This is a genomic window from Rhizobium pantanalense, assembly GCF_030182525.1.
Classification (GTDB): Bacteria; Pseudomonadota; Alphaproteobacteria; order Rhizobiales; family Rhizobiaceae; genus Rhizobium.
The window spans coordinates 1,246,036-1,292,670 of sequence record NZ_JAQJCH010000001.1; the positions used below are offsets into that span (position 1 = coordinate 1,246,036).

Consider the following 46,635-nt stretch of genomic DNA (forward strand, 5'->3'; position numbering starts at 1 on the left):
GGGGCTTGATCGTGACAGCGCTGCTCGTCATCGGCACTATTCCGATCTTTGCCGGACTGGCGGTCGTCATGCCTGTTCTCGGTCACGCATCCTGGCATCTCTATCGCAAGCTGATTGTGACCGGGAACTAGACGAGGCCGGCATAGGCTGAAGCCTTCATCATTGGAACCGCGGCACGGTTTCCTACGTTGATCCGCATCATCAGGAGATGCGGATCATGGCGCGGCTTACGCATATTTTCACTCGTTTCGCGGTTGTTGTGTCGGAATGGACCGGCAAACCGGCCATTTTCGTGCTTGCCCTGTTCTCCGTCGTTCTCTGGGGCGCGACCGGGCCAATCTTCGGCTACTCCGACACATGGCAGCTGGTCATCAACACTAGCACGACGATCGTCACCTTTCTGATGGTTTTCCTGCTCCAGAATGCACAGACGCGCGATACGCGGGCCATCCAGGCCAAGCTCAACGAACTCATCCTGACGAGCGCGGCCGAGAACCGCTTTATCGGGATCGAGAATCTCGACGAAGAGGATTTGAAGCACCTCGACCGGCTGGTCGAAAAGGCGGCAAAGCGCGAACCTGATCAACATCAGGGCAAGGCTGGCGAGAGTATCGAGCATGACCGCGCTATCGCGGCCAAATCCGCCGACAAAGGAAAGAAGCGGCGCGTCAACCGCACCGCCTCAAGCAAAGCGCAATCGAAAGCGGGAAATTCTAGCCGAAAACCCGCTTGAAGATCGTGTCGACATGCTTGGTATGATAGCCAAGGTCGAACTTTTCGCGGATATCTGCTTCCGAAAGGGCGGCGCGCACTTCCTGGTCTGCCAGAAGTTCCTCGAGGAAGTCCTTGCCTTCCTCCCAGACCTTCATGGCATTGCGCTGGACGAGGCGATAGGAATCCTCGCGGGACACGCCGGCCTGGGTCAACGCCAGAAGCACGCGCTGCGAATGAACAAGCCCGCGGAACTTGTTCAAATTCTTCATCATATTGTCCGGGTAGACGAGAAGCTTGTCGATGACGCTGGTGATGCGGGCCAGCGCGAAATCGAGAGTGACGGTCGCATCCGGGCCGATCATGCGTTCGACGGAGGAGTGCGAGATATCGCGCTCATGCCAGAGAGCGACATTCTCCATGGCCGGGATCGAATAGGAGCGGACCATGCGGGCGAGGCCCGTCAGGTTTTCCGTCAGGACCGGATTGCGCTTGTGCGGCATGGCCGACGAGCCCTTCTGGCCCGGCGAGAAATATTCTTCGGCTTCCAGAACTTCGGTGCGCTGCAGATGGCGGATTTCAGTGGCGAGACGCTCGATCGAGGAGGCGACGACGCCGAGCGTGGCGAAGAACATCGCGTGGCGGTCGCGCGGGATGACTTGTGTCGAGACCGGCTCCGGCTTCAGGCCGAGGGCGGCGGCGACATGTTCCTCAACGCGGGGGTCGATATTGGCGAAGGTGCCGACGGCACCGGAGATGGCGCAGGTGGCGACTTCCTCGCGGGCTGCGATCAGGCGCTGCTTGCAGCGCTCGAATTCGGCATAGGCGAGCGCCAGCTTGACGCCAAATGTGGTGGGTTCGGCATGGATGCCGTGCGAACGCCCGATCGTGACGGTATCCTTGTGCTCGAAGGCGCGGCGCTTCAGGGCTTCCAGCAGCTTGTCTATATCGGCGATGAGCAAGTCGCTGGCGCGCACGAGCTGGACGTTGAAGCAGGTATCGAGCACGTCCGAGGAGGTCATGCCCTGGTGGACGAAGCGGGCATCCGGACCGACGATTTCGGCCAGGTGCGTCAGGAAGGCGATGACGTCGTGCTTGGTGACGGCTTCGATCTCGTCGATGCGGGCAACGTCGAACGTCGCCTTGCCACCCTTTTCCCAGATCGTATCCGCCGCCGACTTCGGAATGACGCCGAGCGCGGCCAGCGCGTCACAGGCATGGGCCTCGATCTCGAACCAGATACGGAACTTGGTTTCGGGAGACCAGATGGCGACCATTTCCGGTCGGGAGTAGCGCGGGATCATAGGCTCAAAGCTTTCTTGGCTAACGGGACAAGGAGAACTTGGCGCCCCCATAACAAAGACGGGCGGTAATCACAATGTTTCATGGGCACAATGTTTAGCGGGACTTCAACGCGCCCGTCGCGCAAGATAGGCCGAAACGGCTGTCAGGCATAGCAGGCCGAATGGCAGAAACAAGGTCAGGCCGAGGACGGCGAACTGGTAGACGGCGCTGGCGCCGGTGAACAGGAACTGGAAGATCCAGGTAAGCGAACCGAATGGCGCGTGCCAGCGCGAATAGAACCCGCGGTAGTCCATGGCGAAGAGGAAGGCCGTCATCACCACAGTGCCGATGGAGAGGGCCAGAAAGAAGGCGGCAAAACGCGCGCTGGTCGGCCGCTGGCGGGCAAAACGCTGAGTGAGCGGCATGAGGATGAGCCAGGAGAGGGCGCCGCCGAAGAAGTAGACGAGGGTAAGCGCGCCAAGGTGGCTGGTCAGTAGCCCGTTGCGCAAATAGAGCGCCGCGATCGCCGAGGCCGCCATGGCCGCACCCCAGCAGATCGCGCTGCCGAAAACTTCAAGGCAATGCGAGGCGACGGTCCGTATCCGGCCCGTCGTCGCGATGAAGGCGTTGGTCGGGTTAGTTTGATCCAATGCGGCCTCGTTCGGCCGCCGCCCGGAGATCGCCGATCGTCTGCCTGTAGGCCTCGACCGATTCGCCCTTGAAGATCGCCGAACCGGCCACGAGAACGTTGGCACCGGAGGCCGTGATGAGAGGCGCCGTCTCAACGGAGACGCCCCCATCGACTTCCAGTTCGATCGGACGGTCACCGATCAGGGACTTGGCGTTGCGGATCTTGTCGGCCATGGCAGGGATGAATTTCTGGCCGCCAAAGCCCGGATTGACCGACATGATCAGGATCAAGTCGATATCGTCGAGGACGTTTTCCAGCACGGAAAGCGGCGTTGCCGGATTGAGGGTGACGCCGACCTTCTTGCCGAGATGGCGGATCGTCTGAAGCGAGCGATGCAGATGCACGCCGGCTTCGGCATGGACCGTGATGCGGTCGCAGCCGGCCTTGGCGAAGGCTTCCAGATAGGGGTCGGCCGGCGAGATCATCAGGTGGCAATCGAAGGTCGCGGTCGTGTAGGGACGCAGCGCTTTAATGACATCGGCGCCGAAGGAGATGTTCGGCACAAAATGGCCGTCCATGACATCGAGATGGATCCAGTCGGCGCCGGCTTTGGTCACATCCTTGACTTCCTGACCGAGCTTGGCGAAGTCGGCGGCGAGAATGGAAGGGGCAATACGGATCGGCAAGGTCATGGGTGGCTGAGCTCCAACTTATTATTTCGCGCCTGGATTACCACCGCTGCAACGGGCAAACAACCGCCAGAACGGCTTGCCTCAGTTCGATGGCGTCACCGGCACGAAGGCATTGCCCCGCCATTCCAGCAGACGATAGGGGTTTTCGGTCAATTCGTGGTTCTGTCCGAACGAGATAGGGCCGATCATTGTCTGGAAAACCATTCCCATGAGCTTTTCGGCAATGGGTTTATTGTCCGCCTTGGCGCTCTCGGCTGCCTGGCTGGCGATCTGAGTCGCTGCTGCGGCCGGCAGGGTATAGCCGTCGGGTTCGATACCGCCCGCGCGCATCGCCTGTACCGTGGGCTGGGCTGCCGGCAGGCTGGTATAATCGGGTAGCGCAATCGCCTGCACACCCTCCAGCAAGGGAAGGGGCTGATCTGCGGCGCGCATGGCATCCCCGCCCATCAAGACCAGCGGGATGTTCTCGTTCTTCGCGTCGCGGGCAATCACGGCGACATCGCTGCGGTCGCCGCCGACGAAGACGCGTGTCGCGCCAGCCTTCTTCAAGCGCCTCACGAGGGCGATCTGCTGATCCTGACCGGGGCGATAGGTATCGGTGAAGACCGGCTTTAGCCCCTTTTCCTCGAGCGCGTTGCGGATCGCGCCGACCAGTTCGCGACCGTGTATCGTACCGTCATCGATCAGCGCCATCGGTTCCGCGGCCCAATTTTTCAAAATGGTGTCGATCGCCACGGCCGCCTCGGCGCTGTCGACCGGCGCCAGGCGAAAGAGCGGCCAACCATTTTTCAACGCGTCTTCCATGAAAATACGCGAGCGCACGGAAACGGTGATGACGGGTATGCCGGCATCCTTCAGGCGCGGCAGAGCGCCCTCGAGGGTCTCCGTGCAGAGAAAGCCGATTGCGACTTGTGCCTTGGCGGCCACCAGCGCTTCGGCGGCGGCTCGACCGCCATCCTCCGTGCAAGGCTCGTTGACGACGGTCGCCGTATCCTTTTGGGCCTGGATCTGGAAATTAGCGCCGGCGATGATTTGCGCGCCGAGCGTCGCGAAATTACCGTCCTGCGGTGCCACGACGCCGATGTGAATTCCTGCGGCATAGCTGCTGCCGGCTGCCGAAAGCAGCGCAAGCAGGAGCGGAAGGCGACGCAGAACGTTCATCGATGGAGTATCCCGGACAATTTTCCTGCCCTATTTATCCGTCCGCAGGGCATCGTCAAAGAAAAAGCAGCAAAATCGCTCTGTTTTCAATAATGCTATTGTAGAAAAGCTAACATCTGGTCGTCATATTGAATGGCAGGCAAGCACGCCTCAACAAAGGAGACGGTGGTGCTAGACAGGCAACGTATGGACCCGGCGCTTTATCGCGATGCCATGAGCCGCTATGCGGGGCATGTGCAACTAGTGACGACGGCGCTCGGTGCGGAGCGGCGCGGCGTGACGATCACGGCCGCGTGCTCGGTCTCGGATAGCCCGGCGACGGTTCTGATCTGCCTCAACAACAGCAATACCAAGAACGAGATCTTTTTCAAAAGCGGCATCTTTGCCCTAAATTCGCTCGGGGCCGATCATCAAGCCCTGGCCGACGCCTTTTCCGGCAAGACGCAGCTGACCGTCGATGAACGTTTCGCTGCTGGCAAGTTCGAGACGCTGGCGACGGGTGCGCCCGTGCTTGCCGATGCTCTTGCCGCCTTCGATTGCCGCGTACTCGAGATCAAGCAGGCCTCCACGCACAACATCATCTTCGGCGAGGTGATGGCCATACGCTATAGCGAGCCGAAGCCGGCACTCCTCTATATGAACCGCGGCTATCACGCGCTATAACCCCTACAAGGGAGTTATCATGGCGGATCAGATTTTACCTTCGTTGCCGGGTTCGATCGATGAGACGATGGCGTTGCTCGGCGTTCATGACTATCTGGCAGGTCGCGCGCTCGGCACCGTTTTGTTTCTCGCATTGAAGATGAAGCGGCCGCTCTTCCTGGAGGGCGAAGCCGGCGTCGGCAAAACGGAAATCGCCAAGGTCCTGGCGAAGGCGCTCGACCGGCCGCTCATCCGGCTGCAATGCTATGAAGGGCTGGATGTTTCCTCGGCCGTCTATGAATGGAACTATCCCGCGCAGATGCTGGAAATCCGCCTTGCGGAAGCCTCCGGTCTGACCGATCGCGACCGCATTGAGGCCGATATCTTTTCCGAGCGCTATCTGATCCGCCGGCCGGTGCTGCAGGCACTGTCCGGTGTCGGTGGACGCGCGCCGGTGTTCCTGATCGACGAACTGGATCGCACCGACGAGGCTTTCGAAGCATTCCTGCTGGAAGTGCTGTCCGATTTTCAGGTGACGGTGCCGGAGCTTGGCACGATCCGCGCGGCGGAGCCTCCGATCGTCATCATCACCACCAACCGCACGCGCGAAGTTCATGACGCTCTAAAGCGGCGCTGTCTCTATCATTGGGTCGATTATCCTGAGGCCGAACAGGAGCTTGAAATCATCCGGCGCAAGGTGCCAGGCTGCAGTGAAGCACTCTCGCGCCAAATCGCCGCCTATGTGCAGAAGCTGCGTACGCTCGACCTTTTCAAGAATCCGGGCGTTGCCGAGACGATTGACTGGGCGACCGCTTTAACGGAACTCGATCGGCTGGCGCTCGATCCGGAGACTGTTTCGGATACGCTCGGCACCTTGCTAAAATATCAGGACGATATCGCCCGTATTCAGGGCGCCGAAGGCAAGCGTGTGTTGGACGAAATCAAATCCGAACTGCTTGCGGCGGGATGAGCCATGGAGCCGGGCGCGCGGGATGGCATCGTCGTTGCGCCGTCACCACCCGGTGATGGGCGTCTTGCCGATAATATCGTGCTGTTCGGCCGGGCGCTGCGCAAGGCCGGGCTGAAGATCGGACCTGGAGCGATTGCCGACGGCATAGAAGCGGTCGAGGCCATCGGGATTGGTTCTCGCGAGGAGTTTCACGCCGCCCTCTGTTCCGTCTTCGTCAAGCGGCGTGAAGATCTTGCCGTCTTCGACGAGGCGTTCCGGCTGTTCTGGCGCTCGCGCGATCTCGTCGCGAAGATGATCGCGATGATGTCGCCCGTCGCGCCCGATTATCGAGAGAAGGAAAAACCGAAACCGGGCGAAAGCCGCGCAAGTAATGCCTTGCTCAATGACCGCAACGACCAGCGGCCGTCGCGCGAGGCGCCGGATATCGAAATCGATGCGCGATTTACCAGTTCTGGCAGCGAGGTATTGCGCCATCTGGATTTCGCGCAAATGTCGGCGGCGGAAATTGCCGTCGCCAAGAAGGAACTAGGGAAGCTGCAACTGCCGCTGGACCGCGTGCTCACGCGCCGTTTCACCCCATCCCGCACAGCGGCTAAGGTCGATCCGCGCGCGACGATGCGCTCGGCCTTGCGGACAGGCGGAGTGTTGATCCTGCCGCGCTTCCGGGAACCGAAGGAAATTCAGCCGCCGCTGGTCGTGCTCGCCGATATCTCAGGCTCGATGAGCCAGTACACGCGTATCTTCCTGCATTTTCTGCACGTCCTGACCGAACGCCGCCGGCGTGTGCATACGTTTCTGTTCGGAACGCGCCTGACCAACGTCACCAGGGCGATGCGCCACAAGGACCCGGATCAAGCGCTGGACGAATGCGCCGCTGCGGTGCGCGACTGGTCGGGCGGAACGCGGATCGGCGAGACGCTGAAAGAGTTCAACAGGCTATGGGCGCGCCGCGTGCTGGGGCAGGGCGCAATCGTCCTTTTGATCACCGATGGACTGGAGCGCGAGGGCGTGGAACTGCTCAGCGCGGAGATGGATCGCCTGCACCGCTCCTGCCGGCGGCTGATCTGGCTCAATCCACTTTTGCGGTTCGAGGGTTTCGAGGCGCGCGCCCGCGGTGTGAAAGCAATGCTCCCGCATGTTGACGAATTCCGTCCCGTCCACAATCTATTATCTCTAGCCGATCTCGTATCGGCTCTCACCGCCGGCCGCGCGGATACCTATGATCCCAGGCGGTTTCTCGGCAAGCAATGAGGCTCCGATGTCTGATATATCCGAAAGTCTGGATCCGCTCGTGATTGCGGAGGAATGGGTGTCGGCAGGCCGCAACGTGGCCATGGCGACCGTTGTCGATACGTGGGGTTCCGCGCCGCGCCCGTCGGGCAGTCATCTCGTGATCGATGGTGAAGGCAATTTTCATGGGTCGGTTTCCGGCGGCTGCGTCGAAGGTGCCGTCATCACCGAGGCACTCGATGTCATCGAAACGGGCAAGTCGCGCATGCTGGAATTCGGTGTCGCCGATGAGACCGCGTGGCGGGTCGGCCTCTCCTGCGGCGGCCGTATCCGCGTCTATGTGGAAAGGCTCGGCTGATGGACCGGCAGATACTGGTGCGGCTGAACGAGATGCGGCGCAGGCGGCGGGCGGCGATCCTTGTTACCGATCTCTCCGGAGGGCCGGATCGGCTGATCGTCGAAGGTGATGCGCTGGAAGGCGTGCTCGCCAATGCCGCTTCAGCCGCATTCCGTTCGGGCAAGTCCGCAGCGCTCGAGATAGACGGACAGAGCTTGTTCTTCAACGTGCATCTGCCGCCGCCGCGCGTCGTCATCATCGGCGCCGTCCATATCAGTCAGATTCTAGCGCGCATGGCGGCGCTTGCGGGCTTCGACGTGACGATCATCGATCCGCGCACCGCCTTTGCAACGCCGGAGCGCTTCGAGGGCATCGACCTCGTCGCGGATTGGCCGGTCGATGCGCTGAAGGAGCGGCCGCTCGACAGCTATATGGCGCTCGTCGCCGTAACCCATGATCCCAAGATCGACGACGAGCCAATCATTCAGGCGCTGAAGACGAACTGTTTCTATGTCGGCGCGCTCGGCAGCCGCAAGACGCATGCCAGTCGCTTGGAACGCCTGAAGCGGGAAGGCGTGGGCGAAGCCGAGCTTGCCCGCATCCACGCGCCTATCGGGCTTCCCATCGGCGCCGCAAGTCCGGCCGAGATCGCGGTCGCCATTCTGGCAGAGATCATTGGTTCGCTTCGCGGCAGGGATGTCTCATCGCCAAAAGGCGCTGCGCTATGATCTTCGGTGAATTTTTGACAGCGGAGGCGGAGGGTGCTGTTCTCGCGCATTCCGTCCGGCTGGCCGATGGTGGCTTTTCCAAGGGACATCGCCTTGTCGGCGGAGACATCGAACGGCTTGTCGCCGCCGGAGTTGACCGCGTTATTGCTGCGCGCATCGAGCCGGGCGACCTCATGGAAGACGAGGCGGCCGAGCAGCTGGCGCGGGCCATCGCCCCCGATCATCTGACTTTTTCTGAAGCCGCGACGGGACGGGTGAACGTCCATAGCGCCGTCGACGGCCTATTCGTTGCAAATCGCATAGCGGTCGATCGTGTCAACAATCTCGATCCGGCGATCACCCTTGCCTGTCTTGCAGACCATGTACCTGTGCGAGCAGGCGACATGGTGGCGACCTTCAAGATCATTCCGCTTGCCGTTTCCGGAGCCAAAATCGCTGCTGGTGTTGAAATTCTCCGGCGGATGCCGGTTTTCGAGGTCAAGCCCTTCATGCCGCATGCCGTTTCGCTTGTCGCCACGGAGCTGCCATCGCTGAAGGCCTCGGTCATGGACAAGACTGCACGCATCCTGTCGCAGCGGCTGCAGCCTTCAAGCAGTGTGCTGCAGCGGGAAGAGCGTGTCGCCCATAAGGCAGACGCGGTTGCCGATGCGATCCGTCGGGCTCTCGCGGCCCAGGATCGGCTCGCGAAGCTGGTAATCGTTTTCGGGGCGTCGGCAGTCATCGATGCTGGCGACGTCATTCCGGAGGCGATCCGGCTTGCCGGCGGCGAGGTCATTCAGGTCGGCATGCCTGTCGATCCGGGTAATCTGCTGGTGCTTGGCAGGGTGGGCGACGTTTATGTCGTCGGGGCGCCGGGATGCGCGCGCAGCCCAAAGGAGAATGGCTTCGATTGGGTGCTGGATCGCATATTAGCCGGCGAACAACCGACGCGGCAGGATATCACTGGCATGGGCGTTGGAGGGTTGCTCATGGAAATTCAGTCACGTCCACGGCCGCGCGACATTGTCAATAAACCGCCGTCGGCGATATCGATTGCTATCGTCCTGTTGGCTGCGGGAAAGGCGAGCCGCATGGGCGAGGGGGGCTCACACAAGCTTTTGGCGGAATTCGATGGCGTGGCGCTGGTACGCCGTTCGGCGTCTATCGCCATTGCAAGCGGTGTATCGGATATTGTCGTCGTCACAGGGCATCGGCGCGATGAGATCGAAACCGCACTCAATGGTCTCGCCGTCGAAGCGGTATTCAATCCGGATTATGGCTCGGGCATGGCCAGTTCGCTGGTTGCAGGTGTCGGCACACGGGCAGCACGGAGTGCTGATGGCGTCCTCGTCATGCTGGCCGATATGCCCGGTGTCACCAGCGACGATCTGAAAGCCTTGATGGCGGCTTTCCGGGAGGCGAACGGCCAGGCGATCGTGCGGGCGGTATCGGGCGGCAAGCGTGGCAATCCCGTCATCCTGCCGCGGTCCGTGTTGAATGCCGTGATGCGGCTGGAGGGCGATGTGGGGGCACGGCATATCATCGAGACATCGGGACTTACGGTCGTTGACGTCGAGATCGGCGAGGCGGCACATCTCGATGTTGATACGCCTGAGGCCGTTGTCGCGGCCGGCGGGATTTTGAAGGGGTAGGAATGGACAATATCGATATCGAGGAGATGTTTCAGTCGCTCGGGCCGATCACCATCAAACGGATGTTCGGCGGCAAGGGAATCTACCATATGGGGCGCATCCTGGCGCTCGAAGTGGATGACGAGATTCTCCTGAAAGCGGACGATGCGAGTGCCTCCCAATTTGAGGCCGCCGGGGCGCGGCGCTGGGCCTACGAAGGCAAGAAGGGCAAGGCCATCAACATGCCCTATTGGTCGATACCCGACGATGCGTTCGATAATCCGGATGAAATGGCGCGTTGGGTGCGGCTTGCCTATGAGGCTGCGCTTAGGTCGGATAAATAGGCGTCAGCGGAAATCTGCTTCGCTTAAATGGGCGATCGTCGCCTTGGCGAATTCCGAAAGCTGAGCCGGCAGCTCGCCGTGGCTGAACCAGCCAAAATCGGAGAGCTTGTCCGGCTCCATCAGGCGCGGTTCGCCGGAAAAGTCTCTGCAGATATAGATCAGCGAGATCCAGTGCTGGTTGTCGGCCTCGATGATGACTTCTTCAGTGCAGAGATAATCGATTTCACCGATGGCGAGGCCGCTTTCCTCTTCCGCTTCGCGGATCGCGGCCCTGGCGGCGGGTTCCATATGATCGACCTTGCCGCCGACGATGCTCCAGCATCCGGCTTCCGGTGCCTTGAGGCGCCGGTAGAGCAAGATCTTGCCGTCGCGCAAGATTGCGAGACCGGTTCCTAATCCTGGGAAATCGATGCCGGGCTTGCCCATGTCGGGATTCCGAGATTTGCCGCGACTTCCGTCACAGTGGTTCGGATCGGCGGCAGGTGGATATTGTCAGCCCTTGGCGTTTGCCACGATGAGCATGAAAGCCGGGATATCGTCGCCGAAGCCGACCGGCGTTGGGCCGTCGTCCTGATCGCGATAGCGGTTGCGGCGCTCACGGTGATCGTCATTGGCAGCAGGGAAGGGCCGGTGGCTGTTGCGAGAACCGTTATGGGATCTGTTATTGTTGTTCTCAGACTTGCGCTCGTTCTTCACGCTTTCGGCCTTTGCTGCTGCTGCTTCGATCGCTACGACGTCATTATCCTCGACGTCGATATCAGATTTATGACTCGAGGCGTTGCGGCCTCCACGGCTGCGATCCCGATCGCGGCCCTTGCCCTTCTGGTCGCGGCGGCGGGACGAACGATTGTCGTCGCTGCTCTCGTCTGCGGGCGGCAGAGCCGAAAGGTCGCCGTTCAGCCACTGAACGTCTTCACCGATCAGTTTTTCGATTGCGTCGACATGCTTGGTGTCGCGCTTCGTGACGATGGTGAAAGCGGCGCCGGAGCGGCCGGCCCGGCCTGTGCGGCCGATGCGGTGAACGTAATCTTCCGAATGGATCGGAACATCGAAATTGAAGACGTGGCTGACATCGGGGATGTCGAGGCCGCGCGCTGCGACGTCGGAGGCAACAAGCAACTGCAGGTTTCCATCCTTGAAGTTCTGCAGCATGGTCATACGCGAGCGCTGGTCCATGTCACCATGCAGTGCACCGGCGGAAAAGCCGTGGCGGTCCAGCGAACGGAAAAGATCGGAAACATCCTTCTTGCGATTGCAGAAGATGATCGCGTTCTTCAAATCCGTCTGGGCACGGATGAGATCGCGCAGCGTGGCGCGCTTCTCATAATCCTTGCCATGCGAAGCGACGAAGCGCTGCGTCACGGTCTTGGCAGTCGATGCTGGCTTGGCGACTTCAACGCGTTCCGGGTTTTGCAGGAAGCGATCGGCCAGCTTCTGGATTTCCGGCGGCATCGTTGCCGAGAAGAACAGTGTCTGACGCGTAAAGGGGATGAGCTTGGCGATGCGCTCGATATCGGGGATGAAACCCATGTCGAGCATACGGTCGGCTTCGTCGATGACGAAGATCTCGACGGCGCTCATCAGCAGCTTGCCGCGTTCGAAATGGTCCAGCAGACGTCCGGGCGTGCAGATCAGCACATCGGCGCCACGTTCCAGCTTGCGATCCTGCTCTTCGAAGGAAACGCCACCGATCAGAAGAGCGATGTTCAGGCGATGGTTCTTGCCGTATTTTTCGAAGTTTTCGGCGACCTGCGCCGCGAGTTCGCGTGTCGGCTCCAGAATAAGCGTCCGCGGCATGCGGGCGCGTGCGCGGCCCTTTTCGAGCAGCGTCAGCATGGGCAGCACGAAGGACGCGGTCTTGCCAGTCCCCGTCTGGGCAATGCCGCAGATGTCACGGCGCTGAAGCGCAAAGGGGATTGCACCGGCCTGGATAGGAGTCGGTGTGGTGTAGCCCGCGTCAGTCACCGCGGAAAGGACTTTTTGGCTCAGGCCAAGGTCAGCAAATGTTGTCAAAGGGAAATCTAATTCCGTCTTGGTTCAGTCGAACGCCATGAGTCGACACGCAGGAGCGTGCCGCAATGCAGCGCGACATAGAACCAAATACCCGTGAAGTCAAGGAAAGCAGGCGCTTCAACAGGCCTGAAGTTCATTCATAACGCAATTTTCGGATTAGTGCGATCTTTGTTGCGCGTTTGTCACAATTCCCGCAGCTAAATTGCGCCCAATCCGCTGATGTAACTTGCGAGTTTCGTGCCGGCACCGATGAAATACATCGGGTCTATGGGATGTCCGTTCTCGCGCACTTCATAATGCAGATGTGTTCCTGTCGAGCGCCCGGTGCTCCCGGCAAGACCGATCGCATCGCCGGCGCCGACCTTGTCGCCGACTTTGACGAGCACCTGTTCCATATGCCCATAGCGGGTGGAGATGCCGTCGCCGTGGTCGATCTCCACCATGTTGCCGTACCCGCCAGTCCAGCCCGCCGAAACCACTTTGCCGGGGGCGGTGGCCTTGATCCTCTCACCGGGGCTGAAATGAAAATCCGTGCCGGTGTGGAGGGCCAGCGTGCCAAAGAAGGGATCCTTGCGGTTACCGAAAGGGCTGGTAATGAGCTTGCCCGGCGCCGGGTTGCGGAAAGGCAAGCTTTCGGCGGCACCCCGCACGGTTTCCAGATGCGTCAAAGCGGTATCGAGCTCCGCCATGGATCGTTCGAACTGATCGACATTCTCAGGCGGAACATAGGGGCCCCCAACGCCGCCATCCGTGTCTTCACGAGCAGTATTGGCGACCTCGTTTTGAACCCTGATCCCGACGTTCTGCATGATCGATTGGATCTCGTTGGCGGTTTCTGACGCGCCAGCGGTGAGATTGCGGATCCGGGATAATTGATCCTGCTCTATGTGCTTCAGCGACAGCGTCACCTTCGAAAAGACGCGATCGGCGCGGTCGGCGACGGTTTCGGGGGCCGGGACATAGGCAAGCGCGGAGTTGTCGGGTGGGGCGTCAGCCGGCGTGCCGCTCAGGAGAAGCTTTTCGATTGCCTTGGGTGACGTCAGCTGGACATGTTCATTCTTAGGCGCAGCAGCATTGGCATCTGGATGCGCGCTCTTGTCGGTCAGGCCGGAGTTTTCTGCGCGGTCGAGAAGAGTGCTGAGCTTGCCGTTGCGTGAGGAGAGTTGCTGTTGCTGCTCGATCAACTTGTCAACCTTCTCCTCCACGACCTGCTGATCCAGGAGCTGGCGGGAGGTGACGCGGTCGACCTGGGCGCGCAGGGCGGCGATGCGATCTTCATAGTCATATTGCATGCGCGCCTGGCGGGCCATCGTGGCACCGATGAGATCGTCACGCAGGACCAGGTAGGAGGTCGCAAGGAGATAGCCGATCGAGAAGACCCCGACCATACAGACGGCGACCGCGGCCATCCATGGGCGCACCGTCATATGTCGCACCGTATCGCCGCTAGCGAGGATAATAGTGTGATGTCGCTTTTGCTTGCCGAAAACCCGGTTTTGAGGCTTTGCTGTCACCGAGACTCTCCCAATCGGTGCGTTCTGGCACCCAATGGAAGTACACGGCATTATGGTTAACGAATGCTTTCTATTGCAGTATTAGATGCCGGAAAAAGCCATTTTGCGGTAGTATATCAAGCATTGCTTGTAGATGTCAGTGAACGGTAGAAGGAAGGTGTCAGCCCGGCTTCTGCCCGGGCGATATCGTTGAACGGTGCCTTCAGCGAGCCCCGAAAATTAGCGCGCACCAGCTCTTGGAAGGTTCGGGCCGGATCGCGCTTTTCCCGCGCACACAGGAAGCGAAACCATTTCGCACCGACGGCAACATGGCCTTTCTCGTCATTATAGATGACGTCGAGTACGGCGGCGCTCTCCAGATCGCCGGTTTCGCGCATCTTTGCCTGAAGGGCCGGCGTCACGTCCAAACCTCTCGCTTCGAGGATCAGAGGCACGACCGCCAGGCGCGCGGTCAGATCGGTGCGGGTCGCATGGGCCGCCTGCCACAGACCGTCGTGGGCTGGCAGATCGCCATAATCTGCACCCAACTCGCGCAGGCGCGCCCGCACCATGCGAAAATGCTTGGCCTCTTCGAAGGCAACCTGCATCCAGCCGTCGAAGAAGGAATTGGGAACCGGGCCGGTTGCAAAGCGCGCGACGATATCGAGCGCCAGATCGACGGCATTCAGCTCGATATGGGCAATGGCATGCAACAATGCGATGCGGCCCTTGAGCGTATGCAGCGAGCGCTTCTCCATGTTTTTCGGCGGCACAAGCTCCGGCTTTTCGGGCCGGCCGGGCCGATCGGCGAGCGGCGGGTCGAGCGGCGAACGCAGCGACAGGGTGCGGGCAAACCAGCGTGTTGCCGATTCCTGGGCGAGCTCGGTCTTCATATCGAGATCGGCCGAACGGATGGCGGCGATGGCGCCCCCGCGCAGCGACGTGATGGTTTCGGGACTGCCGGACATACCGTCAGAGTTCCCTGGCAGCGGCCAGGACGGCTTCGGCGTGTCCAGCGACCTTAACCTTGTCCCATATTGCCGCGATGCGCCCATCGGCGCCGATCAGGAAGGTTGAGCGCACGACACCCATATAGGTGCGGCCATACATGCTTTTTTCGCGCCAGACGCCATAGGCCGTTGCCATGATCTTTTCTTCGTCTGAGGCGAGTGGCACGGAAAGCGCATGTTTGCTGACGAATTTGTCATGGCTTTTTACCGTGTCAGGCGAGACGCCGAGGAGAGAGACGCCGCACTTTGCGAAATCGGCTGACAGTGCCGTGAAGGTAATCGATTCTGTCGTGCAGGCGGTCGTATCATCCTTGGGGTAGAAATAGATCACCAGCGGCTTGCCGGCAAAATCGGCAAGGCGAACGCGATCGCCGCCATCGCGCGGGAGATCGAAATCCGGCGCCTTGTCACCGATGTTCAGTTGAATCGGAAAAACTTCCGCCACGGGAAAACCTTTCTTTTGCCGGTTTTTTAGATGACACTTGAGGGAAGGCATATATACTGCTCGCGTGTGCCGTCCAATGGGACGCAGCGTCACCAACAAAATTGTATAAGCGAAAGGCACGCGCAGGAGTGATCCGAGGCGAAAAGGTAACATTCCGCAAAAAGGATCTCGTGTCGCTCGACCATCTGCCGTCCGCTCAGGTCGAAGATCCGTTGATCGTGCATGTGCCGGAGCGCGTTCGCCGCAAGCGCTCGCATGTTTGGCACGTCTGCCGCATGACGTTGGTTTTCTTTGCCTTTCTCGCCATCATTCTCGGTGCCGTCATCGCGACCATCGAAGGCGGCATCTTCGATGCGCCGCTGTCGCAGAAGGCGCAAACCGCCCTCGATCAGGCGATCGGCCCGCGTTACAAGGCAGAGGTCGGCGCGACCGTGATCCGCTTTACCTCCGACCTGCGCCTGGCGCTGGAGGCCCGCGACGTCAATGTCGTCGATCAGGAGAGCGGCAAGCATCTGTCGACGATGTCAGCCGTCAACATGGAGTTAGACCCGCTGGCCCTCATCGAGGGCAGGGTGGAAGTGGCAAGTGTAGCGGCAGAGGGGATCGCGCTCGATACTTCGCTGCTGCCGCAAGGCGACCCGGTGGATTTGACCGCCTTGCGCGTCGATGCCTTGCCCAAGGCCCTGAATGCGGCCTTCGACAATCTCGATTTCCTCGAACATTTCGTCCAGCGCGGCGGCACGAATTCCGTGCGCATTTCCGGCTTCTCGATGAAGCTGGCGCGACAGGACGGTGATCCGATCTCCCTCGTCGTCGACAACCTCACATTCGAGCGGGCGGCGCCGAATTCTCTGCATCTCTATGGCCAGGTCGCGCTTAATGGGTCGGTAGCGCTCCTTGACGTGAGGGCGGATCAAAATGAGGCCGGTCATAGCTCGTCGCTAGCGGCGAGGATATCCAATCTCGATCTCAAGCCCCTCACAATGACCTATGATCCGAACGGGACGCCACGGCAGGGTCTGACGACCTTCGGAGAGGTCACGCTTTCGGCCGTCAAGGGCCAGGCAGGCGTCGATCCGAAGCTGAGCGCAACCATCCATGTCCAGCCCGGCATCCTCTATATGGACCATGATGCGCAGGAGTTGACGCAGGCCAATATCAACCTCGCCTACAACTTCGATCACCAGACCCTGGAGATTGCGCCATCAAAAGCGCAGTTTCTCGGAACGATCGCGCCCTTTTCCGGCGCGGTCATCGATCTCGATCGTGTCGACGCCAGTGCAGGCAAGGGTTTCGGCATCGATTTCGTGATCAAGAACGGTGTTGCCGCTTCGTCTCTCTCGGGGGAAAAGCCTGTCAGCTTCGATGGTCGCGCCACAGGGCGATTCTTTTCCGCAACTAAGGAATTTCAGTTCGACAATCTCGGTATATCGACGCCGCAAGGCGCGCTTTTCGGCTCTCTGCATATGAAACTCGGCGACAGCTCGCCGGAGATCAGTTTTGGTGGCCGTGCGGACAAACTCGACACAACTGTTGTCAAGCAGCTTTGGCCTTTCTGGATGGCTTCGAAACCCAGGGTCTGGGTCGAGGGCAATCTTTTCGGTGGCTCGGTGACCAATGCCGCTATATCGGTCTTCATTCCGGCCGGACGACTGCGTGAGGCGGCGCAGACCGGCAAGCTGCAGCTTGGCAAAAACGAGCTGCATATCGCCTTCGACATAGATGGCGCACGGATGAACGTTCCCGGTGAAATTCCGCCGTTGCGCGATACCAAGGCTCATTTCGATCTGACCGGTCCGAATATGGTCGTCGATATCGCCACGGCCACCTCCTATTTTCCGACAGGTCGCACGATCACGCTGAGTGACAGCAGCTTCTCGATCCCGGCGACCTACGACAAGCCGCTGATGGCCGATCTTGATTTGACGATTTCAGGCTCCGGCGATGCGATCGGCGAACTTCTGACCTACAAACCTCTGGAGGTGCTGCAGCGGACCGAGTTCAAGCCGGAGGATTTCAACGGCAAGATCGTCGCCAAAGTCGATGCCAGGATAGGGCTCATCAAAGATCAGCAGCCGCCCCCGCCGGAGTGGCAGGCGAAGCTCAATCTCGACAATGTCGATCTGCTGAAGCCGATGAACAATCGGAAGATCGACAATCTGACCGGGGTGATTTCGGCCGATCCGCAATCCGTGCATCTGCAAGCCCAGGCCCAGATCGACAGTATTCCGGCCCAAATCGACATGGTGGAGCCGACCGACAGCAAATCGACAGTCAAGCGCGCCCGCGTGATCACGGCAACGCTGACCGATGCGCAACGCAATACCGTTCTGCCCGGACTTCGGGATATAGTTGATGGGCCTGTCAAAGTGGAGTTGACGCGCATCGACGACGATCGCCAGGGCGTCAAGGTCGATCTCGGCAAAGCGGCTCTGACCGTGCCTTGGGTCGGCTGGTCGAAGGGCAGCGGCATTGCGGCGACTGCGCAGTTCGAGGCCTCCGGTCCGGAGAACCAGACGGCGCTCAAGAATTTCACGCTCAAGGGCGATGGGTTCGGTGCCAGCGGCGATCTTCTGATCAGCAAGGGGAGCCTCACCTCGGCAAGCTTCGACAACGTGAAGCTCTCGGCGCTCGATGATTTTGCGCTTTCGCTGAAGCGGGGCAAGGGTGGCGGCTACGATGTGGCGATATCGGGCAATTCCGCCGACATACGTCCGATCCTTGCGCGCCTGAAGGCGTCCACATCGGGCGGCCAGCAGAGTTCGGACGGAGACGCTTCGGCGAGCGCGACCGTTCGCGCCAATCTCGACAAGGTCATCGGCTTCAATGATGAGACCATCGGCAATGTCAAGGGCGTCTATTCGATCGCCGGCGGCAAGACGACGGCTGCGGACTTTTCCGGCGTGACCCGTAGCGGCGAAGCGCTCGTTACCCAGATGAGCAAAGGCGCCAACGGCGTCATCCGTATCACCAGCGGCGATGCCGGTGCCGTTGCGCGCTTCACCGATCTCTACAGGCATCTACAAGGTGGGTTGCTCAATCTGTCGCTGCGCTCGATCGGGCAGGATAACTGGGACGGCTCGCTCGATATCCGTAACTTCTCGATCATCGACGACAAGAAACTCTCGACCATCGTATCGACGCCGAGCGGAAAGAACGGCAAGAGCCTGAATTCGGCTGTGAAGCAGAATATCGATACGCGTTCGCAGAGTTTCGAGCGCGGCTTTGCGCGGCTGGTGATGCACGATGGGGTGCTCTCCGTCGAAAATGGCGTGGTTCGCGGCGTGCAGGTCGGGGCGACGTTCCAAGGCGTGCTGAAGGACGCCAATGGAAAGATGGACATGACGGGAACCTTCATGCCCGCCTACGGCCTGAACCGGCTGTTCGCGGAAGTTCCGATCGTCGGCTTCATCCTGGGCAATGGCAGCGATCGCGGCCTGATCGGTATTACCTTCAGATTGACCGGTACGATCGAGAAATCGAACCTGCAGATCAATCCTCTCTCGATCATCGCGCCGGGCGTTTTCAGGCAGATATTTGAGTATTAAGGAAGCGCGGAGCCGAGGCTGCTGTCTTTCGATAGTGGAGAGGTTGTAAGGCGAACTATCTTTCTTCCGCCAATCGCTCTCGTATGCGTTCCGGCCCGCCGTTCATGCGCTGTGCGAATGGTCGATCGGGGTCCACGATACGCCAAAACGGAGCCGTGCCGTTTTGACTGATCTGCACCAAATGTCGCTGAACGGTGACAGGGCAGCAGGCATCGGCGCCATATTGTCTGGCAAGTGCCTGTCTTATTCCCGCAATATCGGATAATTGGCCCGGAGGCGCTGCCCAGAGGGCGCGGGAGAGCATCTCCTCGCTGGGAATCAACATGCTTTGCGTGAGGCTTCGGCCTTTGCGCCTCGTCTTGATCACCGGCACTTCATCCATAATCCACCTCCGAGCGTGCGATCTGAACTGAGGACGAATAGGCAGGCCGTAATCCGACATGGGGATGAAAAAATCATCCGGCCAGCGTTGATAATACTATGCATCCGTGCTGACCCAAACGATAAAGCCGGCGCGAGGGCGCCGGCTCTCTTCGTCTCTTCCTATTCGGACGCTCAAGCGGCCGGACGGATCAGGATGTGCTTCTTCTTGCCGAGAGAGAGCTTAATAATACCATCGGCTGTGACTTCGCCGGTACCAATCACCTTGCGCTCGTCGCTGATGGCCTGATCGTTGATGCGCACTGCGCCGCCCTGCACATGACGGCGTGCCTCGCCGTTCGAACCGGCAAGGCCGGCGCGTACGATCAGAGCCAGCAGGCCGATGCCGGCGTCGAGTTCGGAGGAGGGAACATCGATCGACGGCAGGTTTTCGGAAAGGCCACCTTCCTCGAAGGTCTTGCGCGCAGTTTCGGCCGCTTGTTCTGCTGCCGCGCGGCCGTGAAGGATCGCCGTGACTTCGGTCGCAAGAATCTTTTTGACTTCGTTGAGTTCGGAGCCTGCGATGGCGGAAAGCCGTGCGATTTCGTCCATCGGCAACGTCGTGAACAGCTTGAGGAACCGCGGAACGTCGGCATCCTCGGTATTGCGCCAGTACTGCCAGAAATCATAGACCGGCAGCAGGTCGGCATTCAGCCAGACGGCGCCGGAAGCAGACTTGCCCATCTTGGCGCCCGAAGAGGTGGTCAGCAGCGGCGAGGTCAGAGCAAAGAGCTGCTTGGTCCCCATGCGGTGACCGAGATCGATGCCGTTGACGATATTGCCCCACTGATCCGAGCCACCCATCTGCAGGCGGCAATCGTAACGCTTGGCCAATTCGACGAAATCGTAGGCCTGAAGGATCATATAGTTGAATTCGAGGAATGATAGCGACTGTTCGCGGTCAAGTCTCGTCTTCACGCTGTCGAAGGACAGCATGCGGTTGACGGAAAAATGCCGGCCGACATCGCGTAGGAATTCGAGATAGTTCAGCGAGCGCAGCCATTCGGCATTGTTGATCATCAAGGCCGCGTTGCCGGACTTGTTGTAGTCCAGGTAGTTCGAGAAGCAGCGCTTGATCGAAGCGATATTGTCCTCGATCATATCGACGGTCATCAATTTGCGGGCTTCCTCCTTGAACGAGGGGTCGCCGACCATGCCGGTGCCGCCGCCCATCAAGGAGATCGGCCGATGGCCGGTCGCCTGCAACCAGTGCAGCATCATGATCTGGGTGAGGTGGCCGACATGCAGGCTCGATGCCGTCGGATCATAGCCGATATAGGCCGTCACGGTTTCCTTGGCGAAGAGGTCGTCGAGGCCAGCTTCATCGGAAATCTGATGAATGAAGCCGCGCTCTTGCAGGGTTCGCAGGAAATCGGATTTGAACTCAGCCATGATCTTGGTCTCTCGAGGCCGCAACCTTGGAGGATGCGGTGAAGTCGCTATTGTTTGATGTCGCGGGGCGCGTTTATCACCGATTTACCGGCGCGTCACCATTTTGGTGGGGGAGACGACAAGTTTCGACGTCAGCGGGATATGTAAACAAGCGCTTCTGAACGTCAATAGATCGTAACATCGCCGCGAAGCCGCCGGGAATAAGCCGCGCATTCGCCCGAATCAAATCCTAGTGATTTCCCGTTGATCCCGTACGCACCTCATGTTTCGTGAAAGAAACCGGTATGTCGCCTCTGCTTTCGAAGATGGGATTGTCATCCAAAAAGACGATCTGGGCATTTTTTGCCATGATGTTGGTTTTGGCCGGTATCGCCGCTGCGAATCCGGCCGAAGCTCAAGGTTCCCCTGAAAAGAGAATAGCGCTTGTCGTCGGTAACGCCGCCTATACGGTGGGCTCGCTTCCGACGCCAGCCAACGATGCCGGCCTGATCGCGCAGACGCTGCAGGCTGCGGGCTTCGATGTGATAGGAGCACGCGACCTCGACCAGAACGGGTTGCGCGACGCGATGCGCGACTTTCTGACGAAGGCCAACGCGTCAGGCCCCAATACCGTCATCTTCGTCTATCTGGCGGGCTATGGTGTGCAATATCAGGGCGACAATTATTTCGCGCCTGTCGATGCACAGATCACCAATGCCACGGATGTCCCCGTCCAGGCGGTCCGCGTGAGCGACTTCACCAAGTCGCTGGCCGCGATCAACAATCGCGGCAGCATTGTCGTGCTGGACGCGGCGAGGGCCAATCCATTCGTGCATTCCAGTCAGCCACTGGCCGGCGGTCTGGCGCTGGTCGATCCCGACGTCAATCAGCTGATTGCCTTCAATGCGGCGCCCGGCACGGTCGCACCGCAGGAGGCAGGTCCGTATGGTTCCTACGCGCATGCGCTGGCGGAGATGATCCGGGTTGGCGGCCTTTCGCTTGATGACGTCTTCGATCGCACACGGTTGCGGGTCGGCGACTTGACCAAGGGTGCCGAGATTTCCTGGGATGCCTCCAAGTTCAAGAACGCCTTTACTTTCTTCGATCGCGGTCCGAATGCACCGGCTGCTGCGGTGTCGAGCACCGAGGACGTGGCAAACCGGACGAAGCCCATTCGCGATTTCGACGAGCGGGATGCCTATTTCGCCGCGCTCGATCGCGACACGTTGCAGGGCTATGAGGACTTCCTCGCCGCCTATCCAAACGACTCCATGGCAAGGCGTGTGCGCGCCATTGTCGCCGCCCGCCGCGAGGCTATCACCTGGCGCGAGACCTGGATTGCCGATACGCCCGAGGCCTATTGGTCTTATCTGAGGCGTTATCCGCGTGGTCCCCATGTCTGGGATGCCCGCCGCCGTCTCGAGCATTTCGAGGCAGCGCTCGAACCGCCGCCGTCCTTCACCGTCATCGAATATGACGTGCCGCCACCGCCGCCGCCGGAAATCGTTTATGTCGAGCGGCCGGTGCTTTACTTCGACGATGCCGACTTCGGCTATGCACCGCCGCCACCGCCCGTCTTTCTGGCACCACCGCCGCCGGATTTCGTCGTGCTGGCGCCTCCGCAGCCCGCGGTCGATCTCTATGTATTGCCGGAGCCTACCTATGTTCCGGTCCCTGCATGGGTCGAACCGCCACGCGATATCGCGCCGCCGGAAAACAACATCATCTTCAACAACATCCACAATACGGTCGTGAACAACACGACGGTCATCAACAACAATACCACCGTTACTGAGAATGGTGTCGCACCTGCCACCCCTGGGTTGATGACGGGCCAGAAACTCGCCGGTGCGGCTGTCATCGCCGGAGCAGGGGCTGCAGCACTGCATGTTGCGCTGCCGCCGTCGGTACAGAAGAAAGCAGCAGTTCTGCAGAAGCAGAATCCTGCCGCGGCCGCCAAAGCAGCACCGGGAGCCGCTCCGGCGGTCACGCCTTCGGCGCAGCCGCAGGGCGGAAATGCCGCTGCCCACGTGCTTCCCGGCACCAATGGTCAGCCGCTGCCGGCTGGTGGCAAGCAGCCCGTTAATCCGGGAACGGGCCAGACGAAGCAGGGGCAATCGCCGTCAGCTGCGCCGAATGCAATGCATAATCCGGCTGTAGCCACGCAACCTGCCCAGCAAGGCGCAAATGCCAATGCGCACGCGCTTCCCGGTGCGAATGGTCAGCCTTTGCCAGCCACGGGCAAGCCAGCCAACCCTGGCGCAACTCAGACGAAACAGGCTCAACAGCCTCAGGCCACGTCGAACGCCAATGCCCATGCGCTTCCCGGTGCCAAGGGGCAACCGCTCCCGGCGGGTGGCAATGTGCCTGCCATGAAGGGGCAAAACCAGATTGCCAAGACCCCGGCACCCCAAGCAGCGCCGAGCGGTAAACCTAATCCGGTTGCCGCTGCACCGAAGCCCAATGCGCATGCCCCAGCAGCTCCAGCCATCGCCCTCAGAACTCAGGCGAAGCCCAAGGCGGTCCCCAGCAACCAAGCTCGAGTCAACCCTCAGCCTCATGTCGCTGCCGCCCCGCCCCGGCAAGCCAATCCGGCTCCTGCACAGCCCAAACCCGTGCCGCATGTGGTGGTACAGGCGCCCAAGCCGCACGCTCAGCCGAAGCCGCAACCGCAGCCGAAGGTCGTGCAGCAACAGGTGAAGAGATCCCCTCCGCCTCCGCCGCAGAAGCCTCCGGAAAAGAAGAAGTGCGGCGCTCCCGGCCTGCCGGCATGTCACTGACCGATGATACCAAGCGATAATCTGGAGGCCCGCTTCGGCGGGCCTTCGCATGCAATATCGTCGCGTGATCGGCTTGTTGAAATCAGGTTGAGCGGTTAGCACTGAGCCACCGGTTGTCAATCGGCGCTGGCATGCACGTTACGGCAGGCTGCAGATCCATCACGAAACAGGCAGGCAGATGAGTGACACTATCATACTCGAAACCCCGCGCCTCGTGCTGACGATGTGGGACAAGAGTGATGCCGAAGTGATTCGGCAATTGCATTTGACCATTGAAACAACGCGCTATCTCTCGGGTGCAGCACCATGGACGCTGGAAAAAGCCGAGGAACGGCTGAAAAGCTGGTTCGATGAACATGCGCGCGACGGCGTGACCAAGTACAAGATGCTGCGGCGCGAGGATGGACGCTTTATCGGCCGTGCCGGCTTTTCGCGCTTCCAGGAGAGAGGGCGGGGCGAGTTCGAACTCGGCTATTCGCTTCGGCGTGATGCGTGGGGCAACGGCTATGCCACCGAAATCGCTGGCGCGCTCGCGCGGTGGTTTTTCCGCCGCGGCTTTGCCGATCGGTTCATCGCATTCACGCATCCGGAAAATACTGCTTCGCAGCGGGTACTTCAAAAAATCGGGATGCAGTACGAAGCACCGATCGTTGTCAGCGGTACTCCGGGCCTTTGCTTCAGGATGTCGCGCCAGGAGTTCCGGTAAAAGTTCGCAAACGATTTTGACCGGAATGCGTAAGCAGCAAAATTGAGCGTTTCCGTGTTTCAAAGAACGGCGGAAACGCTCTGAGAGAGGCGCCGCTTCTTATCGAATGCGCTTGGCGGCCGGCTCCGGCACGAGTTCGCCGTTCAGGCGGCGGTCGAGGTAGTCCTCGCATTCGCCGAGCAGCGTTTCGACCTGGCCGTTGAAGAAGTGGTTGGCGCCCGGCACGACCTTGTGCGTGATCAGGATGCCCTTCTGCGTCTTCAGCTTCTCGACGAGGCCGTTGACGTCCTTTTCTGGAGCAACCTTGTCCGCATCACCGTTGATGATCAGGCCGGATGACGGGCAGGGGGCAAGGAAGGAGAAGTCATAGATGTTCGGCTGCGGCGCGATCGACATGAAGCCTTCGATCTCGGGGCGACGCATCAGCAGCTGCATGCCGATCCAGGCGCCGAAGGAGTAGCCGGCAACCCAGCAGCTCTTCGAATCGGGATGGAGGCTCTGGACCCAGTCGAGTGCAGAGGCAGCATCGGAAAGCTCGCCGGCGCCATGATCGAATTCGCCCTGGCTGCGGCCGATGCCACGGAAATTGAAGCGGAGCGTGGTGAAGCCGCGCTTCTGGAACATATAGAAGAGCTGGTAGACCACCTGATTGTTCATCGTGCCGCCAAATTGCGGATGGGGATGAAGGATAATCGCGATCGGGGCGCTCTTTTCCTTGGAGGGCTGATAGCGGCCTTCAAGGCGACCCGCGGGGCCGTTGAAAATTACTTCGGGCATCGATACTCCGGCTCTTCTTTTTCTGCGTTCAAACCCTACGGCACGCAGCAAGTTGACTTGACGAATGCGCTCATCTTTTCTAGAACGCAGTTTAGAACAATTCGAAACTTGATGCGGTGTTCCGCCTGTTGTCTGTGCAACGGTTTGTGGAACGTGTCATAAGGCATGCCCGGCTGAAATTTCAAGGAAAATGAGCCGGCCGCAGCAAAGCAAAGTCGCGCAGGAAGAAGATTATGGCGGCAACACGCCTCTATCTCGACTGGAATGCTACCGCACCGCTCCATCCGGCGGCGCGCGAAGCCATGCTGCGTGCGATGGATATTCAAGGCAACCCCAATTCTGTTCACGGCGAAGGTAGGGCGGCGCGCGCAGCTGTCGAGGCCGCACGCCGGCAGGTTGCGGCTCTTACGGGCGCGGAAGCTGCCCATGTGGTTTTCACCAGCGGCGCCACCGAGGCGGCGAATATGGTGCTGACGCCGGAATTCCGGATGGGGCGTACGCCGCTTGTCGTCAGCCACCTTTATATATCGGCCGTCGAGCATCCAGCCGTGCGCGAAGGCGGGCGATTTGTCAGGGATAATGTCAGCGAAATACCGGTGACATCGGACGGTACGGTCGATCTTGCTGCGCTGGAGGCCATGCTTGCCGCCCACGACAAGGCGAGCGGCCTGCCGATGGTTGCCATCATGCTCGCCAATAACGAGACCGGGATTGTCCAGCCTGTCGGCGAAGCGGCCAAGCTCGTTCAGGCCGCGGGCGGCCTCTTTGTGGTGGATGCCGTTCAGGCGGCCGGCCGCGTTCCGCTCGATATCAATGCGATCGGCGCGGATTTCCTGATTATCTCCTCGCACAAGATCGGCGGCCCTAAGGGTGCCGGCGCGCTCGTCTCTCGCGGCGAGGTGCTTATGCCGAAGCCGTTGATCCATGGCGGCGGCCAGGAAAAAGGCCATCGCTCCGGCACGGAAAACACGCTTGCCATTATCGGCTTCGGTGCCGCCGCCGAGGCTGCTGCTGCAGACTTCGAGGTTCGCAATGCCGCGATCGGTTCCTTGCGCGACCGGCTGGAAGCGGGCATGGAACTGGCGGCACCCGATGTCATCATTCATGGTAGAGGCGGCGCCCGTGTTCCGAACACCAGCTTTTTCACGCTGCCGGGACTGAAATCCGAAACCGGTCAGATCGCTTTCGACCTGGAAGGTGTGGCGATTTCTGCCGGGTCCGCTTGCTCGTCTGGCAAGGTCGGCGAGAGCCATGTGCTCGTGGCGATGGGATGCGATCCCAAGCTTGGAGCGTTGCGCATTTCGCTGGGTCCGACCACGACCGAGGCGGATATTGAGCGCGCAATCGCCACATTTTCCCGCATCGCAGCAAGGCGCAAGCTGGCAGGTGCGGCGGCCTGACGGTCACAATTTTGCGGAAACCGAAATTTCCGCTTGCCAAGCGGGGTGAAAAGTCCCTTTTGGCCGACTACATAGGGGGCAGACATAAGTCTGCCGCAACGTTGACAAGCTGCCGGACCTTGGATCCGGCGAGATTGGAGAACGAAATGCCTGCAGTCCAGGAAACGGTCGATCAGGTTCGCCAGATCGACGTGGACCAGTATAAGTATGGTTTCGAGACCACGATCGAAGTGGAAAAGGCTCCCAAGGGTCTTTCCGAAGACATCATCCGCTTCATCTCCGCCAAGAAGCAGGAGCCGGATTGGATGCTCGAATGGCGCCTTGAAGCCTATCGCCGTTGGCTGACGCTGGAAGAGCCCACATGGGCGCGCGTCGACTACCCGAAGATCGACTTCAACGACATTCACTATTATGCCGCGCCGAAGAAGTTCACCGGCCCGAAGTCGCTCGACGACGTCGATCCGGAACTGTTGAAGACCTACGAGAAACTCGGCATTCCGCTGCGCGAGCAGGAGATTCTTGCCGGCGTCGAAAAGTCGAAGATCGCCGTCGACGCGGTGTTCGATTCCGTTTCGGTCGTCACGACCTTCAAGGAAGAGCTGAAGAAGGCCGGCGTGATCTTCATGTCGATCTCGGAAGCCATTCGCGAGCATCCGGAGCTGGTGCGCAAATATCTCGGCTCCGTCGTGCCGACGTCGGATAATTTCTATGCGACGCTGAATTCGGCCGTCTTCACCGATGGCTCCTTCGTCTTCGTGCCGAAGGGCGTTCGTTGCCCGATGGAACTTTCGACCTACTTCCGCATCAACGAGAAGAACACCGGCCAGTTCGAGCGCACGCTGATCATTGCCGAAGAGGGAGCCTACGTCTCCTATCTCGAAGGCTGCACGGCGCCGCAGCGCGACGAAAACCAGCTGCATGCCGCGGTCGTCGAACTGGTTGCGCTCGATGATGCCGAGATCAAGTATTCGACCGTGCAGAACTGGTATCCGGGCGACAAGCACGGAAAGGGCGGCATCTACAACTTCGTCACCAAGCGTGGCGATTGCCGCGGCCACCGCTCTAAGATTTCCTGGACGCAGGTCGAGACCGGCTCTGCCATCACGTGGAAATATCCGTCCTGCATCCTGCGCGGCGACGACAGCCGTGGCGAGTTCTATTCCATCGCGGTTTCGAACGGTCATCAGCAGGTCGACAGTGGCACCAAGATGATCCATCTTGGCAAGAACACGTCGAGCCGCATCATCTCGAAGGGTATTGCCGCCGGCGTCTCGCAGAATACCTATCGCGGTCAGGTTTCGGCGCATCGCCGCGCGACCAATGCCCGCAACTTCACGCAGTGCGACTCACTGCTGATCGGCGACAAGTGCGGCGCTCATACGGTGCCCTACATCGAGGCGAAGAATTCGTCCGCGCAGTTCGAGCATGAAGCCACAACGTCGAAGATTTCCGAAGACCAGCTGTTCTACTGCCTGCAGCGTGGCATTCCCGAGGAAGCGGCGATCGCGCTGATCGTCAACGGCTTCGTCAAGGAAGTGCTGCAGGAGCTGCCGATGGAATTCGCCGTCGAAGCACAGAAGCTGATCGGCATCTCGCTCGAAGGCAGCGTCGGCTGACGCACGAACCAGAATTAGCTTTGGCGCGCGCTGCGCGCCGCACCTTCATTCCTGCGATAGGATACTAAAATGCTTGAAATCAAGAACCTGCACGCCCGTATCGCCGAAGACGGCACCGAGATCATCCGTGGCCTGAACCTGACCGTGAAGGCGGGTGAAGTCGCCGCCATCATGGGCCCGAACGGCTCCGGCAAATCGACACTTTCCTACATCCTCGCCGGTCGTGAGGATTATGAAGTCACCGAGGGTGACATCCTCTATAACGGCGAGAGCATTCTGGAGCTCGACGCTGCCGAGCGCGCCGCCAAGGGTATCTTCCTGGCCTTCCAGTATCCGGTCGAAATCCCCGGCGTTGCCACGATGCAGTTCCTGAAGGTGGCGTTGAACGAGCAGCGCAAGGCGCGTGGCGAAGACGAGTTGACGACGCCGGACTTCCTGCGTCGCGTCAAGGATGCTGCGGCCAAGCTGCAGATCAACATGGACATGCTGAAGCGTCCGCTCAACGTCGGCTTCTCCGGCGGTGAAAAGAAGCGCGCCGAAATCCTGCAAATGGCGCTCCTGGAGCCGCAGCTTTGCGTGCTCGACGAAACCGATTCCGGCCTCGACATCGACGCGCTGAAGATCGTCGCCGATGGCGTCAATGCACTGCGCTCTCCGGATCGCGCCGTGATCGTCATCACCCACTATCAGCGCCTGCTCGACTATATCGTTCCGGACACCGTTCACGTCCTCTACAAGGGCCAGGTGATCAAGTCCGGTGACAAGACGCTGGCGCATGAGCTGGAAGCCAACGGCTACGCCGACATCATCGGAGCTGCAGCCTGATCGAGGCGGAAAGGACACGTCGATGAACATTCAGACGACGAACCGCCTCACCGCCGCGGAGACGGCGCTGATCGAGGCGTATAACGACCAGATGGGCGATCTGCCCGGTGACGGCGAAGTCTTTGCCGTCCGCGATCGCCTGCTGGACGAGCTGAAGACCGCCGGTCTGCCGACGCGCCGGATCGAGGCATGGCACTATACAGATTTCAAGAACCTGCTGCGACTGGTTCCGAGCGACATCGGCAAGGGCCTTGCCGAAGCGTTGCCGCCGACGGTTGAGGGATCGTCGGTTATCGCCGTCCTTCAGGGCAAGGCAAGCGAGAAGGCATCGGTCAAAAACCTGACCATTGCGCGCTACGCCGATAGCCTGATCAATGGCGCGGCTGCTATCGGCCTCGAAGCCCTTGGCAAGGATGACGCTATCGGTCGCATCAATGCGAGCTTCGTGCGCGACGGCTATGTCATCGATTTCCCGGATGGCACCGAACTCGATGAGCCGCTCGAAGTGCAGTTCATCCATGCCGGCGGTCAGATCCACAGCCGCCTGCCAGTTACTTTCGGTGCCGACGTCAAGGCAACCTTTATCGAGCGTCATCAGGCGGTCGAAGGCGCTGCCGCGCTGGTTTCCTCGGTCAGCGAAGTCAAGATCGGCAAAGGGTCCGAGATCACCTGGATTATCCTGCAGGAGCAGGGCAGCGAAGACACTCATCTCGGCCAGCTCCGCATCGATCTCGGAGAAGATGCCAAGCTGAAGCTGTTCGTCATCAACGCCGGCGGCAAGCTGGTGCGCCAGGAACTGTATATCAAGGTCGTGGGCGAGGGCGCGGATCTGACGCTGCGCGGCATCAATCTGCTCGGTGGCGATACGCATACCGATGTAACGATGGTGCTTGGTCATGATGTTCCGAACACAAGTTCCACGGAAGTTATCCGCAATGTGGTGTTCGACCGCGCTCGCGGCGTTTTCCAGGGCATGATCCGGGTCGCACCGGATGCGCAGAAGACCGACGCCAAGATGGCCTGCAACACGCTGCTGATGTCCGACGATGCCGAGTTTTCGGTGAAGCCTGAGCTTGAAATCTTCGCTGATGACGTACAGTGCGGCCATGGCGCCACTGTCGCGGATATCGACGGCAACCATCTCTACTATTTGATGGCGCGCGGCATTCCGGAGAAGAAGGCGCGGGCCATGCTCGTCAACGCCTTTGTGGCCGAGATCGTCGAGGAACTGGAAGACGAAGCCCTGGTCGAGGCGCTGGAAGGCGTTATCTCCGGCTGGCTGGAAAAGCACGCCTGATTGGAGGCAAAGCTCGTGGACAAGATCGTGCCGGCAACGGCCTATGATGTCGAAGCCATCCGCCGGGATTTTCCGATCCTGGCGAAGACGGTGCACGGCAAGCCGCTCGTCTATCTCGATAACGGCGCCTCCGCGCAGAAGCCGCAGGTCGTCATCGATGCCATCTCGCATGCCTATTCCAACGAATATGCGAATGTGCATCGCGGGCTGCATTTCCTGTCCAATGCCGCCACGGAAGCCTATGAGGCGGCTCGCGAAAAGGTGCGCCGCTTCCTGAATGCGCCGTCGGTCGACGACATCGTCTTCACCAAGAACTCGACGGAAGCGATCAACACGGTCGCCTACGGCTGGGGTATGCCTAAGATTGGCGAGGGCGACGAGATTGTCGTCTCCATTATGGAGCATCACTCCAATATCGTTCCCTGGCATTTCATTCGCGAGCGTCAGGGTGCGAAGCTCGTCTGGGTGCCAGTCGACGACGAGGGCGCGTTCCATATCGAGGATTTCGAAAAGAGCCTGACGGAGCGCACGAAGCTCGTCGCCATCACGCATATGTCGAACGCGCTTGGAACTGTCGTTCCAGTGAAGGAAGTGTGCCGCATTGCCCATGAGCGCGGCATTCCAGTCCTGATCGACGGCTCGCAGGGTGCCGTGCATATGCCTGTCGACGTGCAGGATATCGATTGCGACTGGTACGTCATGACCGGTCACAAGCTTTACGGGCCATCGGGCATCGGCGTTCTCTACGGCAAGAAGGAGCGGCTTGCCGAGATGCGGCCGTTCCAGGGCGGCGGCGAGATGATCTTCGACGTCACCGAGGAAAACGTCACCTATAACGAGCCGCCGCACCGCTTCGAAGCGGGAACGCCGCCGATCGTTCAGGCGATCGGTCTTGGCTATGCGCTTGATTATATGGATAGTATCGGTCGTGAAGCGATTGCTCGCCATGAGGCTGATCTGGCTGCATATGCGGCGGAGCGTTTGCGCGATATCAATTCGCTGCGCGTGATCGGTACGGCGCCGGGCAAGGGTGGCATTTTCTCCTTCGAGCTTGCGGGAATTCACTCCCACGACGTCTCGATGGTGATCGATCGCCAGGGTGTAGCGGTTCGCGCGGGCACGCATTGCGCCCAGCCGCTCTTGAAACGCTTCGGCGTTACCTCCACATGCCGTGCATCGTTCGGCATGTACAATACGCGCGCCGAGGTGGATGCCTTGGCCGACGCACTGGAATATGCACGGAAATTCTTTGCCTGAGGAGGCAAGCGATGTCACTCGACGAAAGCGAACAGAAGATCGACGCACGCGAAGGGATCGTGCATTCCAGCATTCCCGCAGATGAACTGGCGCGCCTCAGCGACGACATCATCTCTGCGCTGAAAACGGTCTACGATCCGGAAATTCCGGCCGATATCTTCGAACTCGGCCTGGTCTACAAGATCGATATCGAAGACGACCGGATGGTGAAGATCGTCATGACCTTGACAGCACCGGGTTGCCCGGTTGCCGGCGAAATGCCGGGCTGGGTCGAAAATGCCGTCGGCGCCGTCGAAGGCGTTTCCGGCGTCGATGTCAGCATGACCTTCGATCCGCCGTGGACGCCGGATCGCATGTCGGAAGAAGCGCAGGTCGCCGTCGGCTGGTATTGAAGCTTTAGGCCGCCGGCTTTACATTGAGACTCGAAGCGCCGGATCTTGACCCCGGTTGCGGAAGGAGAATGAGCCCATGGGCTTCGCAATCATGAGCATGACGGATGCGGCAGCAGCCCGCGTCAAGGCGATCGTCGAGAATTCCGGTCCCGATGCCAAGGGCGTTCGCGTTGGCATCAAGAAGGGCGGCTGCGCCGGGATGGAATATACCATCGACCTGGTGACCGAGCCGAATGCGAAAGACGACCTGATCGAGCGCGATGGCGCAAAGGTCTGGGTCGAGCCCTCGGCCGTCCTTTATTTGCTCGGCACGGAAATGGGCTTCGAGACGACGACGTTGCGCTCGGGCTTCATCTTCACCAATCCGAACCAGACATCGGCCTGCGGCTGCGGCGAGTCCGTCGAGCTGAAACCTGCCGATCTGGCTGCTCTGGCGGCTCAGCGACAGGCAGCGCAACCCGCCTAAAACACCTCCTATATTTCACCTTGCTGCATTTCGTGCTTTGATCGATGGATGCTGAGGGTCTTCTGTCGCCCTCGGCTGACCGGCGGCTTCGAGCCGGATGAGGTCGGGGCGCGCAAGGGGAGCTTATGGCGACTGCGGCGTGGGTTTACACATTGATCCCGGCGGCAGCAGCCATCGCGGGTGCCGCGGTTGCGGTGAATACGCGGCCGGGACCTAATCTAGTCAGCGCCATCCAGCATTTTGCAGCCGGCGTCGTGTTTGCGGCTGCCGCCGGAGAAATTTTGCCTGATGTTATGCATCGCGGCTACCCCGTGGCGACGGTGATCGGCGGCGCGATCGGCGTCGGCGTGATGTTGCTGGTCAAGCAACTGGAAAATTGGGCTAAAGGGCCGGTCGGCCTTCTCGCCGCTATCGGCATCGACATCCTGATCGATGGCCTCGTGCTCGGCATTGGCTTTGCAGCCGGCCCCAAAGTTGGTTTGCTGCTGACGATCGCGCTGACGCTAGAGGTGCTGTTTCTTGGCTTGACGGTAGCGAATGAGCTTGGCGAGAGCGTTCGCTCTCGAGCCAGGATTGTCGCAATCACGGCAGCGCTTGCGTTGTTGCTGCCGATCGGCGCCTTGTTCGGAGCGCCGGTCGCTTCATTGCCTAGCCCTGTTTTGACTGGCTTCTTTGCGTTCGGTCTGATTGCGCTTCTCTATCTCGTCACCGAGGAGCTGCTGGTCGAAGCCCATGAAACGCCGGATCGTCCATGGGTGACGCCGATGTTCTTTGCCGGTTTCCTAGTGCTGCTTCTGCTCGAAGAGGCGATCGGTTAGCGGCCCTCGGGATTGGGAAGCGAATTCCTAGTTTGCGGCTGGCACCGGCGTCAGCTTGAGCCCTAGCGCCTTGACGACCTTCAGGATGGTCGCGAATTCCGGATTCCCGTCGCCGCTGAGAGCGCGATAGAGCGCCGAACGGTTCATGCCGACATCCTTGGCGAGCTTGCTCATGTTGCGCGTGCGTGCCACTTCACCCAGCGCCTTGGCGATCGAGGCCGGATCGTCGGTTTCGAAGGCGGCGGCGATGTAGTTGTCGGGATTGTCCACGTCGAATCGTTCCGGCATAAATCTGAATTCCAGGGCCCCATTGTGGCGTCATCAAAAACGCCGCGCATCCTTTCGGACACGCGGCGTTTTCATAGACAAGTTTCACGATAGATTTATGTCTGTTTCCAGCGAAGCGACTGAACCGCTTCGCTTTTTTGCAAAAATCCTATTCCGCGGCCTCCGCGTAGGATTCCAGCGGCGGGCAGGTGCAGATGAGGTTGCGATCGCCATAGACGTTGTCGATGCGATTGACCGGCGACCAGTATTTATCGACGCGGAAGGCGCCGGGTGGGAAGCAGGCCTGTTCGCGCGAATAGGGGCGATCCCATTCGCCGACGAGGTCTTCCACCGTGTGCGGCGCGTTCTTCAGCGGATTGTTGGTCTTGTCCATCCGGCCGTCTTCGATGGCGCGAGCTTCCTCGCGGATGGCCAGCATTGCCTCGCAGAAGCGGTCGAGTTCGGCCTTCGTTTCCGATTCCGTGGGCTCGATCATCAGCGTGCCGGCAACAGGCCAGCTCATGGTCGGTGCGTGGAAGCCGCAATCGATCAGGCGCTTGGCGACATCGTCGACCGTCACGCCGGCGCTTGCGGCCAGCGGGCGGGTGTCGATGATGCATTCATGCGCCACGCGTCCGTCCTTGGACTTGTAGAGCACGTCATAGGCGCCCTTGAGACGGGCAGCGATATAGTTGGCGTTGAGGATCGCCACCTTCGTTGCCTGCGTCAGGCCTTCGCCGCCCATCATCAGGCAATAGCTCCAGGAGATCGGCAGGATCGAGGCCGAACCGAAGGCTGCTGCTGAGACCGCACCGCTGCGGCCGTCCGTTTCCGGATGGCCGGGCAGGTGAGGCGCCAGATGCGCCTTGACGCCGATCGGACCCATGCCGGGCCCGCCGCCGCCATGCGGGATGCAGAAGGTCTTGTGCAGGTTCAGGTGGCTGACATCGGAGCCGATATCGCCGGGACGCGACAGGCCGACCATAGCGTTCATGTTGGCGCCGTCGAGATAGACCTGACCGCCATGCTTATGCACGAGATCGCAAATCTCCTTCACCGTCTCCTCGAACACGCCATGCGTCGAAGGGTAGGTGATCATGCAGCAGGAGAGGTTGTCGGCATATTGCTCGGTCTTTGCGCGGAAATCGGCCATATCGATATCGCCATCGTCGCTGACCTTGACCACCACGACCTTCATGCCCGCCATCTGTGCCGAGGCGGGGTTGGTGCCGTGGGCGGAAGTCGGGATGAGGCAGATGTCGCGATGACCCTGGCCATTGGCAACGTGGTAATTGCGGATGGTCAGCAGGCCGGCATATTCGCCCTGCGCGCCGGAGTTCGGCTGCATGGAGAAGGCGTCGTAGCCTGTTACGGCGCAGAGCTTTTCCGTCAGGTCGTCGATCATTTCTCGGTAGCCGAGCGCCTGATCGGCCGGGACGAATGGATGGATATCCGAGAATTCCGGCCAGGTGATCGGCAGCATTTCCGCCGTGGCGTTCAGCTTCATGGTGCAGGAGCCGAGCGGGATCATCGAGCGGTCGAGCGCCAGGTCGCGGTCGGAGAGACGACGGATATAACGCGTCATCTCGCTTTCGGCGCGGTTCATGTGGAAGATCGGATGCGAGAGGTATTCGCTGGTGCGCAGCAGGGTTCTCGGCAGGCGATAGGACGGCTCGAAATCTGCGATGCGGAAATCGCCGCCGAATGCGCGCCAGACGGCTTCGACCGTCGCCGGACGGGTGCGCTCGTCCAGGCTGATGCCGATCTTCGTTTCGCCGACCTTGCGCAGGTTCACGCCCTCAGCGACGGCTGCACGCAGGATGAGAGCCTGCATGTGACCGACTTCGACTGTGATCGTATCGAAAAAGGTCTCCGGCTCAACGGTATAGCCAAGCTTTTCCAGGCCCTTGGCCATCAGCACGGCCTTCTGGTGGACCTGCTGGGCAATGGCCTTCAGGCCCTGCGGACCGTGGAAGACCGCATACATAGAGGCCATGACGGCGAGCAGCACCTGCGCGGTGCAGATATTCGACGTCGCCTTTTCACGACGGATATGCTGCTCGCGGGTCTGCAGCGACAGGCGATAGGCGCGATTGCCGCGCGCATCGATGGAAACGCCGACGAGACGGCCGGGCATGGAGCGCTTGTAGTCGTCCTTGACGGCCATAAATGCGGCATGCGGCCCGCCATAGCCAACCGGAACGCCGAAGCGCTGCGACGAGCCGATGGCGATATCCGCACCCATTTCGCCAGGGGATTTCAGTAGGGTCAACGCCAGGAGATCGGTCGCCAGGATCGCGATGGCACCGGTCTGATGCAGGCGGGCGATCAGACCGCTAAAATCATTGATGTGACCATGCGTACCCGGATACTGGAAGATGGCGCCGAAGACGTCGACCGGATCGAGATCGGTGAAGGGATTGCCGACAATGACGGTCCAGCCGAGTGGCTCGGCTCGCGTCCTGATCAACGCAATGGTTTGGGGATGGCAGCCGGCATCGACGAAGAAGGCCTTCGCCTTCGATTTGGCGACGCGTTCCGCCATGGCCATGCCCTCGGCTGCGGCCGTCGCTTCATCGAGCAGGGAGGCGTTGGCGACATCGAGACCCGTGAGGTCGCTGATCATCGTCTGGTAGTTCAGCAGCGCTTCGAGGCGGCCCTGGCTGATTTCCGGCTGGTAGGGTGTATAGGCCGTGTACCAGGCCGGATTTTCCAGGATGTTGCGCTGGATGACCGGCGGCGTGATCGTGCCGTAATAGCCCTGGCCGATGAGCGAAACGAGAACCTTGTTCTTGTTGGCGGTCTCGCGCAAACGGTCGAGCGCCTCGCGCTCCGTCATGGGAGCGCCCCAGGTGAGCGGCGTCTTCTGACGGATTGCCGGCGGCAGCGTCGCGTCGATCAGTCCGTCGAGGCTCTTGTAGCCGATCACCTTTAGCATATCGGCCATCTCGGAGGGAGATGGGCCGATATGGCGGCGATTGGCGAAATCGTATGGCTGGTAGTCGGTGAAGGTGAACTCAGTCGGCGTCGTCATTATCCGATCAGCTCCTTGTAACCGGATTCATCAAGGAGACCATCGAGATCACCGACATTCCTCAGTTTCAGCTTGAAGAACCAGCCGGCACCCATCGGGTCGGAATTGACGAGGGCCGGATCGGCAGTGATGGCTTCGTTGACTTCGGTGATCTCTCCGTCGAGCGGACAATAGACTTCGGAGGCTGCCTTGACGGATTCGACGGTTGCCGCGTCGGCTCCCTTGGAGAAGCTGGCACCGACCTCGGGCAACTCAACGAAAACGAGATCGCCGAGCTGTTCGGCGGCATGGGCCGTAATACCCACGATTGCGACATCGCCTTCGACCTTCAGCCACTCATGTTCTTCGGTGAATTTCAGCATGGATAATCCTCTCTGGAAAAGACGTTCAACGTTTGTAGGTTGGTTTGATGAAAGGCAGGCTGCTGACGACGACGGGCAGATATTTGCCGCGCACTTCAGCGTAGACGGTGGTGCCGGGAGCGGTGAATTCGGTCGGTACGTAACCCATGGCAACGGGGGACTCGACACTCGGACCAAAACCGCCCGAGGTGACTTCGCCGATCTCGCTCTCGCCTTCGGTATCGGCATAGAGTTTGGCATGACCGCGCACCGGCGCCTTACCCTCCGGCTTCAGGCCGACACGGCGGCGTGAGGTGCCGTGATCAAGTTCGCCGAGGATGCGGGTTGCGCCAGGAAAGCCGCCGGCGCGGACACCGCCGGCCTTGCGGGCCTTCTGGATCGCCCATTCCAGCGCGCCTTCGATCGGCGTCGTCGTCTGGTCGATATCGTTGCCATAAAGGCAGAGGCCGGCCTCCAGGCGCAGGGAGTCACGAGCGCCGAGGCCGATCGGCTGGACGTCCGGATGCTCCAGCAGCCGCTTGGCGATATCCTCGGCCTTATCAGCCGGAACGGAGATTTCGAAACCGTCTTCGCCGCTATAGCCGGAGCGCGACACAAGGCAGGAGACATCGTGGAGGCGACAATGGCGCACATCCATGAATTTCATATAGGCGATATCGGCCCAGAGCTCGGCAAGCACGTCGACGGCGCGAGGTCCCTGAAGGGCAATGAGGGCGCGATCGAGTAATGTAACTTCGCAGCTATCGCCGATATGATCTTGAAGATGCTTGAAATCTTGTTCTTTGCAGGCAGCGTTGACGACGACGAAAAGATAGTCGTCCATATGGGTGATCATCAGATCGTCGAGGATGCCGCCCTTGTCGTCGGTGAAGAAGCCATAGCGCTGGCGATTTTCGGCGAGGCCGAGAATATCGACCGGCACCAGGCTTTCCAATGCCAGTGCCGCATCCTCATATTTGCCGGAGCGGGCGCGGATCGTCACCTGACCCATATGCGACACGTCGAACAGGCCGGCAGAGGATCGAGTCCAGAGATGTTCCTTCAGCACGCCTGGCGCATACTGCACGGGCATGTCGTAGCCTGCGAACGGCACCATGCGGGCACCGAGAGACACATGCAGGGCATGAAGGGGGGTGGTCTTGAGGGCAGCGGTCTCGTCCAAATGACGCCTCCGGGTTTTGCGCTCGTTTCGAAGCGCAGAGCTCACACTTTCGGCGCGGTTGCGCCTTGCGTTGAGCCCCCTCTGTCTGTTTGCCTGAGATTGTTATCCCTTCGGCGAACGCTTGCGCGCTTCTCTCCAGAGTTCCGTCTGCCCCTTGCTGGTCCTTTGGCCTGAGAGTTTCCGGGGCGGTTGCTCCTTCGGCACCGGCTTGCGCCGGATTCTCCCAACAAGGTTGACAGCCATTATCCGGTCCCGGACAGAGATGGCAAGGGGCAAATGTCGTCGCTGAACAAATTTTTGTCGCGCCAATCAATCCTGCGTTTCCTAATGAATACGGGCCTTTGCAACAGAGATGGGAGAGGCTATCCCTTTTCCTCAATTGAGGAGCCGGGCAGGAGATGACCATGAACCGCAACTATGCCGCCGCATTGCTGATTTCGATTGGCGCACTTTCGTTTCCCTCCGGTGGAGCGATGGCTGAGGACAGTGGCGCGATGAAATCCATGCCCGGGATGCAAATGGATGCGGGTGCGGCGCCTTCCGGCTCCGCGACTGCCAAGCTTGGCGATCTCGATATCAGCGGCGGCTATGTCCGCGCCATGCTTCCCGGCCAACCGGTCGGCGGCGGTTATATCACCATCCATAACGGCGGCAAGATCGACGATAAGCTGACCTCAGTGACCTCCTCGGCGGCCGGCAAGGTGGAACTGCACGAGATGAAGATGGAGGGCGAGATCATGAAGATGCGCGAGGTCAAGGGCGGCATCGCCATTCCCGCCGGCGCGACCGTTACGCTTGCGCCCAGCACGATGCACATGATGTTCAAGCAGGTGAAGGCGCCCTTTAAGCAGGGCAGCGTGGTGCCCGTGATGCTGATGTTCGACAAGGCGGGCATGGTCGACGTCAATCTGCCCGTCGTCTCGGCCAAGGGAAGCTGAGCCAGAAAATTATCCTGCCGTATAATTCCGGGTTTCCACTTTTCCTCGAAATGCTCTAAAGCCACGTCAAAAGGCTCGGAAATCTCCGGCCGCGGGGCTGATCGTCCCGTTGTTTGAATTTGCATGATCCGCCCAATGCGCCTGCCGCTTTTCCGGGACATGCCGAGGTACTTGAAAGAAGAAGAATGGCCGGGATTGAGCATATTAAGGTCGAGCCTGACGAGGCCGGCATGCGCCTGGACCGCTGGTTCAAGGTGCATTTTCCAGGGCTCGGCTTTGGGCAATTGCAGAAGCTGCTGCGCTCGGGCCAGGTGCGTGTCGATGGTGGCCGCGTGAAGACGGATGCGCGTGTGCAGCCGGGCCAGATGGTGCGCGTGCCGCCGCTCGACGTCGATGCCAAGGGGCCGAAAGATGGGCCTATTGCCAGCAATGACCTGAAACACTCCGGCGACGCCGAGCTTCTTGCGCGCATGCTGCTGCATGAAGACGACAAGGTCTATGTGCTGAACAAGCCGGCAGGCCTCGCGGTGCAGGGCGGCTCCGGCTTGACCCGTCATATCGACAAGATGCTCGAGGCATGGACGAGCAAGAAGGGCGAGAAGCCACGCCTGGTGCACCGTCTCGACCGCGACACCTCGGGCGTGCTCGTCGTTGCCCGCACCCGCGGTGCCGCGCAGAAGTTGACGGCAGCCTTTCGCGAGCGCGACACCAAGAAGACTTATTGGTCGCTGGTCAAGGGCGTGCCGCGCAAGCACGAGGACAAGATCTCCACCTGGCTGGTGAAGGAAGCGACGCCGGATGGCGACCGCATGCGCATAGCCAAACATGGAGAGGAGGGCGCCGATCACGCCATCTCCTACTATCGCGTGCTCGAGACCGCAGCGCAGAGCCTCGCCTGGCTGGAAATGGAGCCCTATACCGGCCGTACTCACCAGTTGCGTGTTCATGCACTGCATATGGGCCATCCGATCATCGGCGACCCCAAATATTTCGATGACGATCCGAATTGGGATTTTCCCGGTGGTGTGCAGAAGCGCCTGCATCTGCATGCGCGCCATATCGATATCCCGCATCCGAGCGGCGGACGCCTGCGCGTCACCGCGCCTTTGCCGCCGCACATGGTGCAGACTTGGAACCTTCTCGGCTTCGATATGGAATCGGCAGGGGAGCCGGACGACGAATGAAGCTGGTATTATTCGATTGTGACGGCACGCTGGTCGACAGCGCGCGGCTAATCCATGAGGTCATGGCACGTACCTTCGTGGCCTTCGGTTACAAGCGTCCCGATGTTTCCGCGACGAAATCGATCATCGGCCTGACGCTCGATATCGCCATTGCCCGCCTGCAGGGCAAGCCACATGTCGACGACGAAGCGATCGCCATGACGGCGCATTACAAGTCGATCTTTCCGGAAGTGCGGGACGAGGCGGACATGCAGACGCCGCTCTTCGACGGCATCAAGCCATTGATCGAGACGCTTGCGGCCCACGATGAGCTGCTGATCGGTGCAGTCACGGGCAAATCCCGCCGCGGTTTGACCCATATTCTTGAGGTCAACGAGTTCACGCCCTATTTTATCGTCTCGCGCACTGCCGATGATTGCCCGTCGAAGCCGCATCCGGCGATGGTGACGGAATGCTGTGACGAGACTGGCATGGACCCCCACGACACGATCGTGATCGGCGATGCCATCTACGACATGCAGATGGCGAAGGCGGCGGGCGCGACCGCCATCGGCGTTGCATGGGGCTACGCCTCCGTCGAGGAATTGCTGGCGGCTGGGGCAGATGCCATAGCCCACCATCCGAACGACTTGTTGAGCCATATTCTCTGAGGTGACGCCATGCGCGATCTGTTGAACGATCTTTCCGAAGGTCTCAGCCATCCCGATCCGATCCGCCGTGCGCAGATCCAGATGAAGAAGCCCTTGCCGAAACGTTTCTACAAGGATGTGACCATCAACAGGGACGAGGGCGGCCATGCCATCGCCCTCGACGGCAAGGTGGTGAAGACACCGGCGCGGCACTCCCTGGCCTTGCCGACGGAAGCGCTTGCCAGACTGGTGGCTGCCGAATGGGCACGACAGGTCGATGTGATCGATCCCGCCACCATGCCGGTAACGCGTCTCGTCAACACGGCCATCGACGGCGTTGCGACGGAAAGCCAGGCTGTATTCGACGAAATTGTCCGTTTCTCGGGCAGCGATCTGCTCTGCTATCGCGCCGAGGGGCCGGAACGGCTCGTCGAGCGCCAGTCGGAACGCTGGAATCCGGTGATCGAATGGGCAGCGCACGATCTCGGCGCCCGCTTCATTTTGGCGGAAGGCGTCATGCATCAGGAGCAGCCTGTCGAAGCCATCGCAGCCTTCTCCGTCGCTTTGCGCAGGTTTGACACACCGATGGAGCTTGCGAGCCTGCACACGATCACGACGTTGACCGGTTCGGCAATCCTTGCACTGGCCTTCGCCAAAGGATTCCTGCCGCTGGCCGACGTCTGGTCGCTCGCACATCTCGACGAGGATTGGACGATCGAGCATTGGGGCAGCGACGAAGAGGCCGAACAGCGTCGTGCACAACGTTTTGAAGAGTTTCAGGCCGCAACTGACGTTTTTTCTGCGCTGCGCAGTTGAATATTGTTGATTTCCAGTCCTTTATATCGATCTGCATATCTTGCAAATTCGAAGGTCGAGGCAGGGATCATGTTGTTGTTGAGGACGAGAGCCGTACCGGCGCTCGTGGGATGTCTGGCACTGGCCGCGTGTTCGAGCTGGTCCGTCGATCCTCCGCCTCCAGCCTATGCCGTGCGCAGCGCAACCGTTATAGCCGATCAGGCTTTGCCACCGGTGTCGCCAGCGCTGGTTGCAGCCGTCAATGATCGCGTCAACGCCGCGATCGCGGCAACGAGCTTCAGTCCGCAATTGCCACAGGTTGCCATCACCGTCCGACTGAGCGACGTCCGCAAGGCGCGCGGCTTCAATCGCGACCGCAGCAGCGCCAAGATCAATATCGATGCCGCCGCCGCCGATGGTGGCTCGGTTGTCGCCATGGCATCGTTCGAGATCAGAACTGTCGCTCCTGATCCTGTCACCGCAGATGAGCTGATGGCGGAAGATATCGCCGCGCGGGTTCGTTCCATCTTTTCGCTGAACACGCCAAGGCTCGCAAACTGAGCCAACCAACTTCAAACAAGGCTCGCGCCATGCTAAGCCCGAGCGATGAGGGAGAGAGGGCCGCATGAAGGAAATCCTGCAGGAGCTGGAACGCCGTCGTGAGATCGCGAGGCTTGGCGGTGGGCAGGTGCGCATTGACGCGCAGCATGCCCGCGGCAAGCTGACGGCGCGTGAGCGCATCGATATCTTTCTTGACGAGGGCTCCTTCGAAGAGTTCGACATGTTCGTCGAACATCGCTCGACCGATTTCGGCATGGACAAGAGCAAGATTGCCGGCGATGGCGTGGTGACCGGCTGGGGCACGGTCAACGGCCGCACCGTCTTCATTTTTGCCAAGGATTTCACAGTCTTCGGTGGATCTCTTTCAGAAGCACATGCGGAAAAGATCACCAAGGTGCAGGATATGGCGCTGAAGAACCGGGCGCCGATCATCGGGATCTATGACGCCGGCGGCGCCCGCATTCAGGAAGGCGTGGCCGCGCTTGGCGGTTATGCCGAGGTATTCCAGCGCAATGTGCTGGCCTCCGGCGTCATCCCGCAGATCTCCATCATCATGGGACCTTGCGCGGGTGGCGACGTCTATTCTCCGGCCATGACCGATTTCATCTTCATGGTGCGGGACACCTCCTACATGTTCGTCACCGGGCCGGATGTGGTGAAGACCGTCACCAACGAGACGGTGACCTCGGAACAGCTCGGCGGCGCCTCTGTCCACACGACGAAATCCTCGATTGCGGACGCAGCCTATGACAATGATGTCGATACGCTCTTGCAGGTGCGCCGTCTCATCGATTTCCTGCCGCAGTCTAATACCGCTGATGTGCCCGAGATCGAGTGCTATCAGTCGGTGACCGAGCCGGATAACTCGCTCGATACGCTGATCCCGGCCAATGCCAACAAGCCTTACGACATCAAGGAACTGATCTTGAAGGTGGCGGACGAGGGCGACTTCTTCGAGATCCAGGAGAGCTTCGCCAAGAACATCGTTTGCGGTTTCGGCCGCATCGAGGGTGCCACCGTCGGCTTCGTTGCCAATCAACCGATGGTGCTTGCCGGCGTTCTCGACAGCGACGCGTCACGAAAGGCGGCGCGCTTCGTGCGCTTCTGCGATTGCTTCAATATCCCGATCGTCACCTTCGTCGACGTGCCGGGCTTCCTGCCGGGTACGGCCCAAGAATATGGCGGGCTGATCAAGCATGGTGCCAAGCTGCTCTTCGCCTTTGCCGAAGCGACTGTGCCGAAACTGACGGTCATCACTCGCAAGGCCTTCGGTGGCGCCTATGACGTCATGGCCTCCAAGCACTTGCGTGGCGATCTCAACTATGCCTGGCCGACGGCGCAAATCGCCGTCATGGGCGCCAAGGGCGCCGTCGAGATCATCTTCCGTAAGGATATTGCCGATCCCGAGAAGATCGCGGCCCACACCAAGATGTATGAGGACCGCTTTCTGTCGCCCTTCGTTGCCGCAGAACGCGGTTACATCGACGAAGTGATCATGCCGCGCTCGACCCGGCGCCGGCTGGCGCAGGGACTTAGAATGTTGCGCAACAAGGATCTGACCAATCCCTGGAAGAAGCACGACAACATCCCGTTGTGAGCATGTGACAACAAGTCACGGATTCGACACGGAAAATTGATTGAGCGTCAGAATCCGTGTTTTCACGTTCCTGCCCGTGCGCTCTATTGCTTCCTCGTGGGGGAGTTAAAACTGGAGTTTAACATGGCGCTTTCCGATCGGCTGAATCAGTATCAGCCCTATGCTCTTACCGTGCTGCGTATCGTCACCGGTGTATTGTTCATCGAACATGGTCTGCAGAAGCTCGTTGGCTTTCCGGCCGGCGGTCAGTTCCCAAGCCCGTTGCCGACCCTGCTTCTAGTTCAGGGTATCATCGAAATCGTTGGCGGATTGGCAACGATCGTCGGTTTCTTCACCCGTCCGGTCGCGTTCATTCTCTGCGGCAACATGGCGGTCGCCTATTTCATGGCGCATTATCCAAAGAATTTCTTCCCGGCCAACAATGGCGGTGATGCGGCGATCCTCTATTGCTTCATCTTCCTGTTCCTGATCTTCGCAGGCCCGGGCCTGCTGGCGATTGACAACAATAAGAAGTAATAAGCTCTTTTCGTCGGACTCGGCTGATCGTCGGGGCCGGCGAATAAATTCGTCTCTCGCGTGTTCTCTCCGTTGTCAGCGAAGCGAGAGCACTTTTGACAGGATCTCCTTCGCATCCCCTATCGAACGGAGATCCTCATGTCATTTTCCGAGCGCTTGGCGCACTATCAGCCTGCAGCCCTTGCCATTTTGCGAATCATAACTGCGCTGCTGTTCATCGAGCACGGCACGCAAAAGGTTTTCGGCTTTCCGCCGGCGCCTTACGAAATCACGACGCTGTTCTTCGTGGCCGGGATCATCGAGCTTGTGGGCAGTGTCCTGATCCTGCTCGGGCTTTTCACCCGCCCGATTGCCTTTCTCCTGAGCGGCGAAATGGCGATCGCTTACTTCATGGTGCATATGCAGATCGACTTCTTCCCGGCCAACAATCAGGGAGATGGAGCGATCCTGTTCTGCTTCATCTTCCTGTTTCTGGTGTTCGCCGGACCGGGAAGCTGGGCGCTGGACAACCGCCAGCGCAGATGAGATCAGTCAGGCGGTGAGCTTGAGACCGGCGATGCCTGCCACGATCAAGCCGATGCAGAATAGCCGAATCAAGGTCGCGGGATCACCGAGCAGCCATATGCCGAGCAGAACCGTACCGACGGTGCCGATGCCGGTCCAAACCGCATAGGCTGTGCCCATCGGCAAGGTTTTTACGGCCAAGCCAAGCAGCACGACGCTGATGACCATGGAGATGACGGTGAGAATTGTCGGCATCGGCCGCGTGAACCCATCGGTATATTTCAGCCCGACGGCCCAGCCAATTTCGAACAAGCCTGCGAGGAAAAGCAGGAACCAAGCCATTTTACGCTCCTTTGTTAAGAGCGAGGCCGTCCCCGCGATGTCTACGGCCGGTTTGGTTGCCGGCCGCCGCAGTCGTCTGCGTGCTTCCTATATGTCTTTGCCGACGGCCTATTTCAAGGCGATGGGACTACCTTTACTTTTCCAATCGTTCTGCATGCCACTTCAGGTGATCGTCCATGAAGGTTGAGATAAAGTAGTAGGAATGATCGTAGCGCTCGTGCATGCGCAGCGTCAGGCCGATGCCGGTTCCCTTGATCGCATCTTCGAACAGCCCGGGGCGCAGTCCGTTTTCGAGGAAGCTGTCGGCCTTGCCCTGATCGATCAGGAACTCGGGGAAGCGGGCGCCGTCTTCGACGAGCGCGCAGGCGTCATAGCGGCGCCATGCAGTCTTATCGCTTCCCAAATATTTCTCCAGCGCAGGTGCCGACCAATCGGCCGTCGACGGCTGCACGATCGGCGCGAAGGCGGAGCAGCTCTTGAAGCGCTCCGGATTCTTCAATGCGATCGTCATGGCGCCGTGGCCGCCCATGGAATGGCCGAAGATGCCCTGGCGGCTCATATCGGCGCGGAATTGCTTGGCGATGAGGGCGGGTAGCTCCTCGGTAATGTAGCTGTACATCTGGTAGTTTTCGGCCCAGGGCGTCTCGGTGGCGTCGAGATAGAAGCCCGCACCTTTGCCCATCTGCCAGTTGGTCAGCTCATCCGGCACGTCATTGCCGCGCGGGCTGGTGTCCGGGCAGACGATGATGAGGCCGAGCTCGGCGGCCATGCGGCGATATTCGCCCTTTTCCATGACATTGGCATGAGTGCAGGTGAGGCCAGAAAGATACCAGAGAACCGGGCGGGGCTCCTTGATCGCCTGCGGTGGCACGAAGACGGCGAAGGTCATCTCGCATTTGCAGGCTTCGGACTCATGCGAGAAGACACCCTGCATGCCGCCAAAGGCGGTGTTCTGGGAAATGATATTCACAGCTGGCCTCCAGGCGTCTGATTGGTTTTTGAACGCCGGCAGAGCCGGTCGAAGGTTTCGAGAAAGGTGGAGCGGTCGCGCGGCGAGAAGGCGGCGTTATAGCCCTTGCTCTCACCGGTTTCGCGAAGATGTGCGCCGAGGTCGCGCATGGCCGTTGCCATGCCGATATTGGTCTTGTCGAAGATGCGGCCGGTCGGTCCAGTAACAAGCGCTCCGGTCGCAACACAACGGCCCGCGAGCGGCACATCGGCGGTGACGACGATGTCGCCAGCACCTGCGTGTTCGGCAATCCAGTTGTCGGCGGCATCGAAGGCGTTGGAGACGATGACGTTATGCACCATGGGATCCCGCGACGGGCGCAATCCCGAATTGGCGACGAAAGTCACCTCGATGCTGTGGCGTTCGGCAACCTTCAGGATCTCCGGCTTGACCGGGCAGGCATCGGCATCAACATAAATCATGATATCAAATCTTTTCAGCTATATGCGGCGCATTTCTCACGCGCCGCATACGTCTCGCCGAGTGGCTTTCTGTGTCAGTAGAGCACGACGCTGCGGATACTTTCACCCGAATGCATGAGCTCGAAGCCCTTGTTGATGTCTTCGAGCGACATGGTGTGGGTGATCATTGGATCGATCTCGATCTTGCCCTCCATGTACCAGTCGACGATCTTCGGGACATCGGTGCGGCCACGCGCGCCTCCGAAGGCCGTGCCCATCCACGAGCGGCCCGTCACCAGCTGGAACGGACGCGTCGAGATCTCCTGGCCGGCGCCGGCAACGCCGATGACGACGGATTTG

47 protein-coding genes, 2 pseudogenes and 1 riboswitch (1 of these 50 only partly in view) are annotated in these 46,635 nt (G+C 60.1%); of the genes and pseudogenes, 28 read left to right on the forward strand and 21 right to left on the reverse strand.

Annotation, left to right across the window (positions count from 1 at the left end):
• Positions 1-131, forward strand: the 3' end of a protein-coding gene (locus tag PH558_RS05905; protein ID WP_285202661.1) for a DUF2189 domain-containing protein. The gene continues 670 nt to the left of window position 1, outside the view; 131 of the gene's 801 nt are visible here — the last part of the coding sequence; the start codon falls outside the window, past its left edge; its stop codon occupies positions 129-131.
• A gap of 86 nt (positions 132-217) precedes the next feature.
• Positions 218-733, forward strand: a complete 516-nt coding sequence (locus PH558_RS05910; RefSeq protein ID WP_095435001.1) for a low affinity iron permease family protein — start codon at positions 218-220, stop codon at positions 731-733.
• Here the strand turns inward: PH558_RS05910 and purB are convergent.
• From purB to PH558_RS05930, 4 genes are all read right to left on the reverse strand, one after another.
• A complete protein-coding gene (gene purB, locus PH558_RS05915; RefSeq protein ID WP_092716414.1) occupies positions 714-2,015 on the reverse strand; it encodes an adenylosuccinate lyase in 1,302 nt (433 codons plus the stop codon). The genes PH558_RS05910 and purB overlap by 20 nt on opposite strands.
• A gap of 105 nt (positions 2,016-2,120) precedes the next feature.
• Positions 2,121-2,645, reverse strand: a complete 525-nt coding sequence (locus tag PH558_RS05920; RefSeq protein WP_285202663.1) for a hypothetical protein — start codon at positions 2,643-2,645, stop codon at positions 2,121-2,123.
• On the reverse strand, positions 2,632-3,318 hold the full coding sequence (gene rpe / locus PH558_RS05925) for a ribulose-phosphate 3-epimerase (RefSeq protein ID WP_113410271.1): 687 nt from the start codon (positions 3,316-3,318) through the stop codon (positions 2,632-2,634). The genes PH558_RS05920 and rpe overlap by 14 nt, the downstream gene beginning before the upstream one ends.
• An 81-nt stretch (positions 3,319-3,399) precedes the next feature.
• Positions 3,400-4,479 (reverse strand): branched-chain amino acid ABC transporter substrate-binding protein, encoded by a 1,080-nt coding sequence (locus PH558_RS05930; protein WP_285202664.1) that lies wholly within the window; start codon positions 4,477-4,479, stop codon positions 3,400-3,402.
• A gap of 168 nt (positions 4,480-4,647) precedes the next feature.
• On the opposite strand from PH558_RS05930, the gene PH558_RS05935 reads away from it, so the two are divergent.
• Genes PH558_RS05935 through PH558_RS05965 form a run of 7 tightly spaced genes read left to right on the forward strand, consistent with a single transcriptional unit; the run spans position 4,648 to position 10,340 of the window.
• On the forward strand, positions 4,648-5,142 hold the full coding sequence (locus PH558_RS05935; RefSeq protein WP_095436284.1) for a flavin reductase: 495 nt from the start codon (positions 4,648-4,650) through the stop codon (positions 5,140-5,142).
• A gap of 19 nt (positions 5,143-5,161) precedes the next feature.
• Positions 5,162-6,091, forward strand: coding sequence for an AAA family ATPase (locus tag PH558_RS05940; RefSeq protein WP_113410269.1), 930 nt, complete (start codon positions 5,162-5,164; stop codon positions 6,089-6,091).
• 3 nt (positions 6,092-6,094) lie between these two features.
• Positions 6,095-7,342 (forward strand): vWA domain-containing protein, encoded by a 1,248-nt coding sequence (locus tag PH558_RS05945; RefSeq protein ID WP_285202668.1) that lies wholly within the window; start codon positions 6,095-6,097, stop codon positions 7,340-7,342.
• Positions 7,343-7,349: 7 nt separating this feature from the next.
• Positions 7,350-7,679: an XdhC family protein gene (locus PH558_RS05950; protein ID WP_015340028.1), complete on the forward strand. Its 330-nt coding sequence runs from the start codon at positions 7,350-7,352 to the stop codon at positions 7,677-7,679.
• Complete coding sequence (locus PH558_RS05955) at positions 7,679-8,386, forward strand: XdhC family protein (RefSeq protein WP_113410267.1); 708 nt, start codon at positions 7,679-7,681, stop codon at positions 8,384-8,386. Before PH558_RS05950 ends, PH558_RS05955 begins: the two co-directional genes overlap by 1 nt.
• Positions 8,383-10,017, forward strand: coding sequence for a molybdopterin-binding/glycosyltransferase family 2 protein (locus PH558_RS05960; protein WP_285202671.1), 1,635 nt, complete (start codon positions 8,383-8,385; stop codon positions 10,015-10,017). The genes PH558_RS05955 and PH558_RS05960 overlap by 4 nt, the downstream gene beginning before the upstream one ends.
• 2 nt (positions 10,018-10,019) lie before the next feature.
• Positions 10,020-10,340: a TfoX/Sxy family protein gene (locus tag PH558_RS05965; RefSeq protein ID WP_285202675.1), complete on the forward strand. Its 321-nt coding sequence runs from the start codon at positions 10,020-10,022 to the stop codon at positions 10,338-10,340.
• Between the two features lie 3 nt (positions 10,341-10,343).
• Here the strand turns inward: PH558_RS05965 and PH558_RS05970 are convergent, their stop codons facing one another.
• The 6 genes and pseudogenes from PH558_RS05970 to PH558_RS05990 form a co-directional block, all read right to left on the reverse strand.
• Positions 10,344-10,766 carry an NUDIX domain-containing protein gene (locus PH558_RS05970; RefSeq protein ID WP_285202676.1) on the reverse strand — a complete coding sequence of 141 codons (423 nt, stop codon included), beginning with the start codon at positions 10,764-10,766 and terminating at the stop codon, positions 10,344-10,346.
• Positions 10,767-10,832: 66 nt separating this feature from the next.
• Entirely contained in the window at positions 10,833-12,353 is a 1,521-nt protein-coding gene (locus tag PH558_RS05975; RefSeq protein WP_285202679.1) for a DEAD/DEAH box helicase, read from the reverse strand.
• 197 nt (positions 12,354-12,550) lie between these two features.
• Entirely contained in the window at positions 12,551-13,162 is a 612-nt protein-coding gene (locus PH558_RS34355; protein WP_483314130.1) for a M23 family metallopeptidase, read from the reverse strand.
• Between the two features lie 59 nt (positions 13,163-13,221).
• Positions 13,222-13,780: pseudogene (locus PH558_RS34360) on the reverse strand (M23 family peptidase); the annotation flags it as partial.
• Positions 13,781-13,983: 203 nt separating this feature from the next.
• Positions 13,984-14,814, reverse strand: a complete 831-nt coding sequence (locus PH558_RS05985; RefSeq protein WP_113410261.1) for a ferritin-like domain-containing protein — start codon at positions 14,812-14,814, stop codon at positions 13,984-13,986.
• Positions 14,815-14,818: 4 nt separating this feature from the next.
• Complete coding sequence (locus PH558_RS05990; protein WP_113410260.1) at positions 14,819-15,301, reverse strand: peroxiredoxin; 483 nt, start codon at positions 15,299-15,301, stop codon at positions 14,819-14,821.
• A 128-nt stretch (positions 15,302-15,429) separates the two neighbouring features.
• Here PH558_RS05990 and PH558_RS05995 point away from each other — a divergent pair, with 128 nt between their 5' ends.
• Complete coding sequence (locus PH558_RS05995) at positions 15,430-18,849, forward strand: YhdP family protein (protein ID WP_285202684.1); 3,420 nt, start codon at positions 15,430-15,432, stop codon at positions 18,847-18,849.
• Between the two features lie 55 nt (positions 18,850-18,904).
• On the opposite strand, the gene PH558_RS06000 is transcribed toward PH558_RS05995, so the two are convergent.
• A complete protein-coding gene (locus tag PH558_RS06000) occupies positions 18,905-19,231 on the reverse strand; it encodes a hypothetical protein (RefSeq protein ID WP_095434986.1) in 327 nt (108 codons plus the stop codon).
• Between the two features lie 173 nt (positions 19,232-19,404).
• Positions 19,405-20,661, reverse strand: coding sequence for a tyrosine--tRNA ligase (tyrS, locus tag PH558_RS06005; RefSeq protein WP_095434985.1), 1,257 nt, complete (start codon positions 20,659-20,661; stop codon positions 19,405-19,407).
• 284 nt (positions 20,662-20,945) lie between these two features.
• Here tyrS and PH558_RS06010 point away from each other — a divergent pair, with 284 nt between their 5' ends.
• Complete coding sequence (locus PH558_RS06010; RefSeq protein ID WP_285202686.1) at positions 20,946-23,420, forward strand: caspase family protein; 2,475 nt, start codon at positions 20,946-20,948, stop codon at positions 23,418-23,420.
• 178 nt (positions 23,421-23,598) lie between these two features.
• Entirely contained in the window at positions 23,599-24,126 is a 528-nt protein-coding gene (locus PH558_RS06015; RefSeq protein WP_285202687.1) for a GNAT family N-acetyltransferase, read from the forward strand.
• A 99-nt stretch (positions 24,127-24,225) separates the two neighbouring features.
• On the opposite strand, the gene PH558_RS06020 is transcribed toward PH558_RS06015, so the two are convergent.
• On the reverse strand, positions 24,226-24,903 hold the full coding sequence (locus PH558_RS06020; protein ID WP_004108794.1) for an alpha/beta hydrolase: 678 nt from the start codon (positions 24,901-24,903) through the stop codon (positions 24,226-24,228).
• Between the two features lie 233 nt (positions 24,904-25,136).
• Between PH558_RS06020 and PH558_RS06025 the strand changes: the two genes are divergently transcribed.
• The 8 genes from PH558_RS06025 (at position 25,137) to PH558_RS06060 (ending at position 32,974) form a co-directional block, all read left to right on the forward strand.
• A complete protein-coding gene (locus PH558_RS06025; protein WP_113410255.1) occupies positions 25,137-26,303 on the forward strand; it encodes a cysteine desulfurase family protein in 1,167 nt (388 codons plus the stop codon).
• Positions 26,304-26,449: 146 nt separating this feature from the next.
• Positions 26,450-27,919 (forward strand): Fe-S cluster assembly protein SufB, encoded by a 1,470-nt coding sequence (gene sufB / locus PH558_RS06030; protein WP_095434981.1) that lies wholly within the window; start codon positions 26,450-26,452, stop codon positions 27,917-27,919.
• Positions 27,920-27,988: 69 nt separating this feature from the next.
• On the forward strand, positions 27,989-28,744 hold the full coding sequence (gene sufC, locus PH558_RS06035; RefSeq protein ID WP_092716448.1) for a Fe-S cluster assembly ATPase SufC: 756 nt from the start codon (positions 27,989-27,991) through the stop codon (positions 28,742-28,744).
• Between the two features lie 22 nt (positions 28,745-28,766).
• A complete protein-coding gene (sufD, locus tag PH558_RS06040; protein WP_285202691.1) occupies positions 28,767-30,041 on the forward strand; it encodes a Fe-S cluster assembly protein SufD in 1,275 nt (424 codons plus the stop codon).
• Positions 30,042-30,056: 15 nt separating this feature from the next.
• A complete protein-coding gene (locus tag PH558_RS06045; protein ID WP_015340011.1) occupies positions 30,057-31,298 on the forward strand; it encodes a cysteine desulfurase in 1,242 nt (413 codons plus the stop codon).
• A gap of 11 nt (positions 31,299-31,309) precedes the next feature.
• A complete protein-coding gene (locus PH558_RS06050) occupies positions 31,310-31,690 on the forward strand; it encodes an SUF system Fe-S cluster assembly protein (protein WP_069612273.1) in 381 nt (126 codons plus the stop codon).
• 76 nt (positions 31,691-31,766) lie between these two features.
• Complete coding sequence (gene sufA, locus PH558_RS06055; protein ID WP_285202695.1) at positions 31,767-32,156, forward strand: Fe-S cluster assembly scaffold SufA; 390 nt, start codon at positions 31,767-31,769, stop codon at positions 32,154-32,156.
• A gap of 125 nt (positions 32,157-32,281) precedes the next feature.
• A complete protein-coding gene (locus PH558_RS06060) occupies positions 32,282-32,974 on the forward strand; it encodes a ZIP family metal transporter (RefSeq protein ID WP_285202696.1) in 693 nt (230 codons plus the stop codon).
• A gap of 27 nt (positions 32,975-33,001) precedes the next feature.
• On the opposite strand, the gene PH558_RS06065 is transcribed toward PH558_RS06060, so the two are convergent.
• The 4 genes from PH558_RS06065 to gcvT all read right to left on the reverse strand — a co-directional run bounded on the left by PH558_RS06065 (position 33,002) and on the right by gcvT (position 37,799).
• Entirely contained in the window at positions 33,002-33,262 is a 261-nt protein-coding gene (locus PH558_RS06065; RefSeq protein ID WP_095434977.1) for an addiction module antidote protein, read from the reverse strand.
• Between the two features lie 148 nt (positions 33,263-33,410).
• The gene (gcvP, locus tag PH558_RS06070; protein ID WP_285202697.1) at positions 33,411-36,275 is read right to left on the reverse strand and encodes an aminomethyl-transferring glycine dehydrogenase; all 2,865 of its coding nucleotides are present in this window, start codon (positions 36,273-36,275) and stop codon (positions 33,411-33,413) included.
• Complete coding sequence (gene gcvH, locus PH558_RS06075) at positions 36,275-36,637, reverse strand: glycine cleavage system protein GcvH (RefSeq protein WP_113410250.1); 363 nt, start codon at positions 36,635-36,637, stop codon at positions 36,275-36,277. The genes gcvP and gcvH overlap by 1 nt, the downstream gene beginning before the upstream one ends.
• Before the next feature lie 25 nt (positions 36,638-36,662).
• Positions 36,663-37,799: a glycine cleavage system aminomethyltransferase GcvT gene (gene gcvT, locus PH558_RS06080; RefSeq protein WP_285202698.1), complete on the reverse strand. Its 1,137-nt coding sequence runs from the start codon at positions 37,797-37,799 to the stop codon at positions 36,663-36,665.
• A 148-nt stretch (positions 37,800-37,947) separates the two neighbouring features.
• Positions 37,948-38,035, reverse strand: a riboswitch (glycine riboswitch).
• Between the two features lie 168 nt (positions 38,036-38,203).
• Here gcvT and PH558_RS06085 point away from each other — a divergent pair.
• The 8 genes from PH558_RS06085 (at position 38,204) to PH558_RS06120 (ending at position 44,544) form a co-directional block, all read left to right on the forward strand.
• Complete coding sequence (locus PH558_RS06085; protein WP_285202699.1) at positions 38,204-38,737, forward strand: copper chaperone PCu(A)C; 534 nt, start codon at positions 38,204-38,206, stop codon at positions 38,735-38,737.
• Positions 38,738-38,922: 185 nt separating this feature from the next.
• Positions 38,923-39,921 (forward strand): RluA family pseudouridine synthase, encoded by a 999-nt coding sequence (locus PH558_RS06090; RefSeq protein WP_285202700.1) that lies wholly within the window; start codon positions 38,923-38,925, stop codon positions 39,919-39,921.
• Entirely contained in the window at positions 39,918-40,571 is a 654-nt protein-coding gene (locus PH558_RS06095; RefSeq protein WP_113410247.1) for an HAD-IA family hydrolase, read from the forward strand. Before PH558_RS06090 ends, PH558_RS06095 begins: the two co-directional genes overlap by 4 nt.
• Before the next feature lie 9 nt (positions 40,572-40,580).
• Positions 40,581-41,366, forward strand: a complete 786-nt coding sequence (locus PH558_RS06100; RefSeq protein ID WP_095434970.1) for an ATP12 family chaperone protein — start codon at positions 40,581-40,583, stop codon at positions 41,364-41,366.
• A 69-nt stretch (positions 41,367-41,435) separates the two neighbouring features.
• Positions 41,436-41,906: a hypothetical protein gene (locus PH558_RS06105; protein ID WP_285202701.1), complete on the forward strand. Its 471-nt coding sequence runs from the start codon at positions 41,436-41,438 to the stop codon at positions 41,904-41,906.
• A gap of 64 nt (positions 41,907-41,970) precedes the next feature.
• Positions 41,971-43,503, forward strand: a complete 1,533-nt coding sequence (locus tag PH558_RS06110; protein WP_113410244.1) for an acyl-CoA carboxylase subunit beta — start codon at positions 41,971-41,973, stop codon at positions 43,501-43,503.
• A gap of 123 nt (positions 43,504-43,626) precedes the next feature.
• Positions 43,627-44,019: a DoxX family protein gene (locus tag PH558_RS06115; protein WP_285202702.1), complete on the forward strand. Its 393-nt coding sequence runs from the start codon at positions 43,627-43,629 to the stop codon at positions 44,017-44,019.
• A gap of 138 nt (positions 44,020-44,157) precedes the next feature.
• The gene (locus tag PH558_RS06120; RefSeq protein WP_285202703.1) at positions 44,158-44,544 is read left to right on the forward strand and encodes a DoxX family protein; all 387 of its coding nucleotides are present in this window, start codon (positions 44,158-44,160) and stop codon (positions 44,542-44,544) included.
• 6 nt (positions 44,545-44,550) lie between these two features.
• Here PH558_RS06120 and sugE read toward each other — a convergent pair whose 3' ends face one another.
• From sugE to PH558_RS06140, 4 genes and pseudogenes are all read right to left on the reverse strand, one after another.
• Positions 44,551-44,865 (reverse strand): quaternary ammonium compound efflux SMR transporter SugE, encoded by a 315-nt coding sequence (gene sugE, locus PH558_RS06125; RefSeq protein WP_285202704.1) that lies wholly within the window; start codon positions 44,863-44,865, stop codon positions 44,551-44,553.
• Positions 44,866-44,998: 133 nt separating this feature from the next.
• Positions 44,999-45,835: an S-formylglutathione hydrolase gene (gene fghA, locus PH558_RS06130; protein ID WP_285202706.1), complete on the reverse strand. Its 837-nt coding sequence runs from the start codon at positions 45,833-45,835 to the stop codon at positions 44,999-45,001.
• Complete coding sequence (locus tag PH558_RS06135) at positions 45,832-46,296, reverse strand: YaiI/YqxD family protein (RefSeq protein ID WP_285202707.1); 465 nt, start codon at positions 46,294-46,296, stop codon at positions 45,832-45,834. The genes fghA and PH558_RS06135 overlap by 4 nt, the downstream gene beginning before the upstream one ends.
• Positions 46,297-46,370: 74 nt before the next feature.
• A pseudogene (locus PH558_RS06140) lies at positions 46,371-46,635 on the reverse strand (S-(hydroxymethyl)glutathione dehydrogenase); the annotation flags it as partial.

Bases quoted from the DNA above. Each gene is read 5' to 3' on its own strand.
- PH558_RS06065 (WP_095434977.1), bottom strand. From the start codon at position 33,262: ATGCCGGAACGATTCGACGTGGACAATCCCGACAACTACATCGCCGCC.
- PH558_RS05955 (WP_113410267.1), top strand. From the start codon at position 7,679: ATGGACCGGCAGATACTGGTGCGGCTGAACGAGATGCGGCGCAGGCGG.
- PH558_RS05940 (WP_113410269.1), top strand. From the start codon at position 5,162: ATGGCGGATCAGATTTTACCTTCGTTGCCGGGTTCGATCGATGAGACG.
- purB (WP_092716414.1), bottom strand. From the start codon at position 2,015: ATGATCCCGCGCTACTCCCGACCGGAAATGGTCGCCATCTGGTCTCCC.
- PH558_RS06015 (WP_285202687.1), top strand. From the start codon at position 23,599: ATGAGTGACACTATCATACTCGAAACCCCGCGCCTCGTGCTGACGATG.
- PH558_RS06095 (WP_113410247.1), top strand. From the start codon at position 39,918: ATGAAGCTGGTATTATTCGATTGTGACGGCACGCTGGTCGACAGCGCG.
- PH558_RS06100 (WP_095434970.1), top strand. From the start codon at position 40,581: ATGCGCGATCTGTTGAACGATCTTTCCGAAGGTCTCAGCCATCCCGAT.
- gcvH (WP_113410250.1), bottom strand. From the start codon at position 36,637: ATGCTGAAATTCACCGAAGAACATGAGTGGCTGAAGGTCGAAGGCGAT.
- PH558_RS34355 (WP_483314130.1), bottom strand. From the start codon at position 13,162: ATGCAGAACGTCGGGATCAGGGTTCAAAACGAGGTCGCCAATACTGCT.
- sufA (WP_285202695.1), top strand. From the start codon at position 31,767: ATGGGCTTCGCAATCATGAGCATGACGGATGCGGCAGCAGCCCGCGTC.
- PH558_RS06020 (WP_004108794.1), bottom strand. From the start codon at position 24,903: ATGCCCGAAGTAATTTTCAACGGCCCCGCGGGTCGCCTTGAAGGCCGC.
- PH558_RS06115 (WP_285202702.1), top strand. From the start codon at position 43,627: ATGGCGCTTTCCGATCGGCTGAATCAGTATCAGCCCTATGCTCTTACC.
- PH558_RS06050 (WP_069612273.1), top strand. From the start codon at position 31,310: ATGTCACTCGACGAAAGCGAACAGAAGATCGACGCACGCGAAGGGATC.
- PH558_RS05930 (WP_285202664.1), bottom strand. From the start codon at position 4,479: ATGAACGTTCTGCGTCGCCTTCCGCTCCTGCTTGCGCTGCTTTCGGCA.
- PH558_RS05960 (WP_285202671.1), top strand. From the start codon at position 8,383: ATGATCTTCGGTGAATTTTTGACAGCGGAGGCGGAGGGTGCTGTTCTC.
- PH558_RS05965 (WP_285202675.1), top strand. From the start codon at position 10,020: ATGGACAATATCGATATCGAGGAGATGTTTCAGTCGCTCGGGCCGATC.
- PH558_RS05945 (WP_285202668.1), top strand. From the start codon at position 6,095: ATGGAGCCGGGCGCGCGGGATGGCATCGTCGTTGCGCCGTCACCACCC.
- sufB (WP_095434981.1), top strand. From the start codon at position 26,450: ATGCCTGCAGTCCAGGAAACGGTCGATCAGGTTCGCCAGATCGACGTG.
- gcvP (WP_285202697.1), bottom strand. From the start codon at position 36,275: ATGACGACGCCGACTGAGTTCACCTTCACCGACTACCAGCCATACGAT.
- PH558_RS06090 (WP_285202700.1), top strand. From the start codon at position 38,923: ATGGCCGGGATTGAGCATATTAAGGTCGAGCCTGACGAGGCCGGCATG.
- PH558_RS05970 (WP_285202676.1), bottom strand. From the start codon at position 10,766: ATGGGCAAGCCCGGCATCGATTTCCCAGGATTAGGAACCGGTCTCGCA.
- sufC (WP_092716448.1), top strand. From the start codon at position 27,989: ATGCTTGAAATCAAGAACCTGCACGCCCGTATCGCCGAAGACGGCACC.
- rpe (WP_113410271.1), bottom strand. From the start codon at position 3,318: ATGACCTTGCCGATCCGTATTGCCCCTTCCATTCTCGCCGCCGACTTC.
- PH558_RS06085 (WP_285202699.1), top strand. From the start codon at position 38,204: ATGAACCGCAACTATGCCGCCGCATTGCTGATTTCGATTGGCGCACTT.
- PH558_RS06105 (WP_285202701.1), top strand. From the start codon at position 41,436: ATGTTGTTGTTGAGGACGAGAGCCGTACCGGCGCTCGTGGGATGTCTG.
- PH558_RS05950 (WP_015340028.1), top strand. From the start codon at position 7,350: ATGTCTGATATATCCGAAAGTCTGGATCCGCTCGTGATTGCGGAGGAA.
- sugE (WP_285202704.1), bottom strand. From the start codon at position 44,865: ATGGCTTGGTTCCTGCTTTTCCTCGCAGGCTTGTTCGAAATTGGCTGG.
- PH558_RS06025 (WP_113410255.1), top strand. From the start codon at position 25,137: ATGGCGGCAACACGCCTCTATCTCGACTGGAATGCTACCGCACCGCTC.
- PH558_RS06060 (WP_285202696.1), top strand. From the start codon at position 32,282: ATGGCGACTGCGGCGTGGGTTTACACATTGATCCCGGCGGCAGCAGCC.
- PH558_RS06000 (WP_095434986.1), bottom strand. From the start codon at position 19,231: ATGGATGAAGTGCCGGTGATCAAGACGAGGCGCAAAGGCCGAAGCCTC.
- sufD (WP_285202691.1), top strand. From the start codon at position 28,767: ATGAACATTCAGACGACGAACCGCCTCACCGCCGCGGAGACGGCGCTG.
- PH558_RS05985 (WP_113410261.1), bottom strand. From the start codon at position 14,814: ATGTCCGGCAGTCCCGAAACCATCACGTCGCTGCGCGGGGGCGCCATC.
- PH558_RS05910 (WP_095435001.1), top strand. From the start codon at position 218: ATGGCGCGGCTTACGCATATTTTCACTCGTTTCGCGGTTGTTGTGTCG.
- PH558_RS06110 (WP_113410244.1), top strand. From the start codon at position 41,971: ATGAAGGAAATCCTGCAGGAGCTGGAACGCCGTCGTGAGATCGCGAGG.
- PH558_RS06135 (WP_285202707.1), bottom strand. From the start codon at position 46,296: ATGATTTATGTTGATGCCGATGCCTGCCCGGTCAAGCCGGAGATCCTG.
- tyrS (WP_095434985.1), bottom strand. From the start codon at position 20,661: ATGGCTGAGTTCAAATCCGATTTCCTGCGAACCCTGCAAGAGCGCGGC.
- PH558_RS06120 (WP_285202703.1), top strand. From the start codon at position 44,158: ATGTCATTTTCCGAGCGCTTGGCGCACTATCAGCCTGCAGCCCTTGCC.
- PH558_RS06010 (WP_285202686.1), top strand. From the start codon at position 20,946: ATGTCGCCTCTGCTTTCGAAGATGGGATTGTCATCCAAAAAGACGATC.